Raw genomic sequence first — 57,671 nt, forward strand, 5'->3', positions numbered from 1 at the left:
AAAGCTCGATTAATTCATCGTCTTTGACCTCGTTGTTTTCCAACAAGGACTTGATTTCTGTATCCAGGTTGCTGAGTTCGGCCTGAGACTTCTCGATTCTTTCCTTCGAACTCTCATAAGCATTTTGCTTGAACTCGATCTCCTGATCCAGGCTATTAACGCGATTGAGTTGCTGATGGTACAGGATATTTTCCTGGTTGAAAGCCTGGGACTTTTCAGAAAGCTTGGCAGATTCCTCTTCCAAAGTTTCATTAAGTACTTCCAGATCTTCATGAGCGGATTCGTATTCTGCTTTCTCCTCAAAAAGTCTTGGTTGAATCTCAGTCAGACTTTCCTCCAAGCTGGCAATTCTATCTAAAATATCCTCCCGCTTGTTGGCATTACTGCTGAGAAGTTCAGCCAGCTGTTCCTTTTTCGTGCGGACAGATACATAGTTCTGATTGATCTCGTTGATCTGTTTTTGACTTTCTTCCAAGGCCTTTTTATAGCTGACTTCCTTTAACTTCATTAGATCCGAAAGCTTCTGATCCAGGTTGTTTCGGGTGGCAGAAACCTTCTTATTAAGGTCTTTGATCTCCTTGTCAAGCTTCTCCAGATTCTTAGCCCTACCGATTCTTTTTCCTTCGAAAAGTCCCACAGAACCACCGGAAAGGCTGAATTTACGCTTGGTGAATTTGCCGCTTTCCGAAATGAAGATGGATTCGTTATCCTCTGGAAAGTCCTTATGATCTCCCTGCACGATGTAGACATTATCCAGGATAAAGTTGATCAGACGGGAGTATTTCACGTCAAACTCGATAATTTCCGTAGCAGCAATAGCATTGGAAAAGAGTTTGGTCTGAGAAGGCTTGAAACGCTCAAAATGCTCCAGTACGAAGAAATTGGCTTTGCCTCGGGCAGTATCAGAAAGCAGGTTGATCGCAGTGATGGCCTGTAGTTCAGTCTCCACCACATAATAATTCATATAACCCTCCAAGTAATTCTCGATCGTCACCCGGTATTTTTCATCCGTGGTCAGAAGGTCGGATAGGAGTGGCACATCCTTGCCCCAGGAGTTGTTTTTCTTCAGGAATTTGATGGCTTCAGGGAAACCTTCCAGATTCTCTACAAGGGACTTGGTGAGGTTGTATTCGTTTTGCTTGGAGTCCAGCTTACGGGAAGAGGTGGTGAGTTCCTCGCGGATCATTTCGATCACACGATTGGTCTCCTCGATCTTTTGATCCAGATCCTCCTGCTTGGCTTTCATTACTTCGAAAGCTTGGGTAGCTGTATCCAATTCGGCTTTCAGTTCGATCAGCTTTTCCTCAAAATCCACCAAAGAAGCTTCTTGAGAGGAATCATCGGAAGAAGTTCTTTCCAGTTCCTGCTTCAGCGTGGAAAGCTGGATTTGCTTGATTTCCTGCTCCTTTCCGAGTTGATAAACCTTTTCCTTCAGTTGCTCAAAGGAAGCGGTTAAAGTCTTTTGTTTGAGTTGATGCTCCGAATGAACCTGCTTTTGACTTTCGTAGGCATCCCGAAGTTCACCGACGATCAGTTCCTTTTCTGCCAACATTTTGGCGGCAGATTCCTGCTCGTGCTTTAAGGAACGAATTGAAAAACCCGCACGATCATTGGATTTACGATCAGCATCGATTTGCTCACGAAGCTTTTGGGAACGATCTTCCAAGAAGCGCAAACGCTCGTTTTTGATTTTCTTTTCCGACTCAAAGGTTCGGATTTTATTCACATGATCGTTGAGTGTCTTTTGGCGAGAAGCCAGAAGTTTTTCCTTTGTGATCAAGTCGGCTTTCAACTGATTTAGCAAAGCCTCCTTATCCGTCATCTGCGTTTGGATTTGCAGCTTTCGATCACTTTCCTCTTGGATCTTCTGGTTAGTAGCCAGTAGAGCAGCGGTATATTTTTCTATGCTTTTCTTGGCCAGATTGATACTGGCAACTTTGTATTCCTTCTTGATTTCGAAGTATTTGGCAGCCTGCTTAGCTTGCTTTTCCAGACTCTTCAGGTTCTTCTCGATCTCATAAAGTAGATCTTCCACTCTTGCCAAATCCCCATCTGTATCCTCAAGCTTTCGCAGGGTTTCTTTCTTGCGGTTTTTGAATTTGGAGATACCTGCTGCTTCTTCGAAAAGATCCCTTCTGGAGTTGTTTTTATCATTCAGCAACTCGTCAATCATCTTGAGTTCGATGATGGCGTAGGAGTTGGAATTGATCCCCGTATCCATAAAGAGGTTGGTGATATCCTTCAGACGGCAGGTGACTCCATTGATTTGGTATTCACTTTCTCCCGAGCGATAGTAGCGACGGGTGATGGTAACATGGGTGTATTCAGTAGGAAGGAGGTTTTTGGTGTTTTCGAAAGTAAGGGAAACCTCGGCCAGATTGGATGGTTTACGGTTTTTGGTACCGTTGAAAATCACGTTTTCCATCTTGTCCGAGCGGAGCATCCGGGTTTTCTGTTCACCCAAAACCCAGCGGATTGCATCGACGACATTGGACTTACCGCAACCATTTGGACCGACCACACCTGTGATTCCTTTGTCAAAATGAATCACCATTTTATCCCCAAAACTCTTAAACCCTTTGATCTCCAGCTTACTGAGCAGCATTCTATTTTGTTAATCTGAAATAAGGAACAAAATAAGATCATTTGGCAGATTGTCCAAGGATTTGCACAATCTAAGGGCATTAAAATTGAAGAGTAACTAATTCAATTGAATTCAAATTATTCTAATTAGAGAAGTATTGTTTTTTGAAGGTGCGGGAGGAGGACACAGCAGCGAGGTGTGCGTGAGGTAAGTGCGGATGTAGCTTTGCTGTGTCTTGATTTTTTGGTCCTTTTGTATCAAGACAAAAGGACATGAAATAAAATTAAACAAAGGCATTATCTATCTAATGATCTTTATTTATCTGTCACTTTTGAAACCAAAAGTAACCAAAAGTTTTCTCCCTAAACTCTCCTTCAAATCGGCCAGGTATTTGGGTTGAAATTTCATTCCGTTTCGATTTGATTTTTTCACTTTTGAAAATCCTAAAAATCAATGGATCCCCGAAACAAGTTCGGGGCTAATTGATTTTCTTAACGGATTTCCATGCAGTTCATAAACCGGATAGTTTAAGGGAGTTACTCCAAAAAACGAATGTGATTCAATTGAAATTGAAAAATTTCTTAAACCACTTCTAGACTTCGTCTTCTCTCAGTCCGACAAAGAATCCTTAACCAACAAATTCAACAAACAACTAACAAGCTTCCAACCTCCTTCTTTTCAAAAAAATCACGTAACTTCCCTATATGGATTTAGGAAACATACTTTACCTGGTGGCAGTCATTGGATACTTCATTTACCAAATGACCAAAAAGAAAAATCCTGTTGATGCTGATCAATCAGGGGATCTACCGGAGCAGAAAAAGGAGCGTCCTGTGACTTTTGAAGACCTGATGCGGGAAATCCGTGAAGCGCAGAAGCCTCAAAAACCAAGAGCTCAGCCACTTCCTCCTAAGCCTGAACCAATCAAAGAAGAGTATACGCGCCCAGATCCGGTTTTTCAGAGAAGATCAGAAAAGCGGGATGATGATGAGATTTCATATTATGATGGAGCATATGAAAAAGCCAAAACAGCTGCAGAAAAGGCTGTTCCGATTTCTGAATTGGAGTTTACCGATATCGGTCTAAAAGCTTATGGAAAGCGGGAAGTTCAGGAAAACCGCTATGCAAAATTGATGAAGGATCCGCAGTCTGTGAAAGATGCTATTGTGCTTTCTGAAATCCTCAATAGGAAGCATTTTTAAGAGAATTGGATTTTTTTCCAATTCTTTGCATCCAATAGATTCCTTTCTTTCGTATTTCTTTTTAACCTACTTAATTACAGAGCCATGACAAATTTTTCATCTATCCAATCTGGAAAACTCACTAAATCTAGAAGAGAATTTATTGAGAGAGCTGGTGTATCAGTTGCCCTTTCTGTATTCGGAATTGGCTTTTTTACTTCCTGTGCTAACTCATCAGAAGACATGCAGCCCACTGGATCTAGCGGTACTCCTACAGTGCCATCAGGTGGCGGAGGAACCGGTATTGTGGTTTCGGGTTCAACGATTACAATTGACCTAAGTATTCAGACTAGCTTGAATGCAAGTGGGGGATGGCTTTTGATTACTGGAGGAAAAACATTGGTGTCCAAAGTCGGATCTGGCTTTGTGGCCTTAACCTCAGTATGTACCCATTCTGGTTGTGATACGAATTGGAGTTTTTCGAATTCCGTTTACAACTGCTCCTGTCATGGATCTAAATTTGATTCCCAAGGAAATGTGATTCAAGGACCGGCAACTCAGCCTTTGAAAGCTTATTCTACTTCAGTATCAGGAAATACTCTAACAATTACTAAATAGGTATTAAGGTAGGTGAAAATGCCGAATCCAAAGGTTGCCAGTCTCTATTTCTGAATCCAATACATAGTTATTTTTCTTCAACCATGTTTCCAGACGATCCACGTCTTCCTGTTCTTTTGGATAGGCATGTTGATAGTATTGGTAAATCAAAATAGTCAGTTGCTCAGGCAAATCTTGATTCATTTCATAGATTGATTCTATTGGTACTAATTGATCTTGATACCGTTTTGGATCTCCGCTTTCATCGTATGGTAAAATAACTTCCCTTGAAAAATGAATAAAGTTATTCGTTAGGATAGGTCCCTGTCTTTCAGTATCATGAGTTAATTCATCGATAGTAGAAATCAAAGCCTCGTATTGTTTTAATTCCTTCTGATAATGAATGGAATAAAGCGCAGGAAAAATAAGTAAAAGAGCTAGGATAGGTATTTTCAAAGACTTTTTATCCAACCAAATCACCGACGTAAATGCCATTAGAAATACGACTTGTTTGAAGTCTCCTTGAAACACTGAGATTAGTGACCCTGCTAAAATCAAGATTGATAAGTTGATTTTCCATTTTCTAGAGCTAGCCCAAACATTCCATCCTATTGAAATCAGAAAAGACAAAATTGGAATTAAAATAATGAGATGTCTCGGATTCAGGTAAATAGGATTATAGAACTCCAGCGTGGAACTCATAAACCAAAAGCCTAGCAAAAGCAATAAAAAAGCCAAAGAAAACTCAAAAACAGGAGCCTCCTTTGACTTGAATCCTTCATAAATACCTGGAATTGCAAAAACCATCCATGGCCAATAGACACGTTCCACGAAGGTGATTAAAGGTGTAATTGTCAATCGCTTTAGAATTGACCAAATGCCTTTGTCAGCATAAGTGAATTCCGAGATATAATGCCCAGCATTAATAGATGTGACCCTATAAAGCGGATCTCCAAATTGGATCCAGAAATAGCCTAAATAAAGCAAGCTGAAAATAAGTCCTGTTGCCAAAATACTGTAATAAAAAATTGGATTGAGGGATCTGTTTTTCCAGTCCCAGAGAAATAAAAGAATTGGGAATGGAGCCAAAAAGATGATAGTTTCCTTTGTTAGAAATCCCCCAAAAAGTGCCAAAACGAGAATTATACCTGACATAAAAGGCCTGTGTTGACGGAAATTTGCTGCAAAAGGGACTAAAGTAACCCAAAATACCAAGGGAGCATCGGGATAAACTTTTGTGATAAAATGCATGAAATAAACCTGTGTGCTAAACCAGAGCACCAATATCCAAGGGGAACAGGAATTAGGCAGGATTTTGTAAAGCAGGACCAGACTAAGGAGGTAACAAACTGCTGAAAATCCTGCGATTACATGGGGATTGAAGCCGAATAGGTATCCAAAAAAACCTGAAGGAACATAGGCTCCCCATCGACTGGAGAAGTGATAGGAATTCACTTCCATGGTTCCTTGCCAGAAGCTTTTTCCGGCAAGCAAATAATAGACATCATCGCTGAAAGTGATTCCGTCAAAGCCAAAAACCCAGAACAAAACCAAAAAAAACATACCTGCTATCAGGGCATTTTTAGAATGAGGTTTATGTCGAATAGATGATAAATGGGTTTTCATGTAGTAGGTAAAAATAGGTAATTTTAAATCCTCTTAACCCTCTTTTGTCTTCAATACTTATCAGCGAGGGAGTTGGTTTTTCAATACAGATAGGATCTTTGGTAAAAGGTATTTCTAAAGAATCTTAAAAATGATTTTATTAAGCACAATCGATTCCCCCTTTACAAAGGGGGCAGGGGGATTTTTCAAAATTTTCTAAATATTAAGTATGTATTTTTTACCCTATAACCGCTCTTTGAAGGAATATTCTAGAGAATTAAGATCTCATTCAACTTTATCGGAAATTTTACTTTGGCAAAAGCTAAATGCTAAACAGTTTCGAGGTTATACTTTTAATAGACAAAAGCCAATAGGAAATTACATAGTAGACTTTTTTTGCAAAAAATTAGACTTAGTGATTGAAATAGATGGTAGTTCCCATTTTGAAGATGATAAAATCATAAAGGATGAAGAAAGACAGATGATTTTGGAGAAAATGGGACTTAGTTTTTTTAGAGTTTTGGACAATGAAGTTAAAAGGCAAATGCCTTTTGTATTAAATTCTTTAAATGAAGTAATTAATCTGATAGAAGATCAAAAAGGGATAGAAAGGACAAAATTCAAATGAGATTTAATCCCCCTTGCCCCCTTTTAAAAGGGGGAGTTGGTTTTACTTTCAAAAATGGATCTCTAGAAAAAAGTAAAATCTAAGAATCCCAGGATTGTTTTTTTTAATAGACTCACACTTCTGAAAATTTGTATTTGGTCTTTTGGAGGATCATGTATACTAAGCAAGGGGAATTAATGAAAATGACAATAACCGTCAAAAACTTTTCTGTCAACTTCTCTTTCTTTAGCTTTAAACTCTAATTTTTGATGGTATGGCTCAAGCAGGAAAAATCGAACAACAAAAGATCTTACGGGTTTTTAAACTCATCAATTTACTTCAGGGAAATATCGGTAAACCAGTTCATAGGCTTGCTGAGCTTTTGGAAACTGACGAACGCACGATTTACCGATATTTTAAGCTGTTGGAAGCTTTGGGTTTTGAAGTGGTTAAGGAGTTTAGCAAATACAAAATCCAGCAAAGACCTGGCACTGATCAAACCCTGAGTTATGGGACTTTTTCACAGGAAGAAAGCCAATGGTTGAAATCCATGATTGAGAGTCAAGGAAAGGGAAATCTACTTCATGACTCTATCCTTCAAAAACTTCAAGTTCGCTCAGAAGTAAAAAAAGGCTCCGATCAGCTATTTAAAGCAAATTTGGGGAGGTTTGTCGATGAACTGGGTAAAGGTATTCAAGATAAAAAGCAGGTTTGGCTAAAGGAGTATTACTCGCTAAGCAGTGATACTACCAGTGATCGATTGGTGGAGCCGGTAGCTTTTTCGGCCAATTATGAATCCATCCATGCCTTTGAGCCGGAAAGTAAAACTATGAAGGTTTTCAAAATCGAACGGATAGGGGAAGTGGTGCTATCTTCTTTGCCATGGAAATTCGAATCCAAACATCAGCTTCCGGGTACCCAACTTTTTGGTTTCACAGGGAAAAGTAGATTCAAAGTAAAATTAAAACTCTCCAAAAAAGCCTATCAGCTGATGATGGAAGAGCATCCAAATGCCCGACCTTTTATGGAAATCAAAAACCGAAACCAATACTATTTTCAGGGTGAAGTTCCTCAGCTTCCAGGATTAGCCCGCTTTATTTTGGGTCTGCCAGGAGAGATCAAAATCGAAGAAGGAGAGGAGCTAAAGTCCTATATCGCTGAGCAATTAAAAAGAGCTGAATTTTGAGGCTTAAGAGATTTTAGTCTTCTGATTTTTTAAAGATAGAGAAAGGTTTAAGTAATATTTTTTTTAACTTATTGATAATCAAATAACCTAAACTTTTTTCAAATGATTAAACTACAAAAAATGACATTAGGGCTACTTTTTTTAGCCCTAGGTACTTTTTCCTGTAAGCAGGAAGAAACGCCATTGGTTCCTCAGGCAACTCTAGAGGAAGAGCAACAAAAATTAATTCCAAGTAATGAAATTGATCAATTGATTCTCCAGTCTTTGAGAGAAACAGGAGATTTTCTTTGGATGGGGCAGAGTGATCAAGTCATTTGGTCAGCTTTGATGCAAAGTGATTCGGTGCTGACTATTGGTTATAGCCCGGCAAATTTGGAAACTCCCAATGCAAGAATTGGGATTGAATCGGTTCAAGATCCTGTTTGGCAAGCTTCTGCTCAGAAGATCTTGGGAATGATTACCGAAACAGTGGAACGATCTGGTGGGTCTCAGTTGAGATTGGGAAATGAACTCGCTGAAATCCATGCCGATCTGCCTTATCTGGAAGTCAAGGTAAACAGTTTGGAAGTACTTCAGAACCTGAGGAGTATGCCAGAGGTTCGATACTTTGAGCCTTTGAGCTATGAGTTTGATTACTCATTATTGAACCAAGGGCAGAATGCCAGATATTTTTCAGATTCTGGTTGCTCGAATGATCCGGAAGCCAATCTTTCTACTAATGATTACTCCGTGATTTCTCCAAATGCAAAAGCCTCTTGGAATTATGCGCAAATGGGTATTTCCCAAGCTTGGTCCCAGAGTACCGGAGATAATATCACTGTGGGACTGATTGATACAGGAGTAAGTCCTAATCAACAGCTATTGGGTAGTGGATTTCAAAGCGGAGAGTCTACTAGCCGATCCATTTCAAAATTTGGAACCTACCAGACTGGGTATTGGTGGTGGAAGAAATATGACGGACCTAATGATCAATGTGGTCATGGAACAGCCATGGCGGGTGTAATTGCTTCACCTAGGAATTCTGTTGGGAATACCGTTGGAGTGGCGTATAATGCAGATTTAATATCTGTCCGTGGAACAAGTGATGTGATCGTGAATTCCGGGAATGAAAAAGACGGGGTGGCGGAAGCTTTGGTTTTATTGGGAAAAAGATCAGATGTGAAAATCATCAGCATGTCAATTGGAGATGTTTTCTCTAATTCCAAGGTGGCAGATGCTGTTCGCTATGCTTATAACAGAGGTAAATTGATTTTCGCTGCTGCTGGAACATCAACTTCTTTTACCAATTGGTATGGGGTAATTTTCCCTGCTACCATGGCAGAAACAGTTGCTGTCACTGGAGTGAAAGAAGGAAATGGATATCAGCGTTGCAATACCTGTCACTCAGGTGGAAAAGTTGATTTTACGGTCATCATGGAAAGAGGAGGAACAGAAACGAAACCATTGAGTTTGGCATTTTCTGGAAATAATCCTTCCACTGTTGGTGGTTCTTCAGTAGCCACTGCTACTGCTTCCGGCATTGCTGCTTTGCTTTGGTCCAAAAACCCAAATTGGAATAGAGAACAAATCTTGGATCGGCTGAAAACTACTTCTGATTTATATCCTAGCCGAAATTCAGAATACGGTTGGGGTAATCTAGACGCTGGAGCTGCTTTAGGGATATATTGATAAGTTCTCGACTTCGCTCGAACTGACAATGGGTTTATATCTCGCCGACGGAGTATTTCAGCGCAGCGTATTTCGCAAAGTTTGATTCAGCGAAATTGTACTTCCAATAATTTACTTTAAAACAAAAAGCCCTGAATTAAGATATAATTCAGGGCTTTTTTACTGATTGAAGCTCTTAGAGAGCCTTAGTAATCTTATCGATTTTGCTAGCTAAAGAAGAAATTGCTTTCGCATAGCGTGTATCCCATTCTTCCAGTTTTTCTGTACGGTCGATTGCAACTTCGTATTGAATACCAGGAAGGATCCAGGAAGCATATCCAGAGAAAGGATCATTACATACATACAAAGACTTGTACCATTCTCCGTAGTACATTCCTTTCGGATCGATCCAGCTTTTCTCGAGGCTTATCAATTCTTCATTGATTTTCTCCAATGTCTTTTCAGAAACAGTTCCAGCTTGCATCGCAGCGTCTAAAGCTGTTTGGTAAGCTTTCGAACTTGCCTCCAATTTTGCCAAAGCACTTTCTGCCTGATCAAATTCCTTGAAATCAGGAGCTATGGTTTTTACACTTTTCACTGCATTTTCGAAGTGCCCTTTTAAGTCCTGAGCATAGCGAGGAACATCGTAAGGAATCACATCTCCGTTTGCCAATCGCAAAGCCACCAAACCAAATACCTGAGCAACCATGCCACCCATTTTAAAGCTTGGATCTACAAACTTGCTGTAGTAGTGAAAATTATCATAGTTGGAGTGATAGGGGGTCAAACCTCCTGTGCCACCACCCAAACTTGGAACCCCCACGTGCATGTAAAAAGCAATATGGTCGGATCCACCACCTAGATTTCCCATTCTAGGTTCTTCATTTTTACCGGCCCAAACTTGGTAGACCGTTTTTGAGGAATCCGGAAAACTTACATCTTTTGCAGCTTCCATGATGATTTTCTTCAAAGTAGGAGCTGCAGATGCACCGAAGTTCCTACCATTTGCACCACCATCAAAGTTCATATATGCCACTGCGTTTGCTTTGAGCTCATCTCTCATATCTTCCACCCATTCGGTAGATCCTATGACTCCTTGTTCCTCTGCATCCCAGTGACCAATCATAATGGATCTTTCTGGAGCTTTGCCTTCCTTCACCAATTTCCCTAGGGCTTCAGACAAAGTCAATAACATGGCTGTTCCTGAATTTGGATCTGTAGCACCAAAACTCCAAGCATCAAAGTGAGCTCCTAGAATGATCCATTCGTCAGGATATTTAGAACCTTTGAAAGTACCCACCACATTGTTTGCGCGGATAAAATCAACTGGCTGATCAACCATGACACGAACTTTTAAATCCTCGCCACCTTCGATTTTATAGTCAAATTCTAATCCACCTTGCCACGCTTCTGGAACTGCCTGACCTTTCATTCTTGATAAAATTTCTTTCGCAGCTCCATAACCAATAGGAGTTACCGGAATCGTGTGAAAAGCCACGTCTTTTGGATCCAGTCTTTTTACTTTCTTATCTCCATCTAGAGGCAAAGCAGGCTCATTTGGAGTCAAAGGATCACCTGTCCAATCTAAAGTCAACATAGAACCACGTTGAATAGTGGTTTCATTGTAATAAGGTCCATCAGGATAGACCCCACCTCTGACGAAACCATTGTCTTTAGGATCTGTGTAAACTACCAGACCAATTGCTCCTGCAGCTTCTGCATACTTAGCCTTGTAGCCTCTGAAATTACCTCCATACCGAGCAATGGCAACTTTTCCGGTCAAGTCAACACCCATTTCTTTGAGCTTCGCAAAATCCTCACGTGTCCCATAATTCACATAAACCACTTCTGCTGTAACATCTCCAGAACCGGAAAATGCATTGAATCCCAAGTACAAGCGATCATCTGCAGAAAAAGGATCTTCATCGAGAATCGCTTCTTGCTGGGAAAGTGTCATCTGGACAGGAGAAACTATCTCCAAATGGGACTCTCCCGGATGATTTGGGAGGTATACATCATAAGGATACAATTTCACATCCATGCCGGCATCAGACATGACCTTCTTCATGTATTGCTGCACCAACTCATTCTCTGGAGTACCAGCAATGTGAGGGTTTTTGGTGATCTCTCTTAGGTGCTCCTTGAAGCTCCCAAAATCAACTGCCTGAAGAAATTCTTTTTCCAATGCTTGTTGCTTGGCTTGATGACTTTGGAAAAAGCCATCCTGAGCCTGGGCGGATAATGCCAAAGCTAAAGTCCCAATTAGCAGAGACTTTTTAGGGGTAAATTGAAGTTTACTCATTTGTTAAAAGTTCAGAGACGGCAATCACTCCGTCAGATTGATGGTTGATTATTCTTTTGGTTCTTAGGTAGCGATTGAGTTCGTAATCATCGTAATTTGGGCTATTTGGGTCAAAACTGGAAATTCTTACTCTTCCTCTGGAATGGATAAATTCTCCATTACCAATCCACATGCCCACATGAACGACTCTTTCTTTCTTATCTTCTGTAGCTTTTTCGCCGAAAAACAACAAGTCGCCAACTTCAAGTTTTTCCCAATTCTTTTCGGTATCAATTTCTTCTCCCTCTTTTACCTGTTGAGAGGCATCGCGAGGAATAATTTGTCCATTTAGGAAATAGATCGTTTTGGTAAAACCACTACAATCAACTCCTTTGATGGATGTGCCTCCCCAGAGATAGGGGACACCCATCATTTGTTTGGCTGTGGAAATCAGACTTTCAGGATTGGTATTCCGGGTAGCAATCCAATGCTCCCAAGTATCTAATTGATCTACTTCCACAAATCCTGATCTTCCGTCTGGAAGGCTTACTTCCAACATTTCTGATTCGTCTTTTTGTGCTACTAAAATATCTCCGGCAACTAAATCCGAAACCATTTCAGTTTTGGAAGCATCTTTCCAGACATGTCCAGTAAGTTCGGTGAAAACAACTTTGGGTAAAGTATACCAAGTTTCCAATTCTGCTTCAGTCATCTGATGAATTCCTGCTCTATCCACCCAAGCTAAATAACCGTCAGGAGTTTGCACCAAAAACCAACCATCATCTTCTTTTAGCACATTGAGGGGAGTTCCCATCAAGGCTTGAGTAGCCAATTCTGCTGAATGCTTTGGGTTACTGCGGATATTTGCCACAGAAATGGTAACAAGAGCTTTGGTTTGCTCACCTAAAGCTGCATCTGGAAGTTGATTCACGGCATTGGTAAACTCAATCCCTTTTTGATTCAGTTCGGCCACTAAATTCGCTAAACCCTCGATTTGATCAGTTTCACCTTTAAGTGAATCATTCTCAAATTTGAGGTCCCACAGAGCCACTCTTTTATCTGGAGCCAATTCAGCTCTATAATTTTCAATGAGGTTTGATACTTCTTCTTGGTTCTGGTTTTGACAGCCAAAAGCCAATGCAAAAAGAGGAAGTAAAAGGGCAATTCTATTCTTCATGCGGGAATATACAGCAAAAGAAAACCACAAGAAACCCCAACATGACTGCTGGAGTTTAATGTGGTTTAAATGGGTTTACTCGGTTAAATTAATTTGCTTTCAGGCCTGGAGATCTTTCCAAGAATTCCTGATACAATCTGATATGTCTGTTGGACAATGGGATTCTATAACCAGAGATAAATACATGCATGATTTCAGATCTGGTTTCGAAAGGGTCTTCAGTAGCCACGATCAAATTGGCAACTTTTCCAACTTCAATTGATCCATACATATCTGCTACGCCAAAGATTTCAGCTGGATTTATTGTAACAGCTTTCCAAGCTTCTTCTTTACCCATTCCATATGCAGCAGCAAAACCAGCGTGGAAAGGCAGATTTCTTACGTTTTCCTCTTCGTTGGTACGAATTGCTACTTTCACACCTGCTTTGGCTAATTTGCCTGGGTTGGAGTAAGCTGCATCGTAACGATCAGAATCACGTGTTGGAAGTTCTTGAACAGGACCAGTTACAACAGGTACTCCGGATTTAGCAATTTCATCCGCTACTCTCCAACCTTCTGCTACTCCGGATAGGATGAATTTGGCATCTTTTCCTTCGATCCATTTCAATGCATTTTGAATGTCTCCAGCAGCATTTACTTCGATTAGCAATGGAATTTCACCGGCAATTACTTTTGCCATTTGCTCCATTTCAGGATAATATTCCAGTTCAGCACCATTGGCTTTCAATTCACCGTAGGTTTTTGCCTTATCCCAGATTTCATTCGCATTTTTCAATGCTTTCTCATTATCCTTTTTGATATCATCATCAGATCTTCTGTCGAATCTTCCTCTTCTTGCGGAAGAAGGGAAGTTCATTACTACAGCTTTGAAACCAGCATACATCTGGTCCGGAGTATAACCTACCAAGTTGATCAATGCTGCAGTTCCAGGGAATAAACCTCCAGATGGAACAGTCAATACTGTAGTCACACCAGAAACCCTAGTTACAGGAATTGCTTCCGAATTTGGGTTAACCGCTGTCAAAGCCTGCATATTTGGAGTTACATTACCCACTTCTGCATAGTCAGTGGTTTCAGCTACAGAGCTAACTTCCACAAGACCCAAACGTGTACCACCATCAATCATACCTGGATAAATTACCAATCCGGTACAATCAATTACTTCCGCATCAGCAGCTGAGATACTAGTACCTACTTGTGCGATTTTTCCATTTTCTATTAAGATGGATGTATTGTTCAAAGTGCCTTTGGTTATCGTAACCACGGTTGCATTTTGAAGCAAAAACTTTCCTGTTCGAGGTTTTACAAATTCCCCGTCAATTTGGGCCATTGCCATCATTGGCAACAACGCAATCAGGAAGGCGAAAAAGGCTTTAGTCATTCTTTTCATGTCTTCTTTTGATTTTAGGGAATTAATAATTGGTGTTGAATAGGGACTTGGAGATATCTGAGAAACTCAACTCCACATCCTGTAAACATCTATGATCTTCCTGAGTCATATAAATAGGCTCCACCATTTCAGTTGGGCTAACTCGAAGTCTCTGATCATCCGCATCTTCTTTGATGTCGAAATATTTGATTCCGTCCACATAAGTCTGCTGCGGAACAGCATAAACAGAAAGTGGATGACCTTCAAAAATCACAAGATCAGCCTGCTTTCCAACTTCGATAGAACCCACTTTATCGGAGATGCCAAGTTGTTTAGCTGGGTTGATAGTAATCATAGAAAGTGCCTCATCATCTGTCATGCCACCATAACGCTGTGTTTTAGCAGCTTCATGGTATAAGTGACGGATCAACTCAGCTGAATCAGAGTTGATGGATGTGATTGCACCGTTTTTCTGCAAGATGGCCGCGTTGAAAGCTGTTGAGTAGTAAACCTCAAATTTATAAGCCCACCAATCAGCAAAAACAGAAGCACCCATGGTGTATTCCGCAATTTCCGGAGCAACTTTAAAACCTTCATTGGTATGTTGGAAAACAAGCTTCGTGATACCGAAGTCACGGGCAACATTGATAAGCATGTAGATTTCATCAGCTCTGTAAGAGTGACAATGGATGATGATTTTACCATCCAAAATATCTACTAAAGTCTGAAGTCTTTCATCATATTCTGGTGCCAGTGTAGTATTTCCTTTTTGAGAAGCAGCAGCATTGTACTCTTCCCAAGCTTTCTTGTATTGCAAGGCTTCGTTGAAACCGTTTCTCAAGATTGCTTCCACACCCATTCTGGTTCGAGGTTGAATTCCTCTTCCTCTTCCATGAACTCGAGTGGGGTTTTCACCTAGTGCAAACTTGATCGTACGAGGAGCATCTTGCATGATGATTCCTGCTGGATCTTCTGCACCCCATCTGTGCTTCAAGGTTACATTTTGACCACCGACTACGTTTGCAGATCCGTGCATTGCGTGGGAGATTGTCACTCCACCAGCCAAAGCACGATAGATTCCTACTTCAAATGGATTGACAACGTCTCTCATTCTAACCTCAGCCACAATAGGAGCAGTGGCTTCATTGACTACATCCAATGCTACGTGAGAGTGGGCATCGATGATTCCTGGAATTAGGTATTTACCAGTTGCGTCTATGGTTTCTACTCCTGAAGGAGCAGAAAGATTTTGACCTACTTTTTTGATGATTCCATCCTGTACCAAAACATCAGAGTTTTCAAGGGTACCTTTGGTCACAGTCAAAACAGTGGCATTCTTTATCAATACGCTACCTTTTGGTGTTTGAGCAGAAGCAAAGCTGAAACTCAGACCCATCAAAGCAGCAAGAAAATAATTGATCTTTTTCATGGCTTTATTTGGTTGCGATTAGGGTTGGATTAAGGGTAGCTTTGAATGGAAAAGATCCAAATTGTGCTACGGACATGGTGCCATCGAAAGATTCTCCTTCTACTTCACCTGAAACAGAAACTGTCAGGTTCATACCTCCAGCAGCTACATCGAATTTGAATGAAAGAGTCTTTCCTTCCAAACTCACATCTTTGATATCGGATTTGATTTTTCCAGAACCTGAAGGATCATCCAAGGTGATGGAACCAGTGTAATCACTTCCATCTTTTACGATTTCCAAAACACCCCCAGAGCTTCCAGCCGGAGTTTCAGAAGTATAATCCCAAGTACCTGCTACTTTCACGTCGCCAGTCGCAGATACATCAGAACTACCTTTTTTCTTTTTTGCTTTGGTTTCGTAATCAAAAATATAACCGTCAACCACCACATGCTTGATCTGGCTATCCTCAGCAAACAAAGAATCTGTGCTGATCACCATATTAGCTAACTTTCCTTTTTCGATTGTTCCAGCGATTCTGCTGATTCCTAAAATTGAAGCAGTATTGGTTGTCAATGCAGCTAGTGCAGCATCTTCACTCAATCCATTTTCAATCATGGTATTGATTGCTTTCATCACATCACCAGCTTTCACACCAACAGTAGTGAAACCAAATGCAACACCAGCGTCTTCCAATAGAGCAGCTTGTTTCAGCGCATTTTCGTAAGCTTCCTTAACTCTTGAATATTGAGCTTTAGCAGATTCAGAAGCATCATCTTTCTGAGCTTTGATAGCTTTATCATCTGGCACTTCCAAGCTGATCAAAACCGGCACGTTGGCAGCTTTGATTACATCAACTACAGTCGCATAATCATCCAATCCTGTCAGAATCAATTTGAAACCTAGTTCTTTCTGAAGGGCCAAAGCTCTTCTCACTTCCAATTCGGAAGTAGCAGTATACATAACAGGAATCTGACCGTCAATTACTTCCATCATGGCATCGTAAGTAGGAGTGACCTCTGGTCTACTTACTCCGGAAGTTGATTGAAACAGGCCGCTATTTTTCTGAGTCAGTTTTGTGTTTTGATAAATGTCTCTGAATTTAGCCATCACACCTACCGCAGTTCCAGGATACATTCCTCTCGCTCCACGGAAACTAGCTGCCAAAGCAGTATTTGACTTTAATACGTTGGTTGAATATTCGGATCCCAATAAGACAATGGCTGATTTACCAGCAATCATACCGCCATCCGGTACAATCTGGGCGATTGTAAATCCAGCTTTTCTTAAATCCTCAACTTGACTTGCAGCTCCGGAAAACTGGTCGGTAGCAGATCTCCAAGGAGTAATCCCTGCGAATTCATCTCCTGGCTTAGAGGAATCAAAGTCTTGAGGTCTTTCTGGATCAGCAGGTCTTGTAATCCCTGCATCCGTGCCTCCTGTGATAAATCCAGGATAAATGAAAAGAGAATCACCGGCTATTACCTGGGCCTCTTTTGGTAGGTTAAGACTTGCACCTACTCCCTGAATGACTCCATCTTTGATCAAGACGGTAGCTTTCGTACCCGCTTTTCCAGGCGCAGTGAAAACTGTTGCGTTCGTAATGGCATATTGACTGGTTACGCGTTTCTTGCCACTTGGATCACTTTGAGCCCAAAGCGAATTGTTGACAATCAACCCAGTAAGCAATAAGCCAAGAACACTTGCTTTCAGTAGTGTTTTTTTCATATTGATTGATGGTTAAACTTATGTAGCAAGCTAATAAAAGGGTTTACAGAATCCTTTTAGAATTATTTTTTCATGTTATTTTTTTGATCAGTGGTGTTGAATAAGTGTCGAAATACCAATTTGATATATTAAAATACAGTACCTAGATTAAAATTTTACTTGATTGGTAAATCTGTATTGTAATTAGTTATAGTATATTAACTTTATGCACGAGTTCACCCTTGTATTATGAAAAAAATCCTGATTATCGAGGATGATTTATTGATTTCTAGCCTAGTACAGTTTCGTCTAAAAAAGGATGGGTATGAAACCCATTTGGTAAAAGATGGAAATGAAGGAACGAAAGCTATTGATTCATTTGATCCTGATTTAATTATTACCGATGTAATGATGCCATTTAAAAGTGGAATTGAGATCATTCATTATGCCCGTAAGACAAAACCGGATACACCTATTATTGTCTTGAGTTCTTTAGGAGAAGAAGAGAAAGTTGTTTTGGAAGCTTTCAATCTAGGAGTAGCAGATTTTATTCCCAAGCCATTCAATCCTAACGAATTGGCAATTAGAGTTAAACGCGTTTTGAGGTAATTATTGAATGGAGAAAACCTTTACCCGATTTTGTGTCCTCTTCCTAATTGTTTTTAGCTGCGCAAAAGTTGGTTTTGCCCAGGACACTCTGCCCTTTACTGATTCTACTAGTTTTTTTCAGTTTCTGGAAAAACAGCAGCAAATCCCATCCTTCAAATACAGATACAAGGCCGTTCCCAAAGCTGGTGAAAACACCCTTTTAGAAGATTCTGTATTGAGTTTTTCAGAAGGAGCGGGAGATACTTTGGTCTCCAAATCTTTCGATGATTACAGCTCTTGGTTCCAAGCTGGCAATGCCTATTTAAGTCAGGATTCGTTAGGATTTCAACCTGCTTTTTTGATTTACGATGTTCCCTCTGATCTAACTGCCGCACAAGCTTATGTGGCAAATCTTTGGAGGAATAAGGATATATTTTTGCCGGAAGAAACCCCTGAAGTGGGAGAGGATCTAGTAATTCTCGCCAATCTGGTGCCTTATGAATCGGGAAATAATGGACGATTTAGATTTTTTTCAGATTATAAATTAGTGATTGTAGTAAGCCTTATTGGGTTCTTCTTGGTGATGGCGATCGGAATGATTCTGTTTATGGTTTATATCAAATCGAGCCATTCCAGAAGAGAAGCACTTAAAGAAGAATATGAAAATCAAATAATTGGTCCTCTTTCTGAATTGTTGTTTGAAAAATCAGAAGAGGAGATTGATGCATTGAAACAAGCCGATATTTATGCCATTTTCCCTGAAAAAGACTTTAAGAAGGAGCTTTTTAAATTTGTTTTGATTGAAAAAATTATCTCGCTTAACAAGCAGATGAAAGGTGATTTCAAAGATAAATTGAAAAGGCTCTATAAGAAGTTCAAATTGGATGAGATTTCAATTGGTAAGCTTAAAAGCAAGCGATGGGATAAGGTGACCAATGGTTTGGTCCATATCAATGAAATGGATTTGGTGGAAGCGCTTCCTTTGGTTAGAGAGCTTACTGATTCCTCCAACTTTTACATTCGATCTCAATCTATCGCGACGCTTTTGAACCTTTCGGAAAAGGTAGATTTGACGACCATTAAAAAACAGCCGTACCCACTTTCCAGATGGCAGCAGATGAATTATCTGAGAATCATCAAATACTTACATATTCAAAAATCCCTGAAAATTGACACTTTATTCAGTGCCCAAAACCAATCAATCAGGCTATTTGGATACAAATTGGTAAGAATGCTTGGGAGGGTTGATTTGTTGGAACAGCTTTCTGAATTGGCGCCAGAGGTAGAGGATATTGAAAAAATTGAAATCCTGAAAACCTATCAAATCATTGGTGTACATACTGAGGCTGCTTTTGTCAATACTTGTCTAAGATCTGATAATATAGCCTTGGTAAAAGCTGCTGCAAGAGCGGCTGGAGCCATTGGAGATCAAGCTTCTGCACATATTCTGATAGAATTATTGGAAGAGAAGCCAAGTTTTGAATTGAAAATGATCTACATGGATACCTTGAATAAATTGGATCAGAGCATGTATGAAGCTTTTGTTTCGCAATCAGAGGACCAAGACTTGAGCCAAATCAACGATCACCTACAAGACCCCCTTTTACAAAATGTATAGCTTCTTATTTTATTTTGTACTTGAGTTGTTGGGGATTTTCTTTCTCATCATCAGTTTTTCGGTTATCGTCATTTACTTGACGACCATGTTTTTGAGCGCCTTGGAATTGAGAGATCATTTGAGGAGAAACCGATTTGCAGATTATCAGGATATTATTACTTCACCTATTGCTCCCGGAGTTTCCATTATAGCACCAGCCTATAATGAAGGACAAAACATTGTGCAGAATGCCAAAAGCCTTATGTCACTTCATTATGGAAAATTTGAAGTGGTGATTATTAATGATGGCTCGAAGGACGATACATTAGAAAAACTGATTGAGGCTTTTGAATTGGAGAAGACCAATTACGCCTATAATTATCAAATCGACTGTAAGCCAGTTAGAGGAGTCTATAAATCCAGAAATAGATCATACAGCAAATTACTGATCATAGATAAAGAAAATGGAGGAAAGGCTGATGCCCTAAATGCAGGTATCAATGTGTCTTCCATGGAAATTATCGCATGTATTGATGTGGATTGTATCCTTTCTCATGAATCAATCACAAGGATGGTTCGTCCATTTATGGAGGAAACTAATAGAAAGGTAATTGCCGTAGGTGGAGTAATCGGGATCGCCAATAACTGCGATGTACAAGACGGAACTGTAACAAAATATAGAATCCCAACCAGTCTCTTGGGAAGATTTCAAGTCATTGAATACTTCCGTGCCTTTTTGATGGGCAGGATGGCCTGGACTCGTGTCAATGGTTTGATGTTAATTTCCGGAGCTTTCGGTTTTTTCAATCGAGACCTGGTTTTGGCAGTTGGGGGATATTTCCCGAAAACTGTCGGGGAAGATATGGAGCTCGTCGTGAGAATGCGAAGATACATGGAGGAGCAAGGAATAGCCTATAAAGTTGGCTTTGTACCAGATCCATTGTGCTGGACAGAAGTACCTGAAGATGAAGCCGTTCTTAAGCGTCAGAGAAATAGATGGATTAGGGGAACTATCGAGACATTGCAGCTACATAAAGCCATGCGTTTTAATCCAAAATATGGCGTTTTAGGGATGCTTTCTTATCCTTATTGGAGTGCTTTTGAGAAGTTCGCACCAATCATTGAGTTGGTTGGGGCTTTGTATACTTTTACTTTAATAGTGATTGGGGATTTCAGTGCATTTTATTTTATCGCACTGTATTCTATGCTTTACCTTCTGACACTTTTGGTTTCATCATTTAGCATTCTATATGAGCAAGTCGCATATAATAATTACAAGGATAAAAAAGACTTGAGAAAGCTGATTCTTACTGTACTTATTGAGCCATTTATCATTCACCCCAAAGTGGTTATGTGGGGTCTCCAAGGACATATTGATTTTATCAAAGGTAAAGGTGGCTGGGGACAGATGATCCGAACTGGATTTAAAAAATCTGAAGACAGAAAACATGTTGAAACCAATTTGAATACCGAATCATGAAAAAAATCTTAGTTTTTGTTTTTATTGGTTTCGCATACTTGAGTTCTGTCAAGGCACAGGACTCCTTTGACCCAGATGAATTGCTGGTTCAGGCTAGGGAATTGATTTTTGATGACAAATACCAAGAAGGTAGAAAAATCGCTTTTCGTGCATTAGATAAATACCCCAACTACGCAGATATTTTAATTCTGGTAGGGCGAAGCTACGCATGGGAAGGAAAAAATGATTCAGCTTCAATCTATTTAGAAAGAGCTATTGTGGCCTCTCCGGATTATGAAGACGGTTATATTGCTTACCTAGATAACCTAATGTGGTCAGATCAATACGAGCAGGCAAATGAAGTTTTAGCCCGAGCCAAGACCAATTTTGGAACCCCATTACCTAATGCCATCCGATACAAGGAATCTAGATTGTATTATTATCAAGATGATTATGATCAGGCCTATGAGATAGCTGAGGAGCTATTTGATAAAGATTATAATGAAGAAGGATTGTTGGGCTATATCCAAAACCTTCAAAGATTGAAAAGAACCAATGCCATTGGTGTCACCTATGATTATGATAATTTTCAGGGAGATCTGGAACCATGGCATACTTATTCCCTTTACGGTAGAACCCAAACTAAAGTGACTGGATCACTGATCGCCAGAGTAACACAAGCTTATAGATTTGACACACAAGGCACTTTATTCGAATTGGATGCTTATCCTTCTTTAGGAGAGAATATGTATGCTTATGTGAATATTGGAGGATCTGGTGCTGGATTTTTCCCTAAACTCAGATTTGGTACCTCTTTATACTACAGTTTGGAAAAAGCTTGGGAAGTAGAGGCTGGCTATAGATACTTAGGCTTCGGAGAAGCAACACATATCTTCACTTCATCCTTAGGAAAATATGTTGGAAACTGGTGGTTGAATCTACGTGCCAACGTGATACCTGATAATGGAAAAGTAAGTACTTCTGCAAACTTTCAGGCTCGCTATTATTTCAAAACTGCTGAGGATTTCTTCAGTATTCAGTTGAGTTCTGGGGTATCTCCAGATGAGGAAAACCGGGATCAGACTCAGCTTTTAAATTCCTACAGAGCGAGAGTGGGCTACCAACAATTGGTTACTTCGAGATTTATGATTTATGGTTATACTGGATATAGCAGAGATGAACTTTCTGCAGATACTTTCCGAAATGACCTGAATTTCACTTTAGGAGTTGAGTACAGATTTTAAAACCCACCGATATGATCTCTGAAGAGTTAAAAATCTTACTTCGGCGCCTATTTCCTTTTCTTGCCTTTTTTATCCTGATTCCACTCTTGAGCTATGGGGTTTGGGTTATTTACCCCAATAAAAACCTCTCGATCGTAGCTATTGACAAAACAGTTTTAGGTCCAGGTTTGGTGGAGCATAGTTCATTTTTCTGGGTTTTGGATCATTTAAAAATCACCAAAAAGAACCAGGAGTTTTACAACAGAAAGACAGACTATTTCGGTTATTATCCAGCTGGTGAAAAACCGAAACCAGAGATCAAGGACTTGTCTAAGCTGACCAGCCAAATGATCAAGGATAAGGTCACCAATACTGATTTGATCTTTATTACAGACACTTATGGTGTTATGGCATCTGCCGATGAATTAGCAGAAATGCAATCCCTAAAGCCACGAGTAATTTATGGTGGATTGGATACTAAAGATTTGGAATTGATTCGTGAGGCTAAAGCTCAGGAGAAAACCATCATAGCTGAATTCAATACTATGGCTAGCCCAACCAGTAAGGCCAATCGCACTGAATTTGAAAATCTGATGGGTATCAAATGGACTGGATGGATCGGAAGGTACTTCGATGAAATGGATACTTTGATCAATAATGATATTCCAACATGGCTTAGGTATCAATACAAGCTTCAACACGAGGGAAACTGGATGAGTAATGGTCCGGGTTTGATTTTCATCCATGAAGATGGAAAAGTTGAAGGAATGACATTTGAAGAAGATTATTTGAATAAGATTCCTTTTATCCGAACACAGAAGAGAAATCCTATTGCTGAAAATTTGCCAGAATTGGTTCCTTACCCGGATTGGTTTGATGTGGTATTGATCGAGAGAGATTATCAGGTAATTTCCTATTATGATATCAATCCAACTGCTGAAGGTTTGGAGAAGTTAAGAAGTATGGGACTGCCAAGATTCTTTCCTGCTGCTGTCTCAAAACAAAACGGGAAGGGAAATATGTACTATTTCGCAGGTGATTTTTCTGATCTTAGGACAAATCTTGGATCGGCTAAATTCGCAGGGCTTCCCTTCCTTTGGAAAGGTTTACACCTCGTAACAGATCACACAGACAGAGAAAGTTTTTTCTGGAATTACTACTATCCATTGACTTCCAAAATACTCGAAACAGCTTATTTGGAAAAAAATTAATCCTGCTCTTCTGGAAGTAATTTGTGGGTTTGGATGATGTAATTATTCCTGTTTTTGAATTCCTCAAACTCGCCGATCATACGGGTTAGGTTATCAGGATCATTGATTGGATCGATATTTAGGTTTTCACCGACAAGGAACAACTGACCGTCAGACAGGAAGTATTCCCCGTGGATATAGTCTACCAATTGATTTTTATTTCGCATCAGAGGCATGGCAATTTTAGACTGAAATAGCCTGGTGGTATCAAACACCTGACCCTGCCAAGTCACTTCTTCTGGTAGGCTGATATCAACTTGCTTATTAAGAAATGAAAGGAGAGATGGTGTAATCTCGAAATGAGAAGTTACTCCCTTAAATCTGGCACTTCGATTCAATAAAGGAGAATAAATGATTAATGGAACGTGAAACCTATCCAATCTGGAAGACATTGGAACTTCCGGTAATCTATGATCTCCGGTTATTATGAAAATTGTGTTTTCAAATTCCGGTCTCTTACTGTAGGCATCCATAAATTCTTTCACGGCATCATCCGCATAAAGAATCGTCATGTAGATGTCTTCGTAGGACAGGTAATCGTTTACTTTACTTTCATCAAATCCTAGGGTGTTTCGAAGGTGATCTCGAAGCTTGGGCTCATAATATTCTGGATTTGGAACGATATAAGGATCGTGAGAAGTTTGCGTCTGAAATATCCTTATTTGAGGTAAGGTGTCGGAAGGAGGCAATTTATCCAGTCCATTTGAAAACATATTCTTATCAGGGTAACCCCATGAGAAGCCTGTTGAGGTAGGAGTTTTCTGGTATTGAGGGCCGTAATCCCTTTGATCCACAATTACGTCTACATTCTGATAATTAAGGAAATCTCCCTCATTATCGAAGTTTTTATCTGAACCGATAAAAAAGTCTATTTCGTAATTATTGTTTTTTAGGACACTCAAAAATGAGTCATGATGAGGGAAGTCCGGAGAAAATTCCAAGAATCCATTCTGTCCAAAAGGCAAACCTCCAAATACTCCAGGAAGTAATCCGAAAGTTCTACCAGTAGAGGAAACAGCATTATCCCAAACTAGGCTGTAGTTAGCCAAAGAATCCAGATAAGGCGTAAAACTGCCTAAATAAGCTCCTTGACCAGAATAAGCTCTTCCTAAACTTTCGATGAGAATAAAAACTACATCAGGTTTTCTTTCCAAGCTATCAAAATAAGGACTTAATACATCCGGATAATTGGCGGTATGCAGAAATGGATAATTATCGTCCGGGAATTCTTTTTGAACCGTAAGATCATTTCCAGAGGGTCTCAGATAAAAATCAAAGTAAAAATCATCCGAGTACATGAAATAGGTAAAAGATTGCTGAACAAGGAAATTAGTCTTGTTCGTTTCGATATTGAATTTATTTTCATCCATACCTGTGGAACCTGCAGGAGGGAAAATGACAAAAGTGATGATCAGAATTAGCCCAATTCCTGTCATCCATAAATAAGTTTTTAGATTCAGCTTTATAATCGTAGCCCCAAACCAAAGGATTGCAGCGATAAGTAAAATACCGATACTTCCAGCAACCAAGATGGAGGGAGTAAGGACTCCTGAACCTTGGACAGTAATCATCAAATCCTCATAACTATATGCAAAAAGGTCACTGCCGAGTGGAAGCAAGGTTTTGACAAAATACATGATCAAGGAAATCTGAAGAAAGATGGCTATCAAAAAGACCATCATTAAGGAGACTCTTGCAATCTTCACAGAGATCAAACTCATGAGTAGGTAGCCTATCATCAACAGGCCGAAAAAGTAAAGCAGCCAATTAATATCTTTCAAAAGTCCTGTAAAAAACACGTCGCCAAAAGAAAATTCAAGCACATGTTGATCAAAGACCATGTAGAGTTCCAGAACTCTTAAAAGAAACATTATACCACTAAAAATGAGGGCCATTCCCCAGAAATTTCCAAGGATCGTTTTTATCTTATCGGGTAGGGCAGACCTGATTTCGGCTTTTTGGGCCATAGGTAATGAGTAACTTTTTGATTTATGGCTGAAAAGATAGGGCAAAATCGGGTATCTTCAACCAGTCAAATTAAATATATGGGTAAATCAGATCTCTTATTTGAGCTTTATAGTAACCTTAGCACAACTGGGGCACTAACTTTTAGTTCTAAATCACTAGTCAATAAAATGCTGTCCTATTCAGACTTGTCAAAAGCAAAGCTGATTGTTGAATTGGGAGGGGGAGACGGAAGTATTACGCAGGGAATTGTAGATAAATTGAAGCCAGATGCAGAGTTATTGGTATTTGAAATCAGCAGTTCTTTTTGTGAAGCTATGGAAAAACAATTTCCGCAGGATAATGTGAGAATCATCAACGATTCTGCTGAAAACATCCATTTGTATCTTGAGAATAAGAAGGTTGATTATATTTTCTCATCCTTGCCATTTAGTTTCATTGCCCCAGAAATCAGGGATGAAATTTTAAACCAAAGTAGAGTTGCTTTGGAAAACGGAGGATATTTTATTCAGATTTGTTATTCCTTCCTTTTAAAGAACCTCTTTAAAAAGTACTTCAAAACAGTCAGTTCAAGTTTTACGCTGAAGAATTTACCACCGGCTTTTGTGATGGTATGTAAATAAACAAATGATGAATATCCTGGAAATAGCCCTAAAGGATATGTGCCGAAAAAGGAAAAATGAGTTCTTTTTTCCAGAGGATATTTTACGTCAGATGTACCCAGAAGACTGGGAAGAATTTTTAGAGGATTTGGAAGAATTACTGATTCAATTAAAAGAATCAGATAAGATTGAAATTTTGGCTTATCCCAGTGGAACTGTCTATGAAAAGCTCAATGAGTCCCCAATTAAAATAAGGTGCCAAAACAAACCTAAATCAACCTAAAACTGTTGAACAGGCAAACAATAGAACCAACATGACAAACGAAAATAAATTGCCGCAGACAACAGTCTCTATTCCAGAAGGATTGGATTTGATTACGCTTGGAGCAGGTTGTTTCTGGTGTACAGAAGCTGTATTTCAACGATTGGACGGAGTGAAAAAAGTCGTTTCCGGTTATTCCAATGGATTGGTTGAAAATCCTACTTACAAGGAAATTTGTACTGGAACAACAGGTCATGCAGAAGTTGTACAGGTCTATTTTGATTCAAAAAAAATTAGCCTTCATAAACTATTAGAAGTGTTTTTTGCCACTCATGATCCTACCACTTTAAATAAGCAAGGAGCTGACATCGGACCTCAATATAGATCAGGAATCTATTTTGTAAATGATAAACAGAGGCAAATTGCCACGGATCTGATCAATCAACTGAATGAATCAGGCGTATTTGGGAAGAAGATTGTGACAGAAGTAGCACCTTTGATCAGTTTTTACCCAGCAGAGAATTATCATCAGGATTATTACAATCTCAACGGGCATCAACCCTATTGTCAATTTGTAATCAAACCAAAAGTCAACAAGCTGGAAAAGTTCTTTAAGGAGGAGATGAAGTCTTAAATTATATTTTATTTATGCTAACAATGAAGCGAACCAGAGCACAGGAATCCAGAGCTGCTATTGAGCGCATGTACATTACAATGCGCCATTTATTTACAAGAGGTAGTTATAAACCAATGGGAATCTCCGGAGAAAGCTTGGTTAGTGCCTTAATGGTTTTGAGTCCTGAGATCTATGGTACAGTTACAGATCCAGAAAAGCTAGAGCTGGATGGTTTGCTTTATGTGATGGAGCGACTTCCCAGAGGAATTGAGGAATGTCGGTTCGTAAGATTAATCAGCAGAGAAGGATACGAAACTTCCCATTTGCAACCTTTAGTTCCTGCCAAAAGGAAAAGAAACTGCTACCGATTGGATGAGCAGGTAATGTATGTGGAAATGACACGTGGTAGGTCCGATATTTATGATATTCTGACCCATTTGACTTTTCTTTACATTGAATCACGTAAGATCCTTCGCAACAGCACTGACCCGAAAGGAAAGATTTCCCAAAACTGGATCATGCTGGAAGAATTGGTGAAAAAAGAAGCGTCGGGAGAGACCTTTGAAAAAGAAGCTGCAAGTGCTTACCTGAGCCATTTAATCGGCAGAACCTATGAGGAAACCATAGCAGCCGTTGATAAATTTGAGAAATCCGCCAATTCAAATAGCCTTTTCTCCATCGTCTATCACATGGGTCGTTTGGCTTTGGATGAAAGTGCAAAGAATCTAGACAGAGAGATTTCTTTTTCCGCTACCCTTCGGGAAAGAGTGGGTCACCATGTTTACGGAGAACTCTGGGCTAGAAGAATCAAATTGGTCTTGGATGAACATCAACTGATCAAGAGGCCTATTCATGTGATTTCTGCCAATCTGCATTCTGTGCTCAATACCATTTATGCACCTCAGTTATTAGGAGTAAAAGACTATGAGTCCTTGGAGAAAATCGTCATGGATATCAGTGTCAAAGCAAAAGGAAATAAAGGAAAGGCTATTTATGATTATGCCTTAAAGCATGGCTTTATTGACTTGCCTGATGAGTCAGGAACCAATATCGGAGCTCAGATCATCGATACTGCCTTGTTGGAAAAAGATGAGTTGATTCCGGGAATCAAGCTTCCAAAAGAAAAAGAGAAAAGACCTGTTTTTGTGGTAATGGATTATGCCTTTGGGGAACAAGCCTATGAATGTTTTGATGAGTTATTGAAGCCTTTTAAAGGAAGTAATAAAGATATTCCGCTAAATGTAGTTTCCACAAGCATCATGGGGAAAGCTGGGATTCTCTATGGAGGAAAAGGAGATCTGATGATTCCTAATTCGCATATTTTCGAAGGAACTGCAGACAATTACCCATTCAAAAACGAACTGAAAAAGTCAGACTTTGAAGGTTATGGATTGGGAGTTTACCAAGGATCCATGATTACGGTTTTGGGCACTTCCCTTCAAAACAGGGATATTCTAACTTATTTCATGGAGTCTAGCTGGAATGCAGTAGGCCTGGAAATGGAAGGAGCACATTATCAAAAAGCGATTCAATCAGCTTCAAAAATCAGAAGAAGTATCAGACCAAATGTAAAAGTTTTGTATGCCTATTACGCTTCAGATAATCCTTTGGAAACTGGAAGTACCTTGGCCTCTGGAGCATTGGGAATGGAAGGAGTAAGACCAACTTACTTAATCACTTATAAGATTCTGGAAAAGCTATTTAAATAATTTTGAAGCCGGTTGTTAACAGCCGGCTTTTTTTTGCGTCTTTTTATTAGATTCAATTCTACTGTTATTCCAATGGCAAAACTCAGATTTCTTATCCTACTAGGTTTTTTATTGACTTTTAGTCAAAGTTGTATCAATGGTCTTAATCCCAATTACATAGAATTCTATTGGGAGCAGACTGGTTGCGCAGATCCCTGGGCTGGGGAATCAATAAATTCGGAAGCAAAAATCAGTGAGGCTTTGGTTGCTTACCTTAAAGATGAAGGGATCAGAGGAGCTAAAGTGAAAGATTTTAAATCTGATGGTGTTGAAGCAGTTTGCTTGGCATGTACTTGTACTACGGGAGTTAAAATCTATGTTGAAGTACCTAAAACCTCTAAAAATAAAATGCTGGAGCTAGGTTTTAAAGAAGCCTAAAAGTTCAGCCATTAAATTTAAAAAGCCTTCCAATTTATTTTTTGGAAGGCTTTTTTGTTTCTGTTACTGTAAGTTGGAATTGATCGGAGGTGGTCCTGGAGGAACCATTCCCTGATATACATAATCCCCTTTATTCGCTTTGAAATCAGCTTTAACTGCTTCTACCAATTCTGGATTTTGAAATAAATCTACCATGGTCATAGACAAAGCTTTGGCAGCATAAGCCATTCCCTTGTGACCGATAGACATCCCGCCAGCAGCAACTACAGCCCAAGAATGCCAAGGCGTCCCGTTTGGAGCTGTTGTAGCTGAAAGTCTGATTGTTGGTACTACATAACTCACGTCACCCACGTCTGTACTTCCACCCATGCTATGTTCAGCAGTTTCTTCCATCGGTTCAATCACTGAAACCAATCCAATTTGTGGTTTATCAGTTGCCTCCTGAATCTTTTTTGCAAACTCCTGCTCTTCGGCTGAATAGGAAATAGGACCAAGTGTTTCCAGATTCTTTTGAAGCGCAGCTGATCCAGTTCTGTTGACCAGAACTTCATGGATACCTGAAATCAAATTCACTTTGTAATCAACATTAGCCAAAATAGCCGCCCCCTGAGCCATTTTCTCTACTTGCTCATAAACAGGCATCAAGCCTTCTCTGCTGCTATCTCTTACTCTGACCCAAATCCTACTATAATCAGGAACCACATTGACTACCTGGCCAGCATCTTGGATATGATAATGAATTCGTACTGTTGGTTTGATATGCTCTCTGTAATAATTGATTCCTGTGGTGTACAATTCCAAGGCATCAGAGGCACTTCTACCATTCCAAGGGTCTGCAGCAGCATGAGCAGCCTGACCAAAAAATTCTACTTGAAAGTCAACCAGTGCTAATCCTTTTTGTACAGCAGCTTTGGTTTCTGCTGCAGGATGCCAATCCATCACTACATCCACGTCTTCAAAAAGACCTGCTCTAATCATCCAGAGTTTGCCGAAAAACTTTTCTTCTGCTGGAGTTCCATAGAATCTAACTGTGCCTTTGATTTTTCCTTCTTCAATCAAATCCTTTATCGCTGCTGCAGCACCCAGAGATGCCACACCAAACAAGTTATGACCACATCCATGTCCTGGAGCATCTTCATGCAGAGGACTCTTGTAAGGGACTTTATTCTGGGATAAACCAGGAAGCGCATCAAATTCCCCCAAAATGCCAATAACCGGTGAACCGGACCCATATTCTGCTACAAAGGCAGTAGGAATCTCTGCAACTCCTCGTGTCACCTTAAAACCAAGACTTTCTGCATAATCAGATAAAGCCGCAGCAGATTGTGTTTCCTTAAAAGCGATTTCCTCAAATGACCAGATTTTATCACTCAAGTCTGTCAAATTGGAATAACGCTCATCTACTGATTGGATAACTTCTTCTTTTAAAGGATTGGGCTTTGCTTTCTTCTGAGCAAGCAGAGGAAAACTGGCGCTCATTCCCAAAGCTAAAAGCAGGAGGGAAGTATAGATTTTTCTCATAGGGTTGATGGTTTTTATTTGATTTTAAAGTAAGTAAAAAGATTTGATCTGAATATAGAATACGCCAAGTCTTAAAGGTTTAAATTTAAAATAGCAGCCTTGTGAGCTGCTCTTTTATTAATATTAAATAAGAGGTGACCAATTACCAAGCGATGCCATAATCATCACCATAATCACTTGATCCTCCCCAGAAACTTCCATGCTTCCAATCAAACCAAATAGCATTCAAAGGGCCTGAAGTCTTATTCCATAATTCGATTGAATATCCTCTAGAGGCAAGTTCTTTTGTGATCCAAATGGGAGTATCATCTCTCAAAACAATTGCTCCAGGTCTGATTTCATGATCTCCGAAAGAACTTTGCATCTGATAAGAGTTGAAATTTGCTGCTTCAGTTGCAGCTTGAATGTCCATTCCAAATTCAACTACATTCAAGAAAAGCTGTAATAGATTTTGATCTTGGGAATCTCCCCCTTGAACAGCAAAGGCTAAGAATGGCTTTCCATCTTTCATTGCCAAACTTGGAGTTAGCGTGACTCTTGGTCTTTTTCCTGGTTCGGGAAGGTTAAATGGACTGATCTTTTCATCCAAAACAAAACTTTGCATTCGCTGGGAAAGTCCAACCCCCGTATTTCCAGCAACCACAGCAGGAATCCAACCGCCACTCGGGGTAACGGAAACAACCCATCCTTCATCATCTGCAGTTTCTACTGATGTTGTACCGCTTAGAAAATCCGAAAGAAACTTCTCATCCAAGTTCCTATTAATTTGTTCAGTGCTAAGTTCGGCTAAAGCCATTTGGTTTTTTTTCAGAAGATCCAAATGGGGATTAGTCTCGCCTTGAAAAGGATAGGGGTCACCTGCCATAATTTTGGGATCATTATTTTCTCCGATCTGTTTTGCACGCTCTTTTGCATAATCTTTTGAGAGTAAACCTTTCATAGGAGATTTAACAAAAGCTGGGTCTCCGTAATAGAAATCACGGTCAGCAAATGCCAAACTCATTGCCTGATAAACTGTATTGATGTAGTTCGCGGAATTATAGCCCATGGACTTCAGGTCAAAATTCTCAAGGATATTCAAAGATTGGAGGAGGGCAGGTCCCTGAGTCCATTCCTGAAGTTTGTAAACATCAATTCCTTTATAGTTTACATGTAGCGGCTCTTCGATTTTGACTTTCCAATTTGCCAAATCCGCTTCGGTGAATAAGCCTCCTTGTTCACGAGTACCTCTTACTATTTCCTTTGCGATATCCCCCTTATAGAATCTGTCATAGGCTGCATAAATCGCCTCTTTTCTGGATTTTCCTGCGGACAAAGCTTCTTTCTCTGCTTCTACCAACTTAGAAAGCGTTTTATAAAGGTCTTCCTGTACAAATATTTCTCCCGGAGATGGTGCTTCTCGATCTTCACCTAGATGAGGTAAAAATATTTTTTTAGAATAAGGCCATTGCTTGATTCTGGCTTTTTGTGCCTCCATTGCATTGGCTGTTTGGGCTTCGATTGGATAGCCTTTGGCAAGTTCCATCGATGGTTTCAATACCTGCTCCAAACTCATGGTTCCATATTCCGCTAACATGGTCATGATTCCTCCGGGCGTTCCTGGAGTTGTCGCTGCCAAAGGTCCGAATTGAGGAGGGTAATCCATTCCCTGAGATTTGTAGAATTCTACAGTTGCACCTGTTGGAGCATAGCCCAAAGCATTGATTGCAATGACTTTTTTGGTATTTGGATTATAAATTAAGGCTTGGGTTTCTCCTCCCCAAGAGAGCACATCCCACATGGTAGAAGTAGCTGCGATCATAGCACAAGCAGCATCAACGGCGTTTCCTCCTTGTTGAAAAATCGCTGCGCCAGCTGTTGCACCCAAGGGTTTTCCAGTTATTGCTACCCAGTTTTTGCCATGCAAAATGGGTTTGTTATTGGGTGTGGTACCTGCACCAAGGCCGGGAAGCCCTTGTGCAAATCCATTTAGAGAAATGAGGGTAAAAACGAATAAGTAAAACTTTTTCATAAGATTGGTTTGGTGGTATTAATCAGTTTCATCCAGTAATTGGCTCATGATAGGCCTAAATCCAGGAAATTGAGAATTGTAATGGGTAAATAACTGGAACAGTCCACTGGGATCTTTTAGGTCTATTCCATTCTTTTCTGCATAATCAGACATGTCCTCTGCTTGGTCTCCAAAAACTGCAAAGATCTTTTTTCTACTTGTTGGCATTTGAATTACATTTTTTCCTTCAAGGAAATAATAGACATTTCGCTTGATGATCTGATCATTTCTATTTCCAACCATCAAAGCTGTATTATAATTGGATTCCTTAAAAACAGCCATGGTCCTTCTCATCAAGGGTAATTCTCCATCTACCAGCACCTCGAAAAACCCAGCAATTGGAGAACCTTCATCTTTAAAATCCATTCCGTTGACAAAATACCTAGGTACTTTATAAGTGGAATCCACCCACACAAAATTCTGGATCCGAAGCCCTGGCATCACGGAAACCAAGTTGTTTTCAGGTTCCATGATTTCAAACATGTTAGATATGATATTATACCTGACACGGAATCCTTCCAATAATTCCTGATCTCTATAAAGGAGGAGAGAGGCTGTATTCCATTTTTGATCCAAGTAATTGTTGCCTTCTACTTTTTTGGCTTCAGGAGCAATTCCATAGACAGTATTCCCAATCATATTTGGCCTGTCATTGAATAAATTAGTGATGTTATTTGCCCGGATGGTTTTCTGTAATGCTGCCCCGGAACCTTCAGCTCCAAACTTAACCAAGTACAAATCTCCAAGATCTATATCTTCTGAAAGCCGGACAACCTTTTCTAGTTTGTTGTAACCAGGAAAGCTTAATATCAAGTTATACTTATCTCCCAAGACTTTTTCTATCGCGAAATTCCCTCCGGAACTGGAGACTTCTCCAAACGCCGTTCCTCTTAAGGTAACACTAACACCGTCCAGGTATTCTTTTGATTCAGAATCGACTACTCTTCCTTTGATCTGAAAAGTTTGAGCTGCTACAGCAAAAGAAAGAAAGGTGAGAATAGGGATGAATAACACCCTCAAGAAAATAAGTGACTTAAGATGATTCATAATTTGCCCTTAATTAATAACGATAGATTAGTAATATAACCTAATTGATGTAAGGATTCTAATTTACGAATGGATACTGTCATTAACTTAAAATGGGAATGATAAATTGGCTAAAAAGCTATTTTTTGGGTTTCTGCTTTATTATGGGCTATATTTGGTAAACATGTTGTAATTCAACAAGTTTTTTTACAAACTAGAAAATCACACCAAGCATTGGATTTCTCCTCTTTTAACTTTGAACCTTCGCTCCAGGAAGGACTTGATGCAATGGGTTACGAACAACCCACTCCAATCCAAGAAAAAGCCATACCAGTCATACTAGAGAATAAGGATTTAATCGCCTGTGCACAAACAGGCACAGGCAAAACTGCCGCGTTTATTCTTCCAGTATTGAATAAAATTTCCAAATCAGGAACAGGAAAATTAGACACTCTGGTTTTGGCACCAACTCGTGAATTAGCAATACAAATTGATCAGCAAATTCAGGGCTTTTCATATTTCCTTGGGGTCAGCTCAATTCCAATTTATGGAGGAGGAGACGGTATCGTATGGGAGCAACAAAAGAAAGCCTTAGAAACCGGGGCTGAAATTGTAGTTGCTACTCCAGGCCGATTGATAGCTCTACTTGCAGGTGGTAAAATTGACTTAAGTTCTTTGAACCATCTTATTCTTGATGAGGCAGATCGAATGATGGACATGGGATTCTCTGATGATATTCTGAAAATTGTGAATTACCTACCGAAGGACAGACAGACAATCTTATTCTCGGCTACAATGCCTTCAAAAATCCGTCAGTTCAGTATGAAAATCCTGAACAAGCCGGAAGAGATTTCTATCGCAATCGGTAAAACAGCAGAAGGAGTCACTCAATCCATGTTTTCTGTTCACGATGGACAAAAGGAGGAATTGGTACGTCATATTCTTTCTCAGAAACAATATGAGGCAGTAATCATTTTTTGCTCTACTAAAGAGAAAGTAAAAGGGCTTTACAAAGTACTTCGAAAGCAATTTGAAATTGAAGCTTTCCACTCGGACCTAGAGCAAGTAGATCGTGAAAAGATCATGTCTGCTTTCAAAAATAAAGCAGTTAAAATCCTGATCGGCACAGATATTATTTCCAGAGGGATTGATGTGGTCGGAATAGAATTAGTCATCAATTTTGATACACCAAGTGATCCTGAAGATTATGTTCACCGAGTAGGTCGAACAGCCAGAGCAGATAAAGAAGGAGAGGCTATCACTTTTGTCAACCAAAAGGATCAGCAGAAATTTGCGAGAATAGAGAAACTTATTGGAATGGAAATAACCAGAAATCCAATGCCAGAAGGATTTGAACCAGGACCAGTTTACCTAGGAGAAAAATCAAAATCAGGCCATGGCGGTGGTAATCATTCTGGTGGATTCAAGAAAAAAGGAAATTCCAATAATTCGGGTAAAAAGAAAAAATTCCCTCCTAGACAAAAAGCAGAGGGAAGCCAATCTTCTCCAAACACATCATCTAATCCACCAGCTGAAAAGCCGAAAGCAAAATCAAGCGAACCTCAGACTTCTAATACCGAGTCTTCTAAACCAAGCAAATACGGACAGAGGAAGAACGTAATTGATTAAATCTAAAGGCTTTTCATAAGGGAGCATTTGTATTGTTATTCTAAAGTACTTCAGGTAAATTGAAGTACTTTTTATTTTTAAAACTAAGGCAATGCAATATATCCGGTATAAATCTACAGGATCCTCCGTTTCATTTTTACAGGAGCTATTAGGAGCACTTGGGTATGAAGTCCCCAATTCAGGTTATTTTGACCTGATCACTGATGCAGCCGTAAGAGATTTTCAACTCAAAAATAATTTAGTGGTAGATGGGGAAGTAGATGTAAAAACTTGGACAGTTCTTCTGGTTAAAACAAATCCAGGGGATGCATTCGGAGATAAATTTTTGGGAGAGCAAGATTTAATAGACTTTGCTGAAACATATCAATTAGAGCTTCCTGCGGTCAAAGCTGTAAATGAGGTAGAAAGCAGTGGAAAAGGTTTTTTAATTGATGGAAGGCCTAAAATTTTATTTGAAGGACATGTCTTTTGGAGAAAGCTCAAAAGTATGGGAATCAAGCCTGAGGACTTGTCAACCCCAATTAATGAGAGCGTTTTATATCCCAAATGGACTAAAAAGTACTATTTATCTGGTACGAGGGAATATGAAAGATTGGAACTTGCCTTATCAATTTCAGATGATCCGAGATTGAAAGAAGCTGTACTTGGATCGGCTTCTTGGGGTAGCTTTCAAATCATGGGATACCATGCCACCAATTTAGGATATAGCAGCGTTTCAACTTTTGTGGAAGAAATGAAAGTACATGAAAGAAACCATCTTCAGGCTTTCGGCAGATTTATTAAATTCTATGGTTGTCTGGCCTTTTTAAAATCCCTTGAATGGGCAAAATTCGCCAAATGCTATAATGGTTCGGCTTTTGCAGAAAATAAATACGATTTAAAACTGGCGAAAGCCTATTCAAAATATTCACTCATTTAACTTAGAAAATTATGCTACTAAGTGAATTAATTGTTCTATTCGAACGAGACCTAGACCGACTATACAAAGAGATTGAACAATATTCAAGCGAAGAAATACTTTGGAGTACCAGCCATCAAATCAGTAATCCTGCTGGTAACCTTTGTCTTCATCTTTTAGGAAATCTTCAAGCATTCGTTGGGCACGAACTTGGAGGATTTGATTATACACGAGATCGAGAGTTTGAATTTGCTGGAAAAGATGTTCCAAAAGCTCAATTGCTGGATGATATCAAAAAAGTAAAAAGAATAATGGTTAGCAGTTTAGAAGGAATGGATGAAAGTATCCTGACAAAAAATTACCCAAAAGAAGTTTTTGGTAAACCTATGAGTAACGAGTACTTCCTGATCCATTTATACGGACATTTCAATTACCATCTTGGTCAGATCAATTATCACAGAAGATTATTACATCCTTAAGCTTATAAAAGAAAAAGGCTGTCTTGGAATGAGACAGCCTTTAATTTTTTAATATAAGGTTCTAAACCTGATCGTGCCCGGAATAGATTTCAAAGCATCTATGGCATCTGGTGAATAAGCCTTATTGATATCAGTAATTACATAGCCGATTTTCTCATTGGTCTTCAAGTATTGACCCACGATGTTTATTTCATAATTAGCCAAAACTTGGTTGATTTTTGCCAATACACCCGGCTCATTTAAGTGTATGTGGATCAATCTATGAGCATCATGTAAGAAAGGCAACTGAATATTCGGGAAATTCACTGAATTGTAAGTGTTTCCAGTATTGATGTATTCCATGATTTTACCCGGAACAAATCGAGCGATATTCTCCTGAGCTTCCAAAGTACTTCCACCAATATGAGGAGTCAAAATCGTATTTGGCAAGCCAATCAAATCAGAAACAAAAGGTTCAGAGTTGTTTTTAGGTTCTTCAGGGAAGACATCAACAGCACAACCTGCCAAGTGACCTGATAAAATTGCTTCTTTCAAAGCAGAAATTTCCACAACATGGCCACGGCTCAAATTGACAAGGATCGCACCTTTTTTCATTTTGGCGATCTTTTGCTTGTCGATCAGGTTTTTGTTGTCTTTTCTTCCGTCCACATGAAGCGAAATCATGTCGCAAGTACTCAATAATTCATCCAAGGAATTAAGCTTGGTTGCATTTCCTAAGGCAAGTCTCTCGATGACATCATAGTAAAAGACATTCATACCCATATTTTCAGCCAAAACTGAAAGCTGTGCACCGATATTGCCGTAGCCTACAATTCCTAGTTTCTTACCTCTTACTTCAAAGCTACCTGTAGCAGATTTATCCCATTTTCCCTGATGCATTGCCACAGATTTATCTGCGAAATTTCTCATTAGGAAGATGATTTCGGCAATAGCCATTTCCACAACAGATCTTGTATTGCTGAAAGGAGCATTAAAAACTGCAATACCCTTTTCCTGGCAAGTTTCCAGGTCAATTTGGTTGGTTCCAATACAAAACGCACCGATTGAAATCAATCTGTTAGCATTTTCAAGGACCTTTTTAGTAACATTTGTTTTAGAGCGAATACCTAGGATAGAGACGTTTTTGATTTTCTCGCAAAGCTCTTCTTCATTCATGGCAGAGCTAACGACTTCCACATCGTAGCCTTCTTCCTTGAGAAGTTCCACCCCGATAGGATGTACATTTTCAAGCAATAAAACCTTGATTCTGCTTTTTGGGTAAGAGAATTTTGTATTCAAGTTGTTGATGTATAAGATTTCGTCCAAACTAGGAGCGATGTGGTCGGCTTGACTGGTTACTCTTGGTCTCGATACATTTTCTGTGAAGGCATAAAATTTATTTGCAAGACCTGAGGCTTTGATTTCATAATCGGTATAGCCATCTCCAATCACATAAATATCACCTTCCAGATTGATTCGCTTGATAGTTTCTGCTTTTCCATTGTTTGAGGAGAGTGGGTTTTCACGATTGAAGTCTACTATTTTTCCATTGGAATCATAGACAAACTCGTTTGCAAAAACATTTTCCTTTTTGATTCCATAATCTCCCACGATAGGGATAATGAAATCCTTGAAACCATTTGAAATGATAAAAATGTCTTCGGCATTATCTTGCAAAAACTCCTTATTTCTCTCGAATGATTTAGAAACTTTTCGTTTCAAAGCGGTAATGAGGTCATCGATTTGATTTTGAGTAGCCTGAAGGATCTCAATTCTTTTTTCAAGGCTTTCGCGGAATGTAAGCGAACCTTCCATTCCTTTGTCAGTAATGTCTTTGATAGCCTGAAGTTTACTATCTCTTTCCGGATCATTTTCCAGGCTTATTTCACCTAGAATATCCAACGCTTCCACCTGAGTGAAAGTACTGTCAAAATCAATGATAAATTTTTTGGTTTGAGGCATGAGCAGGGTCGATTTTAAGATCAGGCAGTAAAATTACAGTATTGTTAAAAAATCGGAAGCTTTATTGAAAAAATTGTTTCCTTTTGTTTTTCGAATAAATTTTATCGCAAAATTATTTCTTTTCAAAACTCTATTTGGTAAAGAAGTTTAATTTAGAAATGATCTCTAATTATTTTCACTGCAAGGCACAAAATCCTATTTTTGAATATAAAATTCGATGTTATGAAAAGAATCATATCCTTTATAGCCGTTACTGGTACCATACTTTCAATTGCTTGTAGTTCTCCAACTCAAGTAGATGAGAATGCCTCAACAACTGCTCAAGATACTGTAGCAGGAAATTACGGCGCAGAAGTGAAAGAGCTAAATATCACACCTACAACAGAAATGGTTGCTTTTGTTCAGGAGAATGGAAGTTTTGAAGGGAAAATTGCCGGTGAAATCAAAGAAGTCTGCAGTAGTAAAGGTTGCTGGCTGACCATGGATCTTCCAGACGGAAGCAGCATGCGTGTGACCTTTAAAGATTATGAATTCTTTGTTCCCAAAAATTCCCAAGGCTTTCCAATTATTTTGGATGGTGTGGCCACACTTACTGAAACAGATGTAAAAACCTTGCAGCATTACGCCAAAGACGAAGGAAAATCTGATGAAGAAGTGGCAAAAATCACGGAACCAAAGAGAGAAATCACTTTCGAAGCAGTAGGGGTAAAAATTAAAAACAAAGCCTAATTCATGGCCATTGCACTTGACAATTTAAGGGTTGGCCGAGTTTACAGGCTCGTCAACCAAGGGGAAGTAAGAAAGCTTCAGATTATTGATCGATTAAGTGGAGACAACTTTAAAGTGAAAGACTTGGATACGCTTGAGTTCTATACCATCTTCGAACTTCTCCAATGGGGAAAAGGAAAAGATTACGATTTAGACGAATTAAGATAAAAAGGACCTAGTGTCCTTTTTTTATGTGACAGAAAGCACAGTTCCTTAAGCTGTGAATTCTAACTTTGGATAAAAATTTGGAATGAGTAAGAAAAGTGGATTTCAGGCAATGTTAGGAGCAAAATGCCCCCAATGCAGAGAGGGTAAATTGTTTTCAGTTTCTCCGTTTAGCTTCAGAAAAATATCTGATATCAATCATTCTTGCCCTGTTTGCCAAGCGAATCTATACCCCGAACCCGATTTTTATTATGGGGCGATGTATATCAGTTATGCTTTTTCTGTGGCATTAGTGATCACAGCTTTGACTGCAATCAACATTCTGATTCCTGAACCCAAATTATGGATGTACCTGACTACTGTTTTTGTGGGTAATCTTTTACTCTTTCCAGCAATGCTTCGCTATTCCAAAGTTCTTTATCTCTATGGCCTAGGTAAATTAAAATACAGAGGGCATTAAGGTTTCAAGTATTTTGAAGGGGAAGCTAATACCAAAATAAGGCTCACAGATACCAGCAAAAGGAAGAAGAGGGCTGGTAAACCTCCAATTACAGATAGCATCCGCACACCATCAATCCCTGAAAATGTGATCATGATCCAAGCTAAAAAAGCGATCAAAGTACCCCATAATATTTTCAGGTTTGTGTCGGATTTGAAAGGATCATCATTTGCTCTTTTCATACTCAGGCTTGCCAATGCATCGGTACTTGAGTCAGCCGCCGTTACGTAGGAGATAAAAATAGCCAAAATGTAAAGTTGGGCGAAGAGCTTAAAATGGCCCATGTCTTCGAAAACCTGGTAGATAATAGATTCGGGACCAGATACCTCAAACAAGTTTTTATAAAAATCCGGCTTCAGAATAGCAAAATCCAGCGTTGTCCCTCCGAAGATTCCCATCCAGATCAGACAAAATAAAGCAGGCAACAACCAGTTGAAAAGAAGAAATTCACGCACTGTTCTTCCTAATGCTATTTTCCCGAGAAATAAAGCTGTAACCGGGGCCCATGCCATCCACATTGCCAAATTGAATGTAGACCAATCAAAAGTCCATTGATTTCCTGCGCCATTAAGCTGTAAACTCAGATCAAAGAAATTCACGAAATAGGATTGGAAAGAGCTGGAAAGTGAATTGATGATGCTGGATTTTTCTCCTAAGACAATGAATAGAATGGCAATGAGGAAAAAGAAAAACAAGTTGATCAAGGACAGGTTTTTGATGCCTTTTTCGATGCCTGTAGTCGAGGAAATCACAAATGTCAAAAGGATAATCAGAATTATAAATCCAGAAGCCAAATCAGCATTCCAAGATGGAAAGAAATTTAAAAAACCACCTGAGAGACTTAAAACTCCAGCACCTAATGAGGCTGCCATTCCTGCAGCGAGGGCAAATAAACTCACTCCGTCGATTAATCTAATTGCAAACTGAGAAGGCTTGGATCCGAGGATCGGAAGTAAGCTTAGGCTGAGTGAAAAATTAGATTTACGCGAATAAAAGATCAATGCAAAAGTCAAGGCTGGTATGGCATAGATAGCATAGGGTGTGAATCCCCAATGATAAAAAAGCGCACCTAAAGCAAAATTTGCTGCTCTGTCAGACTGTGGAGAAAGTTCTTTAAAAGTTGGAGGATATAAAAAATGGGAGAGGGGCTCGGCACTTCCCCAGAATAAAATGCCTGTTGCAATGGTAGTGCACAACACTATTGCAAACCAACTAAGTCTATTTAATCTTGGTTTGGCTTCTTTTCCACCTATTTTCCAACTCCCAAGTGGGGACAGAAAAACAAAAATGGCGAGAAGAGTCATTAAAAATGAAAGCCAGCTAAAACCGATACTGAAGTTTGTAAGGATGAAATTTTGAACTTTCTGAAAAAGCGAGATAAAAGAATCAGGGGAAGCAATACTTAAGAAGACTGCAAAAATCAAAAGTCCAAATGGAGGCCAGAAAACCCAATTTCTGATATTGAACTGTAAGAATTCTTTTCTTAATCCCATGTTTTTGAAGATAATCTATTCTACTTTAAAATCTCTTTTTCAAAAATATTTTGTTGAACAGCATAGAGTTATTCTACTGATAATTAATAATTTATATTCAAAGAATGGATTCCTGACAAGATAGTCAGTGAATATTACTAACAAAAGCATGGGTTATACTAAACAAACTCAATTTTATCCCGTTTAGTTGACAAGAATAATTTTTATGGAAACTATATTAAGGAAATTAAAAGTAGAGGTAAATGATAAACTCTATTTAAAAGAACCTTACAGTTCTGAATTGGGTTTAGCCATTTTAAAAACTGGTTCAAAGTTATTGCTAGAACTGGGAATGGAACAATTTACTTTCAAAAAGCTGGCTCAACAAATTAATGGAACGGAACCAGCCATTTATCGGTATTTTGAGAATAAACATAAGTTTTTACTCTATTTGACAGCTTGGTATTGGACTTGGCTAGAGCATAATTTAGTTTTTGCCACAGCTAACTTAGCAGATCCCAAGGAGCGTTTGAAAGTAGCGCTGCAATTACTTGTGGAAGGTCCTATTTTGACAAAAAACGAGATTTTGGATCCTACGCATTTAAAAGAAATAGTAATCAATGAATCACTCAAAGGTTATTTGACCAAGAGTGTGGATTTGGAGCATAGGAGTGGGGTTTTCGGTCAACTTTACGCTTTTAGTGATCGGATTTCAAAAATCGTTTCTGAAATAAATCCAGAATATAAATACCCAAAAACATTGGTATCTACTGTTTTAGAAGCTAGCTTATTACAGTCATTTAATTCCAAACATCTACCTGGAATGACTGAATCATCTTTAGATCAGGAAGGTAGACTTGAATTCTTTCATCACATGGTCATGAAAACAATTATCAATGAATAGTATAGGATCAATGACTCCCCTCAAACGATTTTTCAACCTACTCAAAGAGGAGAAAAGTCAGGTATATGGCATTTATTTCTATGCCATCTTGAATGGAATGGTAGCACTTTCACTTCCTTTGGGAATTCAAGCCATCTTGAATTTCATCTTGGGAGGTAGAATTACCACTTCTTGGATTTTGCTGGTTGTTGTGGTAGGTATAGGGGTTGCCTTTGGTGGATTTCTCCAGATTTCCCAATTGCAAATCACGGAAAAACTTCAGCAAAGGATTTTTTCCAAAGCGGGGTTATCCTTGGCCTATCGATTACCGCGAGTGAAAACTGAAATCCTACATGGTGAATATGGTCCAGAAATCGTTAACCGATTTTTTGATACCGTCAATCTTCAAAAAGGAATTTCAAAGCTTTTGGTTGACTTTACCACAGCTTTGTTGCAGATGATTTTTGGATTGCTTTTGCTTTCCTTTTATCATCCAACTTTCATTTTGTTTGGTTTAGGTCTTTTCTTGATTCTATCTCTTATCTTCTATTTTACCAGTCCAAAGGGTATGGAGACGGCTTTGAAAGAGTCCACTTACAAATATCAAACTGCTTTTTGGCTCCAAGAAATCGGAAGGACACTGAATACTTTTAAGCTAGTAGGAAACACCCGATTGCCAATTCTGAGAGCTGATAAATTAATCCAACGCTATGTGGATTTTAGAACCAAGCATTTCGCAGTTTTGATCTTCCAATACAAAATCATGATTGGTTTCAAGGTTTTGATTGTAACCAGCTTATTGGTCGCAGGAAGTCTTTTATTAATCAATGAGCAAATCAGTATCGGTCAATTCGTTGCGGCTGAGGTTATCATTATTTTGGTAGTAAACTCCGTAGAAAAAGTTATTCTTTCCCTCGAAACTGTTTATGACACCCTAGTTGCTGTAGAGAAATTGGGAGTAGTGATGGATCTGGAAATGGAGAGAAGTGAAGGAACTGATAAAGTCGTGGTTTCAAAACCTGATGGATTGAAGTTTGAAATGCAGAACTTGATTTTTCAACCTCAGGATGTGGTTTCGCCGATCTTAAAAGGAATTAACCTGACTATAGAGCCTGGGCAAAAGATCGCAGTAACAGGAAAGAGCGGAAGTGGGAAAAGCGCATTATTGGCCCTTTTCTCTGGCTTATATGAGGAATACCAAGGTAAAGTTTTGATCAATGATTTATCCATGGAGATGATCCATTTGGAAAAATTCAGGGCTATGGTGGGAGATTGTTTAGAATTTGGGGAGATTTTCCAAGGTACAATCAGGGAAAATATCACCGTAGGACGAGATGTGAACCCTAGTCAATTAGAATATATACTGGATCTGGTAGGTTTAAAGGATTACATATTTCAACAACCGGATGATTTGGAAACTGAACTTCAACCAGAAGGAAAAGGACTCTCCAGATCTTTGGCACAAAGTATTTTATTAGCCAGAAGTCTAGTTGGCAACCCAAAAGCAATCGTAATGGAAAATGCTTTGAGGTACGTCCTTCCGGAAGTAAGAGATCGATTGGTGGATTACCTCATGAAAGGAAACTGGACTTTGTTGATTATCACGGATGATCAGAAAATCCTGGAAAAAGTGGATAATATCCTTTTGCTGAACGATGGAAATATTAAACTCCAAGGTTCATACGATGAATATTTAAAAGTAACTGGAAAGAAAGATTAAGCCATGCTCAATATTTCAGTAAATAAAATCAAAGATAAAATCCCTTTTAGCGGCGCTAAAAGTCTGATGATGACCTTGCCTGAAAAGGAAAGCCAAAAGCGAATTAGGCTTTTGTTTTGGTTGATTGGTATCGTCTTTATCTCATTGTTTCTTCCTTGGACTCAGACAATTCGGTCCAAAGGGTATGTGACGGCTTTGAGACCAGAGCAGCGGGCACAGACTATCCATTCCGTAATCGCGGGAAGGATAGAAGATTGGTATGTAGCAGAAGGTGCATTTGTGAGCAGAGGTGATACGATATTAAGGATCTCGGAAGTGAAAGATGAATATTTTGATTCGCTCTTACTTCCTAGAACACAAATGCAGGTGGATGCAAAAGCACTTTCTGCTGAAGCCTACAAAGAAAAGGTTGGTGCTCTTCAGGCTCAATTGCAAGCATTGAGAGAAAATAATGTTTTGAAAATCCAACAGGCTGAGAATAAACTCAAAATGGCGGAATTGAAGGTTCAGTCAGACAGTATCAAATTCCAGCAAGCAAAAGTCAATTTTGATATTGGTAAACAACAGTTGGATAGAGCCGAACAATTATATGCTGAAGGCTTAAGGTCTTTGACAGATTTAGAATCCAGAAGGTTGAAGTTTCAAGATGTGCAGGCCAAATTATTATCTGTTGAAAACGATTATCTCATCAGTCAAAATGAGATGATTACAGCCAGAATTGAGCTGAATACAATTGATAATGAGTTTAGAGATAAAATGGCCAAAACCCGTTCTGAGATTTACACGGCCATGTCATCTCAATATGATGCAGAAGCTACCACCACAAAATTAGAGAATCAATATTCCAATTATGAGGCCAGAACAGGCTTCAGATATATCCTAGCGCCACAAAATGGTTACATAGCCAAAACCATTCAAGTGGGTATCGGGGAGACGATCAAGGAAGGAGAGCAAATTCTTAATATCATTCCTTCTGATGCTGATTTGGCAGTAGAGATGTACGTTCAACCGGTGGATTTGCCTTTGATTAAAATTGGAAATAGAGTTCGCTTTATTTTCGATGGCTGGCCAGCAATTGTGTTCTCGGGATGGCCTAAAATTTCCAATGGTACCTTCGGAGGAATTGTAGTGGCTATTGATCAACATGCTGGATCAAATAACCAATACCGAGTTCTGGTAAAAGAGGATCCTGAGGAAGTTCCTTGGCCTGAACTACTTAAAATCGGTTCTGGTGCCGATGGAATTGCTTTATTGAATGATGTGCCTGTTTGGTACGAACTCTGGAGACAACTTAATGGGTTCCCAGCGGATTTCTATACCCGTGATGAAAAAGAAGCGGCAGCGGAAAAGAAGAAATAATGAGATCAATAATTTTCACCATACTTCTTGGCCTTTCCTTTTTTCCTGCTTTCTCTCAAGAAGGTGACACATTGAAATACGACACCTTTATGGATTGGGTCATTAATTATCATCCTGTAGCCACTCAGGCAGATATTGTATTGACCATGGGAGAAATGGAAGTGCGAACTGCTCGAGGCGGATTTGATCCCTTGATTTATGGAAACCTCGACAAAAAATCCTACAGTGAAACCATCTATTACGATAAAAGAGAAGCAGGAATAAGCATTCCTACCTGGGCAGGGATTGAGTTGAATGGTTCTTTTGAGCAAAATTCTGGCTACTACCTAAATCCGGAAAGTACCGTTCCTAGTGATGGTCTCTTTTCTGCAGGTGCTGCAGTTAATTTAGGGCAGGGTTTGATTTTGGACCAGCGTAGAGCAGCATTGAGACAAGCTCAATTATACCAGCAGTCTACAGCTTCTGAAAAGAGACAATTGTTGAACAGTTTATACTTGCAAGCAACGGATATGTATTGGAGATGGTCTTTGGCTTTCACCAATCAGGAAATTCTCAAAGAAGCGGTAGAGCGAGCTGAAATTAGATTTAGGGGGGTAAAGGCAAGCTTAAAATTCGGGGATGTGGCTGCTATTGACACAGTAGAAGCTTTCTCCCAACTTTTAAATAGACAGTATAAACTACAGGCTGCACAAAACACTCTTTTCACAGTAACTCAGGAATTGAATACTTATTTATGGGATGAAGAAGGTAAACCTATAAATATCAACGAAACCATTATGCCAGAGATGCTGACACTAGACTTTAATTCTATTGTTAATGAGGCGGAATTGAGGACCATGGTTGAATCTCATCCAGAATTGCAAATCGCAGATTTTGAGTTGGAAAGCCTGGATGTAGAAAAGCGGCTAAAAGCTCAGCAGATTATTCCAGTAGTCAAGTTGAAATATAATTTTCTGTCGGGAAGCATCAATGATTTTAATGAAGCAGGATTCTATGAAAATAATTACAAATGGGGGCTTTCAGTTTACACTCCTTTGTTTTTACGAAAATCAAGAGGATCGCTGGGAATGGCAAAAGCGAAGATAGATTTCAAGCAAAATTCAAGAGATATCAAAGAAATTCAACTTCGAACGAAACTTGAAAGTGAATTAAATAACATAGAGAATTTAAATCAGCAGATTCGAACTTTTGAGCAAAATGTGAACAATTTGGAAATCTTATTGAGAGGAGAAATGAGAAGGTTTGAAATAGGGGAGAGTAGCCTATTTTTGGTAAATGCCAGAGAATTATCATTATTCGATTCAAGGCTAACGCTGAATGAATTAATTACCAAAAGGAAAGTCGCATATGCCAAGTCAAGGTATGCTGCAGGTTTGGGATTTGAACAAATTACACCTTAAAATCAATAAGTTATGCCTGCTTTTGTCATTGTAGAAGTAGATATCCATGATCAGGAAATGTATGATGCCTATAAAAAACTTACTCCTGAATCCATTGCTGATTTTGGAGGAAAGTTTGTAATCCGCGGCAATCCAGTTCATGTGTTGGAAGGCACATGGGATCATGATCGTTTTGTGATGCTGGAATTCAAGGATAAAGAGACTGCAGAAAAATGGTATTATTCTGAGAAATATACAAAGGCGAGAGAAATTCGATCAAAAGCAGCCTCAGCCAAATTTTTTATTATAGAAATTTAATTTTTGGCATTTTTATTGGTATGAACTACATATTACTAGTTGTTTAGAGTCTGATTCATCTGTTTACACCCATTTCAGAATCTAAAAAACAGTAAGAAAAATATGTTTATACCCGCAACCAATCTTAAATAAATATGAAAAAATCAATGATGTCCAAGTTGGGCTTAATGAGTCTTGCTGGATCATTCTTACTAGTTTCTTGCGTAGAATCTATCGAAGAAACTACACTTACTCAACAGATCGAAAAAGTAGAGGCAATCCAAACACCTACAGAAAGTACTGATCTGAATGCACGAAAAACTGTTGAAAGAAATTACTTCGAAAGGTTTACAAATCAGTTAGGTCAAGTGGATGAATTAGGAAATGCAATAACGCATATTCCAGCATATTTTCCTGGAACGGGAGTTGGTACTTCTACGCATATGGGTAAAGCAATGACTTTTCTAAATCAATATGCTCCTCTGGAACAGGGTGGAGCAGTAACTTATGGTAGACCTGTAACACAGTTTTTTGCTAAAGAATTAGCGGAAATTGGTTTAACCGAAATACCTGCACAGGTTAGTTCATTAACTACTGATGGGAAAGGAAATTCAGTTTGGTTTGAAAACATCAAAAATATTGTAACTCCTGCTTCGGAAACAAGATTGGACTTTGTTGCTGAAGTAAAAATTATAGGAGGAACTGGAAAGTTTGAAAATGCAAGTGGTACAGCGACAGTGACTGGATATTTCAATCCAAAAACTGGAATTGGTATGAGTACTATTTCCGGTAGAATAGAATTTTAATCACCCTTTTTATTAAAGTAAAAGAGCGACCCATTTGGGCCGCTCTTTTTTTATTTATAAGGAGACTCCTCTTTTCCAAGGAATAAAATCATAATTCTTTTTCTCATCAGCCTTGGTAGTTACTTTTCCTGATGCAACTTGGATAATCAGATTTAATAGTTTGTCCCCTGAACTCTCAATTGTTTCTTCCCCTGAAATAATACCTCCAGTATTAAAATCAATGATATCCGGCATCCTGCTGGCTAGTTTATCGTTCGTTGCTACTTTGATTACTGGACAAACTGGATTTCCAGTAGGTGTCCCTAAACCAGTAGAAAACAAGATGATATTGGCACCACTGCCCGCCAAACCGGTCGTACTTTCCACATCATTTCCCGGTGTACAAAGCAAATTAAGGCCTGGGGTTTTGATATATTCCGTGTAATCCAAAACATCAGAAACGGGAGCAGTACCACCTTTTTTCGCAGCTCCGCAAGACTTTATAGCATCAGTTAATAGACCATCTTTAATATTCCCTGGACTCGGGTTCATATCAAAGCCACTTCCCACATTTTCTGCTGCCTTAGCATATTCATCCATAAGTCTAATGAATTTCTGAGCCACCTCAGAGGTGACACATCTATCAATCAGTGGTTGCTCGGCTCCACAGAGTTCAGGGAATTCGGATAAAATAGCAGCACCTCCCAAAGCAACTACCAAGTCAGATACCTGTCCTAATGTTGGATTTGCAGAGATACCGGAAAAACCATCTGAACCGCCACATTCTAAACCGATGACCAGTTTTGATAGGGGAGCTTCAGTTCTGCTTATTTTATTTGCCTCGACTAAGCCTGCAAAAGTTTCTCGGATTGCCTTTTGGATTAATTTATCGGTAGTGCCTTCCTGTTGCTGCTCGCAAATTACAACTGGTTTTGCCGAACCTTTTTGAATTTGATCCAAACGTGCCAGAAGGGTAGAAACCTCAGCGTTCTGGCAACCTAAACTTAAAACTGTCGCACCAGCAACATTTGGATGATTGATATATCCAGCAAGTAAATTGCACAAGGTTTCTGAATCCCTGCGTGTACCTCCGCAACCACCACTATGGGTTAAAAATCTAATACCATCTATGTTATCAAAAACCTTGGATTCCGGCATTGCATATTCTTCCGAAAGCGATTCCGTAAATTTTTCTTTTTGGTAGGATGCTACAAGGCTTCTAACCTGCATTTCATAAGGATTCACCACTCCAAAGCCTAAGGCTTTTTCAAAGGCATCCTGAAGTAATTTAACGTTTGTATTTTCACAAAATACCATAGGTAAAACAATCCAATAATTGGCTGTTCCTACCTGACCATCAGCACGTTGATAACCTAAAAAAGTCTTATTTTCCCATCGGTTTACATCAGGTTTTTTCCACTCATAGGAGCTTTTTACTTCTTTAAATTCCCTGATTTTATGTTTGATATTGGCGAGTGTAATAGGTTCCCCAAGCTTAATATTTTGAGTGGATTCCCCCACAATTGTCCCATACATCAAGATATCTTCTCCGGCAGAAAAGTCATATAAAGCAAACTTATGTTTCGCTGATACATCACTGGATATCAATCCTTTATATCCATTCAATTCAAAAGATTCTCCAGCCTTTAAATCTGTCAATGCCACCCCAACATTATCTTGAGGATCTAAACAAAGAGCTTTGTTTATCATGTCTTAATTTGCTTAACTTAGTTTTCCAGCAATGAAATTATAGAAAATTAATTCTTCAATGAAAAAAATTGTTTCTATTGGCGAAGTTATGCTTCGTCTTTCCCCTCCATCCAATGAGCGGTTTTTCCAGACCAAACAACTTGAATTGGAATTTGGAGGTTCTGAAGCAAATGTGGGTGCTGCCTTGGCATTTTGGAACAATCATGTCATCCACCTCACGGCGTTTCCAGATCATGAATTAGGTTTAGCAGCCACTGCAACACTTCGCAGAAATGGTATCGACACATCTTTTATCCAGCATTATCCCGGAAGGCTAGGTGTCTATTTTTTAGAGCAAGGTGCTATGCATCGAAGTTCAAAAATCATTTATGACAGAGCAGGATCTGCATTTACAAAGATTGACATGAAAACCTTCGATTGGGATAAAATCCTGGACAAAGTGGATGCCTTGCATTGGTCAGGGATAACTCCAGCTTTATCTCAAGAATGTGCTGATTTTACTTTTCATGCTTTGAAAGAAGCCAATAAACGAGGGATCACCATTTTTGGGGATTTGAACTATCGGAGCAACTTGTGGAATTTTGGTAAAAAACCACATGAAATCATGCCTGAACTTTTGTCTTTTACAAATGTGATGATCGCTAGTACCCGTGATTTCAACAATTGCTTGAATGAGCAATATCAAAATTTTGAATCTGCTAAAAGTCATGTTTTTGAGCGTTTTCCGAACCTTAAATATATCACGAAAACCAATCGAGAATCTGTCAGTTCATCGCACAATAAGATCTCGGCAAGTTTGATTTCAAAAGAAAATGAATATTTCTCCAGAGAATATGATTTGACACATATTGTAGATAGAGTGGGTACAGGTGATGCTTTTGCAGGAGGGCTTATTCATGGTTTACTGCATCATGATCCACAATATGCTATCGAATTTGGAATGGCTGCAGGAGCCTTGAAACACAGTGTTCCGGGCGATGTATTATTATGTTCAAAGGAAGAAATCGAAGAAATTGTCGCTGGGGAAGCGATAGGAAAAATCAAAAGATAAGATGAGAAACCCAACACCGTTTATTAAAAGAATGTATGGGGCAGGAGTGATGCCCATATTTTTCAATCCTGACGAAAGCAAATGCTTGAAAATGCTGGAAATGGCCTATGAGGGAGGCGTAAGAGTAATTGAAATGGTGGATCGAGGTGCTGAAGCCAAGTCTATTTTCCCGGCAATTAGAAAGGCAGCTGATCAGATGCCAGATTTATATTTAGGAGTAGGGACAATATATCATCCTGCGCAAGCTGAAGTTTTTCTGGACATGGGTGCAGAATTTATTGTAGCCCCTGTGATGAACCCAAAGCTAGGTGAATATTGTAAAAACCTGGATATCCCTTGGATTCCTGGATGTGGAAGTGTTTCAGAAGTGTTTTTCGCACAGGAATTAGGAGCTGAATTAGTCAAAATTTATCCTGCCAATATTCTTGGAGCTGAATTCGTCAAAGCTGTTCATGCCGTTCTTCCAAACATAGAACTAATACCTACTGGCGGAGTTGAACCGACAGCAGAGAGCTTATCTTATTGGTTTGACTCAGGAGTTTGCTGTGTAGGAATGGGATCCCAACTTTTTAGAAAAGACCTGATTCAGAAAGGTGATTTCGAAAAGATCAAAGAGATGATTCAAACGACCATGGATCTCATTGATTCCATTAAAAAATAAGAAAGGCGGGATTTTATTTTCCCGCCTTTCGCTTTTATAAATCCGGTTGTGGAGTCGTTCGTAGATAAGGTTTAATAACCTTATGACCTTTCGGAAATTTTCCAGGAATATCCTCCGTCTTAATAGCAGGAGCAATGACCACATCTTCTCCATGTTTCCAGTTGGCTGGTGTAGCAACTGAATAGTTTGCCGTCAATTGTAACGAATCTATTACTCGAAGCAGTTCGTCAAAATTTCTTCCTGTGCTGGCTGGATAAGTAATGATCAGCTTGATTTTCTTATCGCTACCAATTACAAAGACAGATCGAACCGTAAAATTCTCATTTGAGTTTGGATGGATCATGTCATATAGGTTGGCAATTTTTCGATCTTCATCTGCAATAATCGGAAAATTGACTTCCGTTTGCTGAGTCTCATTTATATCTGAAATCCACCCCTTATGGCTTTCCAGGCCATCCACACTCAGTGCCATTACCTTGGTATTTCTTTTAGCAAACTCATTTTTAAGCTTAGCTACAGTACCAAGCTCTGTAGTACAAACCGGTGTGTAATCTGCTGGGTGAGAAAACAAAATACCCCAACCGTCACCTAAGTATTCGTAAAAATCGATTTTTCCTTCAGATGTTTCGGCTGTAAAATTTGGTGCCACATCTCCTAGTCTTAAAGTCATTCTATTATTATTTAAAGTCTATTGTTTTACTAGGGAATTGAACGGTTCAAATGTCAAACAGTTTACCTTTTGTCCATTTTTATCTGGATTTTCGGAATCATTCCTTAGAATTAATCCAAGTTACTGATTGAAACCGTAAATTACATCAGACTTAAGTTTAGGAAGAGTTTAACAATGTGTTAAATGACTTTAGAAAATTAGAAAACATTTCGAATGCAAAGAGGTATTATCATTTTTCAAAAAAATGCCGAGTTAGGAAAGGTTAAAACCCGGCTTGCCGAGACAATGGGCAAGCAAGAAGCTTTGGAGATTTATCAAATCCTAGTGAACTACACACATCAAAATGTCCAACAAGTTCCCTATAAAAAGCTTTTATATTTCTCAGAATTTTTGGAAAAATCAACTGAATGGGAAAATGAATTCTATTCTCACAAACTTCAAATTGCTGGAAATTTAGGTGTGAAAATGGCTAATGCCTTTCAAACTGAATTTGAAAACGGATTTAATCAATTAGTAATTATTGGTACTGATTGCCCTGAAATCAATCCTGAAATCATTGAAGAAGCTTTTGAGAAGTTAACAAAAGTAGATGTTGTGCTAGGTCCTGCAACAGATGGAGGATATTATCTTTTGGGCATGAATCAGTTTATTTCTGGGCTTTTTAAAGATATTCCTTGGAGTAGTGAAGTGGTATTGGCAGCAACCAAAAACTTCTTAGTTTCCAATGGTATCACTTTTGATATGCTACCTTTACTTTCTGATGTTGACTACCAAGAAGACTGGGAAAAAGTAAAAGAAAGATTATTGAAGACTCAGGAATAATTCCTCACATGGAATTTTATTGTATATCCAGATTTAACTACATGATTCTAAAGTTTTTATTTTCAATAGTTTATATTTTTTTATTTGTTTCACTATTTGCTTTGAGCAATGCTCAAACGCAGAATAATAAGACAATCCAAAAATATGATATAGTCGTTGCTGGCTTTAGAATTGGAGGAATGACGGCAGAAAAAACCACGACTGGTTCTGAGATAAATTATGAGATAAACAGTTTGGTTGAGTTTTGGTTTTTTGGAAAAGTGCATGTGGAATTTTTACAAAAAGCAGATTATAAAGCTGGCCAATTAGTTGAAGCTTATACCCATTCCAATTCCAACAGAGGAGATTTTGAAACCTTTGTAAAATGGGAAGGAGATCATTACGAGGTGGATGCCACAACTTATAAGTTTGAAAACAAGAAGCCTATCAATCAAAAAGTCTATTCCAGTCCAGCAAAGCTTTATTTCAATGAACCCAAAGATGGAGATATTTTAATGTCAGAGAATTTTGGGATGTTGACAAAAGTAAAAGAAGAAAAATCCGGGGTGTATGCTATTGACGTAAATGGAAACACTAATACATTTTATTATGAAAATGGAGTTTTACAGAAAGTTGTCTTGGAAAACTCCATTAAAAATTATGTAATCCGGCTTGCTCAAGATGATTAAACAGTCTATTTCGGTTATTATTCCAACTTATAATGAGGCTTCTAATATTAAAATCCTAATCCCCTTGATTTGGGAATTGAGTGAAGGAAAAGTAGAAGAAATTTTAGTAATCGATGGAAATAGTACTGATGAGACTGTTGAACTAGCCAAATCCTTAGGTGCAAAAGTCTTTGTATGCCCAAAAATGAGCCGAGCAGCTCAAATGAATCTCGGAGCTATAAATTCAACCTCCTCCATTTTTTATTTTATCCATGCGGATTCCAGACCGATCAAAGGATTTGTCCAAGATATTTTTAATAATTGCGAAAACGGGAAACTTGCTGGCTGTTACAGATATAGCTTCGATAAGGACCATTTTCTGCTAAACATCAATGCATGGTTCACCCGCTTTAATGGAATTTTTGCTGGAGGTGGCGATCAAACCCTTTATATTACAAGAAGTCTTTTTGACGAATTAGGAGGGTTTAATGAAAATTACACCATTATGGAGGATTTTGATCTGGTAAGAAGGATCAGGAAAATCTCAAAATTTCATGTAATTCCAAGAGAAATAAAGGTCTCTGCAAGGAAATATGAAGTAAATGGATGGCTAAGAGTGCAAGTTGCAAATTTGCTTGCTTTCACACTTTTTTTATTTAATTCTAATCCCAATTCGATCAAAAGTCTATATTGTAATTTATTAAATCAGCAAAAGACTTAGTAACTAGATCGAATGAGCACAGCAACCATTAATGGCATCCAGCAAGTAGGAATAGGAGTTAAAGATGCCAACGAAGCATGGAAATGGTATCGTAAGGTTTTTAAAATGGATGTTCCGATTTTTCAGGATAGTGCAGAAGCAGCATTAATGACCCGTTATACTGCGGGAAAAGTAGAAAAAAGACATGCTATTCTTGCCATGAATATGCAAGGCGGGGGAGGTTTCGAAATCTGGCAGTTTACTTCCAGAACTCCTACCGGACCTACTAAAAAGATTGCTTGGGGGGATTTAGGAATATTAGCTGTAAAGATCCGTTGCAAAAAAATCCAGGACACCTATTCCTTTATGAAGTCTGAAGGAGTCAACTTATTAAGTGAACCTTGCAAAAACCCCATAGGAGTTTGGCATTTTTACCTCAAAGATCCTTATGGGAATATTTTTGAAGTAGAAGAAAATGGTTCTTGGTTTTCGAGTAATAATGATTTAACAGGTGGGGTTTCTGGAGTTGTGATTGGTGTTACAGATACTGAAAAATCACTACCCCTATATCAAGAACATTTTCAACATACCGAGGTATTGTTTAGTGACACACAGGTTTGGGATGATTTTTCTCCTTTAGTTGAAAATGATGAAGCATTTTCTAGAGTTATTTTGCGTAGCTCAAATCAGAGAACTGGCGCTTTTGGGAAATTACTTTGTCAAACTACAATAGAATTGATTGCTGTCAAGGATTCCAAGCGTGAGAAAATCTATGATGGAAGACTTTGGGGAGACTTGGGTTTTATCCATGTATGTTTCGATGTAGATGGGATGACAAACCTTCGAACTTGCCTACAAGAAAATGGATTTCCTTTTACTGTAGATAGTAACAATGGTTTTGACATGGGCAAAGCCGCGGGCCATTTTGCCTACATTGAAGATCCAGATGGCACTTTGGTAGAAATGGTAGAAACCCATAAAATTCCAATAATGGAGAAATGGGGTTGGTATTTGAACTTGCAGAAAAGAAAAAAGGGGAAAACACTTCCAGATTTTATAGTGAAAATGCTTTCCCTGAATAGAGTAAAATCTTAATTAAGCCTTGGTGATTTTCAAAGCCAGATTTAATAAACGATTGGCATATCCTGCCTCATTATCATACCAACCGACAACTTTGACCAAATTACCTTTAGTAGAAGTCAAAGCGGCATCTATGATGCAGGAATGAGGATTACCGATGATGTCCATTGACACGATGGGGTTTTCTTCAACTTCAAGATAGCCTTTCAAATAGCCTTTACATGCGTTTGAAAAAGCCTGATTTACTTCCTCTGCACTAACTTCTCGTTTTAATTCCACGATTAGATCTGTCAAAGATCCATCAGGAACAGGGACACGCATCGCCGAAGCCTCAACTTTCCCTGCTAGATCTGGAAGCACGATATCCAAGGCTTTTCCAGCATTAGTTGTCGTAGGTATAATTGAATAAGCCGCGGCTCTAGCACGTCTTAAATCACGGTGTGGAGCATCGTGGAGATTCTGATCATTGGTATAGGAATGCACTGTAGATGCAAAACCCTTCACCAATCCAAATTCATCTTCGAGTACTTTCACCATTGGAGCCAAACAGTTTGTGGTACAGGATGCATTGGAAACTATTTTTTCCTCTCCAGTCAATATATCATCATTTACCCCTAAGACTATCATCTTTATGGAAGGATCTTGAGAAGGAGCGGAGATGATTACTTTTTTTGCACCTGCTTTCAAATGCTTTTCTGCTCCGGGTCTGTCTGTAAATCGACCAGTGCATTCGATCACTAAATCAATATCCAATTCTTTCCAAGGTAAATTTTCGGGATCAGCCTTTCCAAAAAGCTTTATTTGAGTGGAATCCACTTGTAAATGACCATTTTCCAGGGAAATTGCTGAATCTGATTTTCCATGTATGGAATCGTATTTCAGCAGATGCGCAATTGCTTCAGGCTCAGCTAAATCGTTGATTGCTATCAGGTTTAACTCTTTGTTTTCTAAGATCAATTTGGCTGTATATCTGCCGATTCTGCCAAATCCATTGATGGCTATTCTCTTTCCAGAAGGGAGATTCATGGGTATTCTTTGAATTTAAATTCAAAATTAGTCAAAAGACTCAATTTGTCAGCCCAGAAAATTTTATTCCTTTTAACTCAGGTTTTTAGCAAAAAACCAAAGAAATTTTGGAGGGTGAATTGGTATTATAATCTTAACCTTCTATATTTGCACAACCATTTGAAAAAGCAGGTTTTTCAGCGGTTTTTAATGGTCCGTTCGTCTAGGGGTTAGGACGCATCCCTTTCACGGATGAAACACGGGTTCGATTCCCGTACGGACTACAAACAGCTTATTATCAGTCGTTTAGCTGTTTAAATTTGAAATAAATACCCCATGGTCCGTTCGTCTAGGGGTTAGGACGCATCCCTTTCACGGATGAAACACGGGTTCGATTCCCGTACGGACTACAAAGACCCCAAAGCTCAATCCCCGCTTGGTCTAATTACATTTTTGTTTTATGGTTGTTAGTGGTTAAAGTGAACAAAAACCCGATCCTTGATCGGGTTTTTTGTTTTTAAGGCCAACATTATTTTAATGGTCTTTATCCCTCCTTGAAAATGATTATTTTGGGAAAAATTAGAACTCTTACAAAAGCTTTTGCCCAAAATGAGAAAGACCTATGCCAAATACCTATTGGCCGCATCAATTCCGATACTTTATTCTTGCTCTCAAGAGAAAGTAGACTTACGCGAGAAAACCCTGACTAAAGAAGAAATTTCAGCGATGTCTCAGGCAGCTGAAAATGAAGTGAGTCCAACCTTAGCGGATGGACTTGAATTGAGTTTATGGGCTGTGGATTCATTGATTTATGATCCTATTTCCATCCAAGTCACAGATGATGGAAAGTTGTATTACACTAGAACAAATCGTCAGAAGAACTCCGAATTTGATATCAGAGGACATCAAGACTGGGAAATTGAATCAATCAGTCTACAATCGATAGAAGAAAAACGATCTTTTCTTCAAAAGACACTTTCACCGGAAATGTCAGATAAAAACACTTGGTTGGCGGATGTCAATGGAGATGGATCACATGACTGGAGAGATATGACAGTAGAGCAGGAGGAAATTTACCGCATCGAAGATAAAGACGGTGACGGGATGGCTGACTACTCACAAATGATGGTTCAGGACTTTCATGATGTGACTACCGATGTAGCCGGTGCCTTGCTGAAATTGAATGATAACCTTTTTGTAGGGGTAGGTCCTGATCTCTGGAGACTATCGGATAAAAACGACGATGGAATCATGGATGAAAAAGAGTCCATATCCCACGGATATGGAGTTCACATTGGTTTTGGAGGACATGGAATGTCTGGACTTGAAGTTGGTCCTGATGGCAGAATATATTGGGGAATCGGAGATATAGGTTTCAATGGAAAAGGTCCTGATGGAACTGAATGGAAATACCCAAAC

General features: G+C 39.0%; 50 protein-coding genes and 2 tRNA genes (2 of these 52 only partly in view). 36 read left to right on the forward strand and 16 right to left on the reverse strand.

What is annotated here, in order from left to right; genetic code table 11:
* On the reverse strand, positions 1 to 2,605 hold the 5' portion of the coding sequence (gene smc, locus J0A69_RS14500) for a chromosome segregation protein SMC (protein WP_206587327.1). The gene continues 935 nt to the left of window position 1, outside the view; 2,605 of the gene's 3,540 nt are visible here — the first part of the coding sequence; it begins with the start codon at positions 2,603 to 2,605; the stop codon falls past the left edge of the window.
* Positions 2,606 to 3,288: 683 nt separating this feature from the next.
* On the opposite strand from smc, the gene J0A69_RS14505 reads away from it, so the two are divergent.
* Positions 3,289 to 3,786, forward strand: coding sequence for a hypothetical protein (locus J0A69_RS14505; RefSeq protein WP_206587328.1), 498 nt, complete (start codon positions 3,289 to 3,291; stop codon positions 3,784 to 3,786).
* Between the two features lie 84 nt (positions 3,787 to 3,870).
* Entirely contained in the window at positions 3,871 to 4,383 is a 513-nt protein-coding gene (locus J0A69_RS14510; RefSeq protein WP_206587329.1) for a QcrA and Rieske domain-containing protein, read from the forward strand.
* A 3-nt stretch (positions 4,384 to 4,386) separates the two neighbouring features.
* Here J0A69_RS14510 and J0A69_RS14515 read toward each other — a convergent pair whose 3' ends face one another.
* Positions 4,387 to 5,988: an ArnT family glycosyltransferase gene (locus J0A69_RS14515; protein WP_206587330.1), complete on the reverse strand. Its 1,602-nt coding sequence runs from the start codon at positions 5,986 to 5,988 to the stop codon at positions 4,387 to 4,389.
* Between the two features lie 235 nt (positions 5,989 to 6,223).
* On the opposite strand from J0A69_RS14515, the gene J0A69_RS14520 reads away from it, so the two are divergent.
* The 3 genes from J0A69_RS14520 to J0A69_RS14530 all read left to right on the forward strand — a co-directional run bounded on the left by J0A69_RS14520 (position 6,224) and on the right by J0A69_RS14530 (position 9,428).
* The gene (locus J0A69_RS14520; RefSeq protein ID WP_236032883.1) at positions 6,224 to 6,595 is read left to right on the forward strand and encodes an endonuclease domain-containing protein; all 372 of its coding nucleotides are present in this window, start codon (positions 6,224 to 6,226) and stop codon (positions 6,593 to 6,595) included.
* 253 nt (positions 6,596 to 6,848) lie between these two features.
* Positions 6,849 to 7,760, forward strand: coding sequence for a helix-turn-helix transcriptional regulator (locus J0A69_RS14525; RefSeq protein WP_206587332.1), 912 nt, complete (start codon positions 6,849 to 6,851; stop codon positions 7,758 to 7,760).
* A 102-nt stretch (positions 7,761 to 7,862) separates the two neighbouring features.
* On the forward strand, positions 7,863 to 9,428 hold the full coding sequence (locus J0A69_RS14530; RefSeq protein WP_206587333.1) for a S8 family peptidase: 1,566 nt from the start codon (positions 7,863 to 7,865) through the stop codon (positions 9,426 to 9,428).
* A 175-nt stretch (positions 9,429 to 9,603) separates the two neighbouring features.
* Here the strand turns inward: J0A69_RS14530 and J0A69_RS14535 are convergent, their stop codons facing one another.
* The 5 genes from J0A69_RS14535 to J0A69_RS14555 form a co-directional block, all read right to left on the reverse strand.
* Positions 9,604 to 11,709, reverse strand: a complete 2,106-nt coding sequence (locus J0A69_RS14535) for a M28 family peptidase (protein WP_206587334.1) — start codon at positions 11,707 to 11,709, stop codon at positions 9,604 to 9,606.
* A complete protein-coding gene (locus tag J0A69_RS14540; protein WP_206587335.1) occupies positions 11,702 to 12,865 on the reverse strand; it encodes a C40 family peptidase in 1,164 nt (387 codons plus the stop codon). Before J0A69_RS14540 ends, J0A69_RS14535 begins: the two co-directional genes overlap by 8 nt.
* A gap of 88 nt (positions 12,866 to 12,953) precedes the next feature.
* Positions 12,954 to 14,255 (reverse strand): amidohydrolase family protein, encoded by a 1,302-nt coding sequence (locus J0A69_RS14545; RefSeq protein WP_206587336.1) that lies wholly within the window; start codon positions 14,253 to 14,255, stop codon positions 12,954 to 12,956.
* Positions 14,256 to 14,277: 22 nt separating this feature from the next.
* Positions 14,278 to 15,663, reverse strand: a complete 1,386-nt coding sequence (locus tag J0A69_RS14550; RefSeq protein WP_206587337.1) for an amidohydrolase — start codon at positions 15,661 to 15,663, stop codon at positions 14,278 to 14,280.
* A gap of 4 nt (positions 15,664 to 15,667) precedes the next feature.
* Positions 15,668 to 17,368, reverse strand: coding sequence for an amidohydrolase family protein (locus tag J0A69_RS14555; RefSeq protein ID WP_236032885.1), 1,701 nt, complete (start codon positions 17,366 to 17,368; stop codon positions 15,668 to 15,670).
* 228 nt (positions 17,369 to 17,596) lie between these two features.
* Between J0A69_RS14555 and J0A69_RS14560 the strand changes: the two genes are divergently transcribed.
* Genes J0A69_RS14560 through J0A69_RS14580 form a run of 5 tightly spaced genes read left to right on the forward strand, consistent with a single transcriptional unit; the run spans position 17,597 to position 23,425 of the window.
* Positions 17,597 to 17,956, forward strand: coding sequence for a response regulator transcription factor (locus J0A69_RS14560; RefSeq protein WP_206587338.1), 360 nt, complete (start codon positions 17,597 to 17,599; stop codon positions 17,954 to 17,956).
* 7 nt (positions 17,957 to 17,963) lie between these two features.
* Positions 17,964 to 19,553: a hypothetical protein gene (locus J0A69_RS14565; RefSeq protein ID WP_206587339.1), complete on the forward strand. Its 1,590-nt coding sequence runs from the start codon at positions 17,964 to 17,966 to the stop codon at positions 19,551 to 19,553.
* On the forward strand, positions 19,546 to 21,012 hold the full coding sequence (locus J0A69_RS14570; protein ID WP_206587340.1) for a glycosyltransferase family 2 protein: 1,467 nt from the start codon (positions 19,546 to 19,548) through the stop codon (positions 21,010 to 21,012). Before J0A69_RS14565 ends, J0A69_RS14570 begins: the two co-directional genes overlap by 8 nt.
* On the forward strand, positions 21,009 to 22,235 hold the full coding sequence (locus J0A69_RS14575) for a YaiO family outer membrane beta-barrel protein (protein WP_206587341.1): 1,227 nt from the start codon (positions 21,009 to 21,011) through the stop codon (positions 22,233 to 22,235). The genes J0A69_RS14570 and J0A69_RS14575 overlap by 4 nt, the downstream gene beginning before the upstream one ends.
* Before the next feature lie 11 nt (positions 22,236 to 22,246).
* Positions 22,247 to 23,425, forward strand: a complete 1,179-nt coding sequence (locus J0A69_RS14580; protein WP_206587342.1) for a hypothetical protein — start codon at positions 22,247 to 22,249, stop codon at positions 23,423 to 23,425.
* Here the strand turns inward: J0A69_RS14580 and J0A69_RS14585 are convergent.
* Positions 23,422 to 25,359 (reverse strand): LTA synthase family protein, encoded by a 1,938-nt coding sequence (locus J0A69_RS14585; protein ID WP_206587343.1) that lies wholly within the window; start codon positions 25,357 to 25,359, stop codon positions 23,422 to 23,424. The two genes, J0A69_RS14580 and J0A69_RS14585, sit on opposite strands and share 4 nt — an antisense overlap.
* 150 nt (positions 25,360 to 25,509) lie before the next feature.
* Between J0A69_RS14585 and J0A69_RS14590 the strand changes: the two genes are divergently transcribed.
* The 5 genes from J0A69_RS14590 (at position 25,510) to J0A69_RS14610 (ending at position 29,035) form a co-directional block, all read left to right on the forward strand.
* Entirely contained in the window at positions 25,510 to 26,052 is a 543-nt protein-coding gene (locus J0A69_RS14590) for a class I SAM-dependent methyltransferase (protein ID WP_206587344.1), read from the forward strand.
* A 4-nt stretch (positions 26,053 to 26,056) separates the two neighbouring features.
* Positions 26,057 to 26,314: a hypothetical protein gene (locus tag J0A69_RS14595; protein WP_206587345.1), complete on the forward strand. Its 258-nt coding sequence runs from the start codon at positions 26,057 to 26,059 to the stop codon at positions 26,312 to 26,314.
* Between the two features lie 31 nt (positions 26,315 to 26,345).
* Complete coding sequence (msrA, locus tag J0A69_RS14600) at positions 26,346 to 26,927, forward strand: peptide-methionine (S)-S-oxide reductase MsrA (protein WP_206587346.1); 582 nt, start codon at positions 26,346 to 26,348, stop codon at positions 26,925 to 26,927.
* Positions 26,928 to 26,950: 23 nt separating this feature from the next.
* The gene (locus J0A69_RS14605) at positions 26,951 to 28,618 is read left to right on the forward strand and encodes a DUF6909 family protein (protein WP_206587347.1); all 1,668 of its coding nucleotides are present in this window, start codon (positions 26,951 to 26,953) and stop codon (positions 28,616 to 28,618) included.
* Between the two features lie 72 nt (positions 28,619 to 28,690).
* Positions 28,691 to 29,035, forward strand: a complete 345-nt coding sequence (locus tag J0A69_RS14610; protein WP_206587348.1) for a hypothetical protein — start codon at positions 28,691 to 28,693, stop codon at positions 29,033 to 29,035.
* A gap of 63 nt (positions 29,036 to 29,098) precedes the next feature.
* On the opposite strand, the gene J0A69_RS14615 is transcribed toward J0A69_RS14610, so the two are convergent.
* From J0A69_RS14615 to J0A69_RS14625, 3 genes are all read right to left on the reverse strand, one after another.
* The gene (locus J0A69_RS14615; protein ID WP_206587349.1) at positions 29,099 to 30,556 is read right to left on the reverse strand and encodes an amidohydrolase; all 1,458 of its coding nucleotides are present in this window, start codon (positions 30,554 to 30,556) and stop codon (positions 29,099 to 29,101) included.
* 142 nt (positions 30,557 to 30,698) lie between these two features.
* On the reverse strand, positions 30,699 to 32,567 hold the full coding sequence (locus J0A69_RS14620) for a gamma-glutamyltransferase family protein (protein WP_206587350.1): 1,869 nt from the start codon (positions 32,565 to 32,567) through the stop codon (positions 30,699 to 30,701).
* Positions 32,568 to 32,585: 18 nt separating this feature from the next.
* A complete protein-coding gene (locus J0A69_RS14625; RefSeq protein WP_206587351.1) occupies positions 32,586 to 33,653 on the reverse strand; it encodes a carboxypeptidase-like regulatory domain-containing protein in 1,068 nt (355 codons plus the stop codon).
* Between the two features lie 213 nt (positions 33,654 to 33,866).
* On the opposite strand from J0A69_RS14625, the gene J0A69_RS14630 reads away from it, so the two are divergent.
* The 3 genes from J0A69_RS14630 to J0A69_RS14640 all read left to right on the forward strand — a co-directional run bounded on the left by J0A69_RS14630 (position 33,867) and on the right by J0A69_RS14640 (position 36,638).
* Positions 33,867 to 35,261, forward strand: a complete 1,395-nt coding sequence (locus J0A69_RS14630) for a DEAD/DEAH box helicase (protein ID WP_206587352.1) — start codon at positions 33,867 to 33,869, stop codon at positions 35,259 to 35,261.
* Between the two features lie 91 nt (positions 35,262 to 35,352).
* Positions 35,353 to 36,180: an N-acetylmuramidase domain-containing protein gene (locus J0A69_RS14635; protein WP_206587353.1), complete on the forward strand. Its 828-nt coding sequence runs from the start codon at positions 35,353 to 35,355 to the stop codon at positions 36,178 to 36,180.
* 11 nt (positions 36,181 to 36,191) lie between these two features.
* Entirely contained in the window at positions 36,192 to 36,638 is a 447-nt protein-coding gene (locus J0A69_RS14640; RefSeq protein ID WP_206587354.1) for a DinB family protein, read from the forward strand.
* A 48-nt stretch (positions 36,639 to 36,686) separates the two neighbouring features.
* Here the strand turns inward: J0A69_RS14640 and serA are convergent, their stop codons facing one another.
* Entirely contained in the window at positions 36,687 to 38,579 is a 1,893-nt protein-coding gene (serA, locus tag J0A69_RS14645; RefSeq protein WP_206587355.1) for a phosphoglycerate dehydrogenase, read from the reverse strand.
* Positions 38,580 to 38,801: 222 nt separating this feature from the next.
* Between serA and J0A69_RS14650 the strand changes: the two genes are divergently transcribed.
* The 3 genes from J0A69_RS14650 to J0A69_RS14660 all read left to right on the forward strand — a co-directional run bounded on the left by J0A69_RS14650 (position 38,802) and on the right by J0A69_RS14660 (position 39,972).
* Positions 38,802 to 39,308 (forward strand): DUF4920 domain-containing protein, encoded by a 507-nt coding sequence (locus J0A69_RS14650; RefSeq protein WP_206587356.1) that lies wholly within the window; start codon positions 38,802 to 38,804, stop codon positions 39,306 to 39,308.
* Between the two features lie 3 nt (positions 39,309 to 39,311).
* Complete coding sequence (locus tag J0A69_RS14655) at positions 39,312 to 39,515, forward strand: hypothetical protein (protein ID WP_206587357.1); 204 nt, start codon at positions 39,312 to 39,314, stop codon at positions 39,513 to 39,515.
* An 82-nt stretch (positions 39,516 to 39,597) separates the two neighbouring features.
* Positions 39,598 to 39,972, forward strand: coding sequence for a DUF983 domain-containing protein (locus tag J0A69_RS14660; RefSeq protein ID WP_206587358.1), 375 nt, complete (start codon positions 39,598 to 39,600; stop codon positions 39,970 to 39,972).
* Here J0A69_RS14660 and J0A69_RS14665 read toward each other — a convergent pair.
* Entirely contained in the window at positions 39,969 to 41,504 is a 1,536-nt protein-coding gene (locus tag J0A69_RS14665) for a BCCT family transporter (RefSeq protein ID WP_206587359.1), read from the reverse strand. The genes J0A69_RS14660 and J0A69_RS14665 overlap by 4 nt on opposite strands.
* A 205-nt stretch (positions 41,505 to 41,709) precedes the next feature.
* Between J0A69_RS14665 and J0A69_RS14670 the strand changes: the two genes are divergently transcribed.
* The 6 genes from J0A69_RS14670 (at position 41,710) to J0A69_RS14695 (ending at position 47,927) form a co-directional block, all read left to right on the forward strand.
* Positions 41,710 to 42,387, forward strand: a complete 678-nt coding sequence (locus tag J0A69_RS14670; RefSeq protein ID WP_206587360.1) for a TetR/AcrR family transcriptional regulator — start codon at positions 41,710 to 41,712, stop codon at positions 42,385 to 42,387.
* Positions 42,380 to 44,086, forward strand: a complete 1,707-nt coding sequence (locus tag J0A69_RS14675) for a peptidase domain-containing ABC transporter (RefSeq protein ID WP_206587361.1) — start codon at positions 42,380 to 42,382, stop codon at positions 44,084 to 44,086. Before J0A69_RS14670 ends, J0A69_RS14675 begins: the two co-directional genes overlap by 8 nt.
* 3 nt (positions 44,087 to 44,089) lie before the next feature.
* Positions 44,090 to 45,445 (forward strand): HlyD family secretion protein, encoded by a 1,356-nt coding sequence (locus tag J0A69_RS14680; RefSeq protein WP_206587362.1) that lies wholly within the window; start codon positions 44,090 to 44,092, stop codon positions 45,443 to 45,445.
* Positions 45,445 to 46,845 carry a TolC family protein gene (locus tag J0A69_RS14685; RefSeq protein ID WP_206587363.1) on the forward strand — a complete coding sequence of 467 codons (1,401 nt, stop codon included), beginning with the start codon at positions 45,445 to 45,447 and terminating at the stop codon, positions 46,843 to 46,845. Before J0A69_RS14680 ends, J0A69_RS14685 begins: the two co-directional genes overlap by 1 nt.
* 12 nt (positions 46,846 to 46,857) lie before the next feature.
* Positions 46,858 to 47,142 (forward strand): DUF1330 domain-containing protein, encoded by a 285-nt coding sequence (locus tag J0A69_RS14690; protein ID WP_206587364.1) that lies wholly within the window; start codon positions 46,858 to 46,860, stop codon positions 47,140 to 47,142.
* Between the two features lie 134 nt (positions 47,143 to 47,276).
* Positions 47,277 to 47,927 carry a hypothetical protein gene (locus J0A69_RS14695; RefSeq protein WP_206587365.1) on the forward strand — a complete coding sequence of 217 codons (651 nt, stop codon included), beginning with the start codon at positions 47,277 to 47,279 and terminating at the stop codon, positions 47,925 to 47,927.
* Between the two features lie 54 nt (positions 47,928 to 47,981).
* On the opposite strand, the gene J0A69_RS14700 is transcribed toward J0A69_RS14695, so the two are convergent.
* Positions 47,982 to 49,616 (reverse strand): UxaA family hydrolase, encoded by a 1,635-nt coding sequence (locus J0A69_RS14700; RefSeq protein ID WP_206587366.1) that lies wholly within the window; start codon positions 49,614 to 49,616, stop codon positions 47,982 to 47,984.
* Positions 49,617 to 49,674: 58 nt separating this feature from the next.
* Here J0A69_RS14700 and J0A69_RS14705 point away from each other — a divergent pair, with 58 nt between their 5' ends.
* Positions 49,675 to 50,667 carry a sugar kinase gene (locus J0A69_RS14705; protein ID WP_206587367.1) on the forward strand — a complete coding sequence of 331 codons (993 nt, stop codon included), beginning with the start codon at positions 49,675 to 49,677 and terminating at the stop codon, positions 50,665 to 50,667.
* A 1-nt stretch (position 50,668) separates the two neighbouring features.
* Positions 50,669 to 51,328 carry a beta/alpha barrel domain-containing protein gene (locus J0A69_RS14710; protein WP_206587368.1) on the forward strand — a complete coding sequence of 220 codons (660 nt, stop codon included), beginning with the start codon at positions 50,669 to 50,671 and terminating at the stop codon, positions 51,326 to 51,328.
* 34 nt (positions 51,329 to 51,362) lie between these two features.
* Here the strand turns inward: J0A69_RS14710 and J0A69_RS14715 are convergent, their stop codons facing one another.
* Positions 51,363 to 51,998, reverse strand: a complete 636-nt coding sequence (locus tag J0A69_RS14715; protein ID WP_206587369.1) for a peroxiredoxin — start codon at positions 51,996 to 51,998, stop codon at positions 51,363 to 51,365.
* A 213-nt stretch (positions 51,999 to 52,211) separates the two neighbouring features.
* On the opposite strand from J0A69_RS14715, the gene J0A69_RS14720 reads away from it, so the two are divergent.
* Genes J0A69_RS14720 through J0A69_RS14735 form a run of 4 tightly spaced genes read left to right on the forward strand, consistent with a single transcriptional unit; the run spans position 52,212 to position 55,262 of the window.
* Positions 52,212 to 52,820: a TIGR04282 family arsenosugar biosynthesis glycosyltransferase gene (locus tag J0A69_RS14720; RefSeq protein ID WP_206587370.1), complete on the forward strand. Its 609-nt coding sequence runs from the start codon at positions 52,212 to 52,214 to the stop codon at positions 52,818 to 52,820.
* A 41-nt stretch (positions 52,821 to 52,861) separates the two neighbouring features.
* Entirely contained in the window at positions 52,862 to 53,488 is a 627-nt protein-coding gene (locus J0A69_RS14725) for a DUF6134 family protein (RefSeq protein WP_206587371.1), read from the forward strand.
* Complete coding sequence (locus J0A69_RS14730; RefSeq protein ID WP_206587372.1) at positions 53,481 to 54,188, forward strand: TIGR04283 family arsenosugar biosynthesis glycosyltransferase; 708 nt, start codon at positions 53,481 to 53,483, stop codon at positions 54,186 to 54,188. The genes J0A69_RS14725 and J0A69_RS14730 overlap by 8 nt, the downstream gene beginning before the upstream one ends.
* Positions 54,189 to 54,200: 12 nt before the next feature.
* Entirely contained in the window at positions 54,201 to 55,262 is a 1,062-nt protein-coding gene (locus J0A69_RS14735; RefSeq protein WP_206587373.1) for a VOC family protein, read from the forward strand.
* On the opposite strand, the gene gap is transcribed toward J0A69_RS14735, so the two are convergent.
* Complete coding sequence (gene gap / locus J0A69_RS14740) at positions 55,263 to 56,273, reverse strand: type I glyceraldehyde-3-phosphate dehydrogenase (RefSeq protein WP_206587374.1); 1,011 nt, start codon at positions 56,271 to 56,273, stop codon at positions 55,263 to 55,265.
* Positions 56,274 to 56,464: 191 nt separating this feature from the next.
* Here gap and J0A69_RS14745 point away from each other — a divergent pair.
* The 3 genes from J0A69_RS14745 to J0A69_RS14755 form a co-directional block, all read left to right on the forward strand.
* Positions 56,465 to 56,536: transfer RNA gene (locus J0A69_RS14745), tRNA-Glu, on the forward strand.
* Between the two features lie 54 nt (positions 56,537 to 56,590).
* Positions 56,591 to 56,662 (forward strand) — tRNA-Glu (locus J0A69_RS14750).
* 199 nt (positions 56,663 to 56,861) lie between these two features.
* Positions 56,862 to 57,671, forward strand: partial view of a HEAT repeat domain-containing protein gene (locus tag J0A69_RS14755; protein WP_206587375.1) — the start only. It continues 2,592 nt past the right edge of the window; 810 of the gene's 3,402 nt are visible here — the first part of the coding sequence; it begins with the start codon at positions 56,862 to 56,864; the stop codon falls past the right edge of the window.

It is taken from the genome of Algoriphagus pacificus (assembly GCF_017254845.1).
Taxonomy (GTDB): Bacteria; Bacteroidota; Bacteroidia; order Cytophagales; family Cyclobacteriaceae; genus Algoriphagus; species Algoriphagus pacificus.

Coding starts and splice junctions, on each gene's coding strand:
- J0A69_RS14640 (WP_206587354.1), top strand. CDS start 36,192: ATGCTACTAAGTGAATTAATTGTTCTATTCGAACGAGACCTAGACCGA.
- J0A69_RS14620 (WP_206587350.1), bottom strand. CDS start 32,567: ATGAAAAAGTTTTACTTATTCGTTTTTACCCTCATTTCTCTAAATGGA.
- J0A69_RS14650 (WP_206587356.1), top strand. CDS start 38,802: ATGAAAAGAATCATATCCTTTATAGCCGTTACTGGTACCATACTTTCA.
- serA (WP_206587355.1), bottom strand. CDS start 38,579: ATGCCTCAAACCAAAAAATTTATCATTGATTTTGACAGTACTTTCACT.
- J0A69_RS14505 (WP_206587328.1), top strand. CDS start 3,289: ATGGATTTAGGAAACATACTTTACCTGGTGGCAGTCATTGGATACTTC.
- J0A69_RS14515 (WP_206587330.1), bottom strand. CDS start 5,988: ATGAAAACCCATTTATCATCTATTCGACATAAACCTCATTCTAAAAAT.
- J0A69_RS14735 (WP_206587373.1), top strand. CDS start 54,201: ATGAGCACAGCAACCATTAATGGCATCCAGCAAGTAGGAATAGGAGTT.
- J0A69_RS14635 (WP_206587353.1), top strand. CDS start 35,353: ATGCAATATATCCGGTATAAATCTACAGGATCCTCCGTTTCATTTTTA.
- J0A69_RS14575 (WP_206587341.1), top strand. CDS start 21,009: ATGAAAAAAATCTTAGTTTTTGTTTTTATTGGTTTCGCATACTTGAGT.
- J0A69_RS14670 (WP_206587360.1), top strand. CDS start 41,710: ATGGAAACTATATTAAGGAAATTAAAAGTAGAGGTAAATGATAAACTC.
- J0A69_RS14510 (WP_206587329.1), top strand. CDS start 3,871: ATGACAAATTTTTCATCTATCCAATCTGGAAAACTCACTAAATCTAGA.
- J0A69_RS14625 (WP_206587351.1), bottom strand. CDS start 33,653: ATGAATCATCTTAAGTCACTTATTTTCTTGAGGGTGTTATTCATCCCT.
- J0A69_RS14665 (WP_206587359.1), bottom strand. CDS start 41,504: ATGGGATTAAGAAAAGAATTCTTACAGTTCAATATCAGAAATTGGGTT.
- J0A69_RS14530 (WP_206587333.1), top strand. CDS start 7,863: ATGATTAAACTACAAAAAATGACATTAGGGCTACTTTTTTTAGCCCTA.
- J0A69_RS14675 (WP_206587361.1), top strand. CDS start 42,380: ATGAATAGTATAGGATCAATGACTCCCCTCAAACGATTTTTCAACCTA.
- J0A69_RS14610 (WP_206587348.1), top strand. CDS start 28,691: ATGGCAAAACTCAGATTTCTTATCCTACTAGGTTTTTTATTGACTTTT.
- J0A69_RS14705 (WP_206587367.1), top strand. CDS start 49,675: ATGAAAAAAATTGTTTCTATTGGCGAAGTTATGCTTCGTCTTTCCCCT.
- J0A69_RS14595 (WP_206587345.1), top strand. CDS start 26,057: ATGATGAATATCCTGGAAATAGCCCTAAAGGATATGTGCCGAAAAAGG.
- J0A69_RS14615 (WP_206587349.1), bottom strand. CDS start 30,556: ATGAGAAAAATCTATACTTCCCTCCTGCTTTTAGCTTTGGGAATGAGC.
- msrA (WP_206587346.1), top strand. CDS start 26,346: ATGACAAACGAAAATAAATTGCCGCAGACAACAGTCTCTATTCCAGAA.
- J0A69_RS14570 (WP_206587340.1), top strand. CDS start 19,546: ATGTATAGCTTCTTATTTTATTTTGTACTTGAGTTGTTGGGGATTTTC.
- J0A69_RS14590 (WP_206587344.1), top strand. CDS start 25,510: ATGGGTAAATCAGATCTCTTATTTGAGCTTTATAGTAACCTTAGCACA.
- J0A69_RS14710 (WP_206587368.1), top strand. CDS start 50,669: ATGAGAAACCCAACACCGTTTATTAAAAGAATGTATGGGGCAGGAGTG.
- J0A69_RS14690 (WP_206587364.1), top strand. CDS start 46,858: ATGCCTGCTTTTGTCATTGTAGAAGTAGATATCCATGATCAGGAAATG.
- J0A69_RS14550 (WP_206587337.1), bottom strand. CDS start 15,663: ATGAAAAAGATCAATTATTTTCTTGCTGCTTTGATGGGTCTGAGTTTC.
- J0A69_RS14555 (WP_236032885.1), bottom strand. CDS start 17,368: ATGAAAAAAACACTACTGAAAGCAAGTGTTCTTGGCTTATTGCTTACT.
- J0A69_RS14540 (WP_206587335.1), bottom strand. CDS start 12,865: ATGAAGAATAGAATTGCCCTTTTACTTCCTCTTTTTGCATTGGCTTTT.
- J0A69_RS14580 (WP_206587342.1), top strand. CDS start 22,247: ATGATCTCTGAAGAGTTAAAAATCTTACTTCGGCGCCTATTTCCTTTT.
- J0A69_RS14545 (WP_206587336.1), bottom strand. CDS start 14,255: ATGAAAAGAATGACTAAAGCCTTTTTCGCCTTCCTGATTGCGTTGTTG.
- J0A69_RS14720 (WP_206587370.1), top strand. CDS start 52,212: ATGCAAAGAGGTATTATCATTTTTCAAAAAAATGCCGAGTTAGGAAAG.
- J0A69_RS14535 (WP_206587334.1), bottom strand. CDS start 11,709: ATGAGTAAACTTCAATTTACCCCTAAAAAGTCTCTGCTAATTGGGACT.
- J0A69_RS14660 (WP_206587358.1), top strand. CDS start 39,598: ATGAGTAAGAAAAGTGGATTTCAGGCAATGTTAGGAGCAAAATGCCCC.
- J0A69_RS14680 (WP_206587362.1), top strand. CDS start 44,090: ATGCTCAATATTTCAGTAAATAAAATCAAAGATAAAATCCCTTTTAGC.
- J0A69_RS14725 (WP_206587371.1), top strand. CDS start 52,862: ATGATTCTAAAGTTTTTATTTTCAATAGTTTATATTTTTTTATTTGTT.
- J0A69_RS14700 (WP_206587366.1), bottom strand. CDS start 49,616: ATGATAAACAAAGCTCTTTGTTTAGATCCTCAAGATAATGTTGGGGTG.
- J0A69_RS14525 (WP_206587332.1), top strand. CDS start 6,849: ATGGCTCAAGCAGGAAAAATCGAACAACAAAAGATCTTACGGGTTTTT.
- J0A69_RS14585 (WP_206587343.1), bottom strand. CDS start 25,359: ATGGCCCTCATTTTTAGTGGTATAATGTTTCTTTTAAGAGTTCTGGAA.
- J0A69_RS14695 (WP_206587365.1), top strand. CDS start 47,277: ATGAAAAAATCAATGATGTCCAAGTTGGGCTTAATGAGTCTTGCTGGA.
- J0A69_RS14715 (WP_206587369.1), bottom strand. CDS start 51,998: ATGACTTTAAGACTAGGAGATGTGGCACCAAATTTTACAGCCGAAACA.
- J0A69_RS14560 (WP_206587338.1), top strand. CDS start 17,597: ATGAAAAAAATCCTGATTATCGAGGATGATTTATTGATTTCTAGCCTA.
- J0A69_RS14565 (WP_206587339.1), top strand. CDS start 17,964: ATGGAGAAAACCTTTACCCGATTTTGTGTCCTCTTCCTAATTGTTTTT.
- J0A69_RS14685 (WP_206587363.1), top strand. CDS start 45,445: ATGAGATCAATAATTTTCACCATACTTCTTGGCCTTTCCTTTTTTCCT.
- J0A69_RS14605 (WP_206587347.1), top strand. CDS start 26,951: ATGAAGCGAACCAGAGCACAGGAATCCAGAGCTGCTATTGAGCGCATG.
- gap (WP_206587374.1), bottom strand. CDS start 56,273: ATGAATCTCCCTTCTGGAAAGAGAATAGCCATCAATGGATTTGGCAGA.
- J0A69_RS14730 (WP_206587372.1), top strand. CDS start 53,481: ATGATTAAACAGTCTATTTCGGTTATTATTCCAACTTATAATGAGGCT.
- J0A69_RS14655 (WP_206587357.1), top strand. CDS start 39,312: ATGGCCATTGCACTTGACAATTTAAGGGTTGGCCGAGTTTACAGGCTC.